We start from the raw sequence: 57671 nt of genomic DNA, 5'->3' as shown, positions 1-57671 counted from the left end.
TAAATTCTTCAAAATCTATTTCCATACTGTCTATCTCCCAAATATTTCTATTTTTGCCTACGATTAAACCCAAATATTACAACAGATGAAAGAACTACTCAAGAAGTTTGAGAATAAGCAACCTGAAATCGTTTTTGAATGGAGTGACAGCGAAACAGAGGCCGAAGGTTGGGTGGTGATCAACTCCCTCAGAGGAGGAGCTGCTGGCGGTGGTACTCGCATGAGAAAAGGCCTCGACAAAAGAGAGGTGGAATCTCTTGCTAAAACCATGGAGGTAAAATTCACTGTCTCAGGACCTGCCATCGGTGGCGCTAAGTCAGGAATCAATTTTGATCCAAATGATCCAAGAAAACCTGAAGTACTGAAAAGGTGGTACAAGGCTGTCATGCCACTACTCAAAAATTACTATGGTACCGGCGGTGACCTGAATGTGGATGAAATCCATGAAGTCATCCCAATCACCGAATCCTACGGACTTTGGCACCCACAAGAAGGTGTAGTCAATGGTCACTTCAATGCGACAGAGCCACAAAAAATCCGAAAAATAGGACAACTGCGCCAAGGTGTTTCCAAGGTACTAGAAGATCCTGACTACACGCCCAATGGTCCAAAGAAATACACCGTAGCAGATATGATCACTGGGTATGGTGTCGCTGAAGCGGTAAGGCACTATTATAAAATCTGGGGGGGACAGCTTAAAGGCAAGCGGGCAGTCATCCAAGGCTGGGGCAATGTAGGTGCTGCAGCAGCTTGTTTTCTCGCAGTAGAAGGCGTCAAAATCGTCGGTATCATCGACCGTGAAGGTGGGCTGATCAAAGAGGATGGCTTTACTCTGGATCAAATCCGTGAGTTGTTTGTCAATAGAGCTGGAAATAAGCTAGTGGCAGCGAACATGAAGCCTTTTGAAGAGATCAACGCTAAAATCTGGGACATCCCATCAGAAATATTCATCCCTGCTGCTGCATCTCGGTTGATCAATAAAAATCAAGCTGAGCGCATGGTGAAAGCTGGCTTGGAGGTGATTTCCTGTGGCGCCAATGTTCCATTTGCAGACCCTGAGATCTTCTTTGGGCCAACGGGCGTTTGGACAGACGAACAAATCTCCGTCATTCCTGACTTTATTGCGAATTGTGGGATGGCAAGGGTATTCGCTTACTTGATGTCCGATAAGGCTGAATTGACCGATGATGCCATTTTCAAGGATGTGAGTAGAACTATTGCCAAGGCCATGAAGAAAACTTTTGAAGTCAATCCTAGCAAGACAAGAATTGCACAAGCTTCATTTGAAATTGCCCTGAAACAACTCGTATAACAATTTTACCAATCATCAGCCAGTAACCAAATATCAAAATTATTTGGAGCTGGCTGAATTGTTTTCATTAGTCCTTTTCATTCAAAATAAGTAGTTTAGCGGGATGATTTCTCAACAATTGCAAATTTGTGATTGAGAAATTTTGGCTAGATATCAGGCTAATCTTTGGATATACCCATAAAAAGCATTTGAATGAAAAACTTTATTGCTGCAATTGCGCTGCTGATAGGAATTTTATTTGTTTTACCCTCTTCAGAAGCACATGCCCAAGCTGATCCCCAAACCGAACAAATAGATAGCCTCACCCAAACTGATAAAATTCAGAGTGTGGCAGCCCATATTCATGATCATGCCCATGATCATCATCATGCACCTGTTTGGCTGGTCATTCCATTTGTCTTATTGCTCTTGATGATTGCTACAGGGCCATTATTTTACGAGCATTTTTGGCATCACAATTATCCCAAGGTAGCCGTTGGACTTGCTATCATCGTAGTATTCTATTACTTATTTGTACTTGGCAATGCACATGGCCCAGTACATGCCCTTGCAGAGTATGTGCAGTTTATCGCGCTATTAGCCTCCCTATATATCGCTTCTGGAGGTATATTGATTGAAATAGACAAAAAATCCACCCCATTAGCCAATGTGAGTATCTTACTCATAGGAGCCTTAATCTCCAACTTGATCGGAACTACTGGTGCTTCTATGCTACTAATCAGGCCATTCATCCGACTCAATAGAGGAAATATCCAGGCATATCACATCATTTTCTTCATCTTCATGGTGAGTAATATTGGTGGTTCATTGACTCCAATTGGTGATCCTCCACTTTTCCTAGGTTTCTTAAAAGGAATTCCTTTCTTCTGGACCCTAGAGCACAATTGGCCAGCTTGGATCATAGCTTTGACCATCCTTTCGACAGTCTTTTACTTTGTAGATAAGAAATTTGGTAAGTCGCAGGAAGATGATCTCGAAGAGGCTGCCTACACCAATAAATTTGGGTTGATTGGAGCTAAAAATTTCATTTGGCTAGCCATTGTCATTGGGTCAGTATTTTTGGATCCGAATGTGATCGAATGGGTACCAGCTATCAGATATGATGGGCAGAAGTTTTCCTTTCTGAGAGAGATCATCATGCTTTCAGTAGCCTACTTTTCATTCAGGTATGCAGATCAGAAAGCCATCAAGGGCAATGAATTCAATTTCGAACCTATTCGAGAAGTCGCTTTTATCTTTATCGGAATCTTCGGCACCATGATGCCAGCTTTGGAGTTGGTGGGTAACTTTGCCAAATCTCCAGATGGAGCTGCCTTGATTACCCACAATACCTTATATTGGGGTACGGGCATACTTTCTGGTTTCTTAGATAATGCTCCGACTTACCTGAACTTCCTTGCTGCTGCGATGGCTTCTCAAGGTGCTGAGATTAGCAATGTTTCTCAGGTCAAGGATTTTGCCATGGACATGTATGATGACTCTGCATTTGAGTTGATGGCCATCTCCATTGCGGCAGTATTCTTTGGTGCGATGACTTATATAGGTAATGGACCTAACTTCATGGTGAAATCCATCGCTGAACAAAGTGGTATAAAAATGCCTTCTTTCTTTGGTTACATCATCAGATTTTCCATTCCAATCTTACTACCTGTTTTGATCATCACATGGTTGATTTTCTTTGCTTTTGTATAAAACAACCTGCTTACCTATACCTTTTAAAAATATGCAATATTTAGAATTTAAAATCAGCTGCAAAGAAGACTTCAGGGAGGTTTTGATAGCGGAATTGGCAGAAGTTGGCTTTGATTCCTTTTTGGAAACAGATCAAGGTCTAGATGCATATATTGAAGAGGGGCTTTTTGATCGAGAAGCTTACCAAGAAGTATTAGAGAAATATCAGGAAGTAGCCCATGTCCTAGTGGAAGAGGGCGTAATGGCCAAAGTGAATTGGAACGAGGAGTGGGAAAAACATTATGACCCAATTCAAGTGGGCGAACAAGTCTATGTGCGTGCTTCTTTTCATGCGCCAAAGCCTGAGATAGCACACGAAATTCTAATTAACCCGAAGATGTCTTTTGGGACAGGTCACCATGCAACTACGTTTTTGATGCTTTCGCACCAACTTGACTTAGACCATCAAGGCAAAAGAGTCATTGATATCGGTTCAGGAACAGGCATACTGGCCATCATGGCACACAAACTAGGTGCTAGGCAAGTGGAAGCTTTTGACATTGATGATTGGTGCGTGGAAAATGGCAACGAAAATTTTGACCTCAATGGCATGTCAACGGTAAGGATGGGCTTAGGTACAGTGAGAGAAGTTGCGCCTCAGGGCATATTCGACATCGTACTGGCCAATATCAATAAAAATGTCTTGTTAGAAGAGATGGAAGTCTATGCTTCATTGCTGGATCGGGGTGGTTTTCTCTTATTGAGTGGTTTTTATACGCACGACATCACAGATATTGAACAAAAAGCCGCAATGGAAGGCTTAAGGCTCTTGAAGCAAAAAGACAAGGATAACTGGGCTGCATTAATTTTAGAGAAGCAATGACAGAACTGATCATTTACTCGGGCATCTTCCTTTTACTTATTGCGCATGCATTGCTAGCGGGGAAGATGTACAGGACTGTACATGAAGATACAACGCTCGGGATGAAGGAGAAAAATGACTGGAAGCTGAAAGCGCTGATCTTTCCTGGGTTTTATTGGTTTCAATACAAAGCCTCAAAAAAGTAACTTAATCTTGATTTTGTCTTTGCAGTCGCTTTCTGTAGGCATTGAAAATTCGAGATTTAGAAATAAACCCAAGATAAACACCATCTTCAACTACCGGTAAATTCCAAGCACCTGATTTTTCGAATTTGTCCATGACATGTTGCATGCTTTCATTAGGAAGAATGATATCAGGAGGACTGTGCATCAATTGACTGATTTTGACAGATTCTTGTTTCTCAGGATCAAACATGATATCTCTAATATCATCCAGAGTAATGATCCCCATCAATTCATCTGACTCACTGATCACTGGAAAGATATTTCTCTTTGACAATTGCACCAAGCCGCAGAGGTCCTTTAAGCTGGAATCAGGCTGAATCGTAAGTAGGTCCGTCTCCATAATTTTTCTAATATTGATAGTATCTAATACCTCTTCATCTTTGGACTCGAATAGGTACCTGCCAGTTCCTTTGAGTTGCTTGATATAAAGTGAATCCTTATCAAAGTAAGTGGTGGTCACAAAGGAAATAGCTGAGACTAGCATCAAAGGCAAAAAGAGTTCATACCCTCCTGTGATCTCCGCAATCAAGAATATGGCAGAGAGTGGAGCGTGCTGTACCCCACTCATGACCCCACACATGGCTACGAGCGTAAAATGGGCAATAGGCAGAGCCATCGGTACTCCGAAAAGGTTAGCAGCATAAGCAAAGACAAACCCAACTATACCCCCTACAAACAGTGAAGGTGCAAAGATACCTCCACTACCCCCGCTCCCTATGGTAATGGCAGAAGCAATAGGTTTGATCAAGACTACGAGCATCAGGAAAATGATGATAAAATATGGGTTGTCAATCTCTGCAAAGAATGGACTTCTCTGCAAAACTCTCTGTGGCTCCCCATCGATCAAGGCATTGAGCGTGTCATAGCCTTCACCGTAGATTGGCGGAAAGAAAAAAACAATCAACCCTAAGAAGGCACCGCCATAGAGCAGCTTGACCCAAGGATCCTTCATCATGTCCAATAAGGCTTCAGTTCTCAATACAACTCTACTAAAATAGAGCGATATAATACCTGTCACCATCGCCAAAAGAAAATAATATGGCATATGCCCGGCAAGAAACTCGTCGGAAAGATTAAAGGAGAACATGACATCCTCTCCAAGTAAAAGCATGGAGGTAATAGAACCAGTCACTGAGGCAATCAGTAAGGGAATAAAGCTTCCGACGCTAAGCTCCAAGAGTATTACTTCAATTGCAAAAATGACCGCACCAATAGGTGCTCCAAAGATCGCTGAAATAGCTCCTGCTGCACCACAACCTATCAAGAGTGTTCTCTTCTTGGCACTCAAGTGCATCAAGCTACCAAAATTAGATCCAATAGCAGACCCTGTCACTACGATGGGAGCTTCTAGCCCTACTGATCCACCAAAACCGACCGTAATGGCAGAGGTGATCACTCGACTGTACATCTTTACCCGAGGAATGATACTGCTCTTTTTTGCAATGTTATATAACAAATCAGGAATGCCATGGCCCCCAACATCTTTTAGGATATAATTTCCAATGGCATAAGCCAAACCTATACCTATCACCGGGTAGATAATGTAAAAGAAATTGGCATAATCCTCGTAAAAACTTTGAGTCAAAAACTTCTGAATTGCATGTACTGCTGTCTTTAGAATGACTGCGGCCAATCCAGCCAAAATACCAATTACCCCACTTAGTATTAAAACAAAGTTTTTGTTGCTCAGGTGTCTGAGTCTCCAGATCAAAAAACGGGTGATTAAATCAGTCTTTGCCAAAATTTTAGTGCTAGATACAAATTCAAATTTAGCGGATATTCTAAGCTAAAAAAAAGAAGACTTGCTGAAAATCAATTCAGCAAGTCTTCATCAAGTGCAAGTATGCATGCTAGTATCAACTCCACAGCTCCTTTGAAAAATTCGGGTTGAATATTTTCAAAAGTATCTCTTGGTGTATGGTAGTCCGGATGATCCTCCACTCCAAAGTAGATAAAAGGAACTCCTTTTTGATGAAATTGGGCATGGTCTGAGGCATTGGTCCAGTCTTCTCTACCCGAGCCTGGTACATCGTGACCAAATTTCAAAACAGGACTTTTGCCCTCCGACGCACGCTTCAAGCTGGGCTTTAGAAAAGGATAATGATGGGTGCCCACGGCATAGAGTTCATTGTCATCATTTCTACTGACCATGTCCATATTGATATTTACTTTCACTTGCTTAAGCTCAAAGGGGAAATCATTGACCAAGGCTCTAGCACCTTGCATGCCCATCTCTTCTGCATCCAGAGCCACAAACATCATTGAGTGCTTGGGTCTGTTTTCTGCAAAATAACTTGCCAAAGCCATCATTGCTGCAGTACCGGAAGCATTGTCATCAGCGCCTAAAAATGCCTCATCTCCTCTCTTACCAAGGTGATCATAATGACCCATGATGACAATTATTTTATCAGATTCACTACCTGGTATAAACCCAATGATGTTGGCTGCATTTTCATACGTTTTATTTTCTCTCCTATTGGTGAAATCAAAAAACTGCGTATAATCCTCGTATTGACTACTCAAGCCCAACTTTTTGAATCTTTCTTTGATATAAGCTCTTGCTTTTAGGCTCCCTTCAGAGAGCGGTTTTCTTCCTTCAAGCTCTTCAGATGCCAAGTATTGAATATCTTTGATCAATTGCTCTTGATCTATTTTCTGAGCAAAAGAAGTATTGTATCCCAGCAAAAGGCAGAGAAAAAGGAGGGCTGTTGATTTTGTGAATTTCATGGTGGAAATAATCTTATTGATTTTTAATTCAAGCGGATAATTTAAAATTTCTCAGTACGTTGCTTATATTCGTGATAGCTTGTATATCTCTGGCAATATCTAAAAATATGAAGTATTTCTCAGCGACGCTGTTGTTTTTTTTATTGACAATCGACCTTTTTGGTCAAGGTGGACTACCAGATACCTTTCTGGATGGAAAATCTGTGGTCATGATTTCTAGCGCACCACAAGCCCGTCCTGTCTTGAGTTGGAAAGAACTCGCAGAAGCCATCCATCCAGCCCTCGTGGAAGCTGGTGGAGATCCAGTAGCCTATTATGAATTAGAAGATGTGACCCTTTCAGAAGAAGTGCAGACAGGTTTTGCGGAAGCTTTCAATAAGCGCTTGATCAAAAATATCGTCATTCTCACCAGAAAAGCCAATGGCGAACTGGCTTTGAATATTGCACCTTATACCATGAACAAAAACATGGTTCCGAATGCAGGGGTTTTTTCACTTCAAATGCCTGACTTGGGAGGAATGGTTCAGGCTTTAGAAGCATTGGGAAAAAATAGCCGCTCCCACAACTACCTGGTGCTAGATGTGCCCGAATACCCTGCCGCTGCGGGAGCCATAGCGGGAGGAACAAATAGGTTTTTGCCTAGAAATCCATTGAACCTGGATGTGTTTAAACTAGGTGTGCCGCTCAGTGGCTCGGCTGGCGAATCAAGTTTCCTGACTATGTACCGCTATGATTTGTTGGGAAAATCTGCGGAAGCCATTGCTGCAGAGCAAGAGGCTGAAAAACGAGGCTTAGAAGGCATATTCAAAAGCAATTATCCCTATCAGGTGGAGTTTCTTACTGAGGCCAAATCTGAGGCTGAATTGATCAGAGACAGGGTGCAGTTTGTACTGATGCGCGTGGAAGGCAGAGAAGGAGACCTCATGAAAAGTATGGGCTTGCCTGTGGTTGACGAAGAAGCAGCTTCTAGAATCGTCGTGAAATATTACATCAAATTCTTGGTGAGAAACGAACTCTATATTGGTCCAACTTGGGATGCACACCCAAACTGGAGAACTGCACTGAGTCAGTTTTTGTCAAATCTTCAAAAATAAAAGGGCTCCGCAGAGCCCTTGAAATTGCGATTTTGTTTGACTTGGTGATTAAACAACTTTTCGCTTTTTACTTATCTATCGAACCAGTCACTCGCTTCATGAAGGCGTTCATGGCTTCTTTCTTATCCATTCCCTCTTTGATCATTTGATTGACCTCCAATGTTCCATACAGATTGGAGAGCAATTCACCCATCACTTCGATTTCCTCATCCTTGAGTGATGGTATTTCCGTCATGTTTTCCAACAATTCGATGGTCTCCTTCACCCAGTCTTCATCATTGGCTTCGATAAAACCCAGTACGTGCTTAATTATTGGCAATCTCATCGATCAATGTTTTTAATCCTTCTTCTTTGTTTGTCTGAACTTGGTTGACCAATTGGCCGCCTTTGAAAGTAGCAAAAGTAGGTAAGTTGGTTACAGCTGCTAATTTTCTAGACTCAGGTAATTTTTCAGCATCCACATAAAGAAAAGTAATCCCCTCATAATCACCTGCCAATCTTTTCATCTTTGGCTTCATGATTCTACAGTTACCACACCAAGTAGCGCCATATTGTACTACTACTTTGTCATTTTCTTGTACTAAATTTTGTAAAGTATCAGTTTCTAATTCCTGTAACATATTTTCTTTCGTTTAATTCTTATTTAGAATTACAAAATTAAGGTCCAAAGTGTTCAAAAACCAATCGAAAATTTCAATGCATCATTGAAAGCTTAAATATAGATTGTCTTGTTCATAAAAGGAATCAAGGCTAAAATAATCGCTTGGGCATAGTATTCCTTACGATTGACAGCTCCATTGGTCAATATGCCTACTGCACCATTTCCTTGCTTAGAATTCTCTCTATTGAAAACTTGATCATCTGCTGCACCTAGCTCCATTCCACCTTTGATTAAATCTGTGATCACATTAGGTAGAAAAAATGTGGCTGTCTTGGCTTTACCTATTTTCCCAGTAGGATCTATGATGACTACCCAAGCAAAAGCATACATTTCGCCAGCTTGCTCTTCGACTCCTCCTTCTATTCCTACCCAAAAATCAGCTTCAGGAAATACATTTTTGGAATTTTTGGCCCTATTATAGGCGCCAAGGTAAGTCTGCTCATCTCCTATAGGCTGATCATCTACTTCTGAACTCACGTTGAGGCCTTCAATCAAGAATGCTTCACTATCAAATGCTTGATGAAATCCTAGGTCTGTGCAACTGATCTTTACGGGGTTTTTACTTCCCACAATAACCAATTTTTGTCTTTTTTCTTCTTTGATGTTTTTTCTCTTCGGAAAAGCCATGTCGTCTTTATTAATGAAAAAAACCTGCCAGTTGATTCCAGCAGGTCTCAGTTTGTTTATGCCATATTGGTGAAGACCTGATTGACATCATCGTCATCCTCCAATTTTTCTATCAGCTTGTTGATCTCTTCTTCTTGCTCCTCTGTCAATTCTACCGTCGTAGTAGGGAACCATTGGAAATCTGCATTGATGATATCAATATTTCGCTCTTCCAAAGCCTTCTGCATGTTACCAAAATCTTCGAAAGCCGTGTAAACGAAAATCTCCCCTTCATTTTCGGCAACTTCATCTAATCCAAAGTCAATCAGCTCCAATTCCAATTCTTCGATGTCATGCTCACCTTGCAAAAATCTAAATACAGCTTTCTTGTTGAACATAAAGCTTACAGAGCCTGATGTGCTCAATGAACCGTTACATTTTGAGAAGTAGCTTCTTACATTGGCCACAGTTCTATTGGTATTGTCAGTAGAAGTCTCGATGATCATAGCTACTCCGTGCGGGCCATAGCCTTCGTACAATACCTCTTCATAATCTTTCTCGTCCTTATTCGAAGCGCGCTTGATGGCAGCCTCTATTCTATCTTTAGGCATTGCTGCACCTTTAGCATTTTGGATGATGGTACGCAGCTTGGTATTGTTAGCTGGGTCAGGTCCTCCAGCTTTTACAGCCATGACTATTTCTTTTCCAAGGCGGGTAAATACCTTGGACATCTTACTCCAGCGCTTGAATTTTCTTTCTTTTCTAAACTCGAAAGCTCTTCCCATGTTGAAACGTATTTAATTGGGGTAAAATTAATAAATTTTTTGATTTGGCTGATTGTAGGAGCCTATGAATCCACCTAGAAGAGCCATTTAAATAAAGCTTCCTGCCCTATTGATGATGCTTGCAAGATATCCTTTTGGAATCTGATTGGTTTGTCCACCTTTGATAATCGTATCCAAGTATGCTTTGTTTGGAAAAATCCCCTTGGTGATCTTAGGAGAAATAAAGGCAAAAGCTTTCTTTGGACCAACTTTGGTCATTACTTCCATTTCTATAAAATCATAACCGGGCTCTGACTGAAGAAAATAGCCTCTATCAGCTTCCGAGATCTCAAATAAAAGCCCATAGACGGATTCATTTTGACTAGCTATCACATTGGCTCTTGCAGACCCATCAGGATTTTGATAGTTGAATCGAAAACCGAAATGTGGCAAGACTGCTGTACCAAGTAATTTAGGTCTTTTCTGAAGCCGCCCTTCTAAGGTACTGACATCCAAATTGCTCGCATAGCCAAAGTATAGAAATGTCTCCATTTGGAAAGATATTTATGTATATTTATCAGGGAGTTTGGGATGCTCCAAAACTCCAGACCAAACATACAAACTCAGACACTGAAGTGAAAACTTTACTTAATTTAAACCCTACATCCATGAAAAAAATAACCATGCTACTATTGGCCCTTGGTATTGGAATAGTCTTCGTCCAAGCCCAAAGAGGACCTCAAATGCAAAGAGGACAAGCAATGAATCCTGAAGCTAGAGCAGAGATGATGACAAGAATGATGACCCAGCGCTTAGAATTGTCTGATGAGCAAATGGAAAAAGTCCATCAAGTAAATATGGCACGAACCAAACATCAGGCCTTGATGGCTGAAAAAGGGCAATCTGAGGCTAGAAAAGCTGAAGCCATGAACAAAAAAGCAAAAGCGAAGCAAAAAGGTAAAGCAAAAAAAGCTGAGGCCGTTGAGGAAATAGAAGTGGTAGAAATTCAAATCGAAGAAATTCCAGAAGAGGATTTTGACAAGGAAATTGAAAAAATCCTGACCCCAGAGCAACGTACAAAATGGGAGGAGATGAAAAAACAAAGAAGACCAGAAGGCGAAAGAGGGGGTCAGCGACCTATGGGCGGTGGCATGAATAGAGGGGGGGGTAATTAGTATTAAATGATGTGGTTAGCATAGTTTACTACTCTTATTTAAAGTCTCACGAGCGTGAGGCTTTTTTTATTTCATCCTGATCAGAATGATCATTGCTGAGATTCCTGTCAAAACCCCTATGCTGAGAATGGACATTTCTATTCCAAAACTATCCGCGATGATTCCTGTCAGTATCGCTCCTACGGCATAGCCCAAATCCCTCCACAGTCTGAATACACCTATGCTATTGGCACGATCAGTTGGGTGGGTGTTTTCTGCTACAGTTGCCAGAAAAGTAGGATAAACCATGGCTGTTCCCCAACCTAAGGACGCTGCTAAAATCAAGTAATGCGTCATCGAGCTTGCAAAAAGGAAAAGTGCAAGTGCTACCGCCTGAAGGATCATTCCGCTGAACAGTAGGTGTTTTTTACTGTACAAGTCAGCCATTTTACCTGTGAATAACTGACCAAAACCCCATACGGCCGGATAAGTAGCAGTGATGACACCAATTTGCTCGAGATCAAAGCCTTTGACAGAAAGCAGAATAGGGAAAATCCCCCAAGCCATCCCATCATTGAGGTTGTTGATCAAACCAGCCTGCGTGACAGAACCGAGATTTGGATGCTTCCAGGTAGATTCCCAAAAGATATTTTTTAGCTTCGGTACATCGCTATGTTGGTCTTCAGCAGCGACATGCTTTCGGGTATCTTGGATGAAGAAGATACTTCCCAGCAGTCCCAATACAGCCAACCCTATTCCCAAATAAAATGGATAAGGTCTCAAACCGTATTCTGCAGCAATATAACCTGTAAGAAAAGCAACTAGCGCCACGGCCAGATAGCCTGCAAATTCGTTCAACCCCATAGCAAAGCCTCTTTGCTTCTCACCGACCAGGTCAATTTTCATCACCACTGTAGAAGACCAGGCAAGTCCCTGATTGATGCCTAAAAGTACATTGGCTGCAACAATCCAATCCCATGAAGGTGCAAACATCAAAATAAATGGAACTGGCAAGCCAAATATCCAGCCGATGATCAATAGATTTTTACGTCCTATTTTATTGGCAAATGCACCAGCAAAATAATTTGTGATGGCCTTGACGATACCAAAAACAATGATGAAGGACAAAATTGCTGTTTTGGCTGCGATTGCAAACTCAACTTCTGCTATCTGTGGAAGAATACTCCGCTCTAGTCCAACCATCCCGCCGACAAAGGCATTGATGATGACCAAGAGGGTAAATTGTTTCCAGTTTTCTTTGAGGCCTAACTTAACTTTTTCCATGGATTAAAATTTGCCTACAAAGGTGATGACTTCTTGTGACTATTTAATGAGACTCTTGTCACATGGTAAGTCTGCGGAATCAAGAATTATCTAAGTAGATGTTAATTTATCCAAAGAAATATATGATATTTTATAAAGCTAGTTTATATTGAAACTTTTAAAACAGATTTCAAATGAAGATTACACTTCTGCTTAGGTCTATTCCTATATTTTCTTTGGTTGTATCAAAATTTTGACGATGAACTCGCATTTATCAAACTAACAATAAATTAATCCACAAAAAATGAAAAAATTAGTCTTTATTCTTTTTATAATAATCTTGGCCTCCTGTGGTAGCAAAGATGCAGAGAACACAGCGAATTCTTATGCAGATATCACAATTAGCATGGATACAGTGGTAGTTGATTCTGGCAATGAAATCCTGATGGCAGCGACCCAATCCTACGGTCATACTATAAATCCTAAAACTGATAGACTTTATTATTGGGATATTAAATCTTACAACTTGGAAGTCGTTGATTTGGATGAAATGACCTTACTTGAGAAAAAACTTTATGAAAAAGAAGGGCCAAATGGCGTAGGTCAATATCCTTATCAAACCATGTTGATCGGTAATGATAAAGTGGCTTTCGTAGAATGGAATCAAATCGTCATTGCAGATTTGGAAGGCAAACTGATAAAAAATATCAAAATGGACGAAGAATGGATGAAAGAAGGATTAGATGAAAAAGAGTCTCTTAACCCACTTGGTTTTTCTGATGATGGAAACACGATGTATTGTACTATATCAAATTTCGACAAATTAAATACTAATATCATCCAAGTCGATTTGGAAAATAAAACAACCAAATTGATTGAATTACCAGAATATGAAAAAAGAGAAAAGTTTAGAGTGACTTTCAAAGAAGATGGGGGTGGAATGATGATGACAACTTATCCAGCACTTAATATGAATAAGTTTAATGGCGAAATCATCTTTTCGACTGATGCCTTCAATCACATTTTTCAATTTGACCCTGTCACCGACTCTTTAGAATATATTACTATCACTAACACACTGACGCCCAACGAAAAAACTGGAACTTACCAAAATGAGGTTACTACTCAAGAAGCATTTACAGATGTGATGGGCAAAATCCAAGAAGAAGTAAAGTTTTCCAATCTCTTCTGGGATGATCAAAATAAGGTTTTCTATAGGTTTTCATCTTATAATTTGCCAAAAATTGCTGATGAAAAGGTTAAGTCAAAGGTATTTCTAAGTATCCTCAACGAGAATTTCAAGGTGGTTGGAGAAAAAGAAATTACTGAAATTGTCAAATCAGTTCCCAAAGCCCTGTTTGTAAAAGAAGGAAAGATCCATGCCTACTTGAATGTAGATGATGAGCTAGGATTTATTAGAATGAAAATCAACTAACAAATACAAAAATGAAATATTTTATACTACCAATTGCCGCACTTCTCCTCATATCCTGTGGGGGAAATTCTGATCAAAGTTCAGCTGGAAATTATGCCGATATCACGATAAGTATGGATACAGTGGTAGTGGACTCAGGGGATGAGATTTTGATGGCAGCGACCAACTTTTATAATCAAACTTTAAATCAAAGTGCAGACCGACTATATTTTTGGAACTATAGATCGCATATTCTTGAGATCGTTGATTTGAATGAAATGGTCTTTCTTGAAAAAAGAAGGTTTGAAAAAGAAGGCCCAAATGGTGTTGGTCAATTTCCAAACAGAATCATCTTAATTGGTGAAGACAAAATAGGATTTGTACAATGGACCCAAATCAATATTGCTGATATGAATGGCAATCTCCTTAAAACTATCAGTATAGACGAAGATTGGATGAAAGGAGAACTCAATGAAAATGAATCTCTTATACCTTATGGTTTTTCTGATGACGGAGAAACTCTATACTGTGCCATCGCAACTCCCCAAAGATTGAATTCTAATTTTATTGAGGTGGATTTGACGAATAAAAAGACCAAATTAATCGAACTAACTGAATTTGATAAACGAGAAAAATTCAGAGTAACTTTTACGGTGGAAATGAATGGCGGTATTTCTACCTCCACCGCTCCTCCTTCTCTTGACTACACGCGGCATAAGGATAAATTGATTTTTTGCACCAATGTCTTTAACAATATCTATCAATTCGATCCAAAGACAAACTCACTCGAGTACATTACGATAAGTAACTCTTTGACACCAAATGAAAAAATAAAGGATTACGAAAATGATGTAAATTCCGAGGAAGCTTTTTTCAGAATCATGAATGAAATACAAGAGGAGGTGAGTTTTTCTAATCTTTTGTGGGATGATGTAAATCATGTTTTTTATAGAATCACCTCTTTCAATATGCCAAGAATAGATCAGGAAAAAATCAAATCCAAAGTCTTTATTAGTATTATCAGTGAGGATTTTAAAGTGATTAATGAAAAAGAAATTACAGATAATGTAGATGGAGTTCCTAAAGCTCAATTTGTAAAAGACGGAAAAATCCACGCCTTTTTGAATGTGGATGACGAGTTGGGGTATGTTAGGATCAAGGTGAATTAAAACTCCTTAAAAAATGAAAAATCCTTACTTGATACTGCTCGCACTTAGTTTTTTTGCATGCAACAAAAATACTGATACGAAAACCGATCCAGTAGAAGAAACAGTCAGTTATGCAAACTTTTCCATCAGCATGGATACGGTTATTGTGGAGTCGAAGGATGAAATAGTGATGGCATCGGTTTATAGCCCTTATGGACACCAAATAAGTCCGGATTTATCCAGGCACCTGTATTGGAATGTTAGAGAATTTACGCTTGAGATGATTGACTTAGATAAATTTGAGTTGATCAAGAAAACCGAGTTCAACAGAGAAGGACCTGATGGAGTTGGATTTGCTTTAGATATTGAAATGATTGATCAAGAACATATCGCTTTCCATAATTGGGATCAATCTGTGATCTCAGATTTGAATGGAAATGTGGTAGAGCGGATCAGCAAACAGGAAGATTGGATGAAAGAGGGTTTAAAGCCGAATGAAAATTTCCATGTCAGATTTACTTCCAAAGATAGAAACCTGATGTATTGCAGTATCTCCAATTTCGAAAGGCTAAACTCCAATATATTGAAATTGGATCTCAAAAATCAAAAAGCTGACGTGATAGAATTACCTGAGTTTGATAACCGAGAAAATTTCAGAGTCGCTTACAATATTGGAGGTGGTGGGGGCTTATATTTTCCTCTATTGTCGATAAGTAAATACGAGGACAAGTTCATTTTTTGGACTGACGCATTCAATGCCATTTATCAATATGACCCTGGGAAGGATTCTTTAAGTTATCACAAAATTATCAATACGCTTTTTGCCAATGAAAAATCAGGGGAATATAAAAATGATGTAGGTTCAAATATGGAACTGCAAGCTGAGATGGATAGAATGAAAGAAGAAATAAAATTTTCGGAATTGTTTTGGGATGAAAAAAACAAGGTCTTTTACAGGTTTAGCCATTTTGGACTACCGGATATTGGCGAAGAACCCCCTCGATACAAACACTTCATGAGCATTATTGATGAAGGATTTCAGGTACTAGGAGAAAAAGAGATTACAAACATCTTTCCCAATCCTATCAATATCCTATTTGTCAAAGATGGTCTAATTTTTTCCCATTTGAATGTAGATGATGAGTTGGGGTATATTAGGATCAAGGTCAATTGAATCTAATAGTTTGGGAAATTATGAGCTAATAAAATTCATAAAAAAGAACCGCCGAATTTTTCCCTAAACTAAACGACATTGATTAAGCTTCTAAAAATTAACCTTTCTGAATAATACTTCGTCTTCTCCAGCATCCAAAACACCCAGGTAAAGTCCATCCTTGGTAATAATTCGGGACAAAAATGAATATTCGAGAACTGATGTATTGAATGAAGCTTCCGACAGAACTTTAAAATCACTACTAAATTTCTGAATTGAAAAAGGCCTGGTAGCAGCACTCCTTCTTTTACCTTCCAAATCAGTCAACTCCTGAGGAAAGACGCAAATCCTATAAATAACTTTCTGATAGGGATCTGAAAAAATATCATGATAAAACCCTTCCTTAACCATCCAGTCTATAGAACTGATTTCTTGATTTATATCTAATTGTGAAGGATTGTTGAGAGATTGTGACTTTCCATCAGACCATTTATTTCCTAATGCCGTAGATGATTGAATGGCTTGTTCATTTCTAAATGAAATCAAAACCTCTTCCTTGGAATCTAGTCCAAACTCAAACCCAAGCTTAGTGCTGTTAAAAAAGAATTTATTATTCCTAATCTCGTAGCTGCTTGGGTATTCTCCATACAATATGGCTGTACCTAGCGCATTCAAATCTAAGCTGCCTAATATTTTTCCATGATAATACTCTTGCTCTTTGGGTGAAAAATTAGTTTGATGAATTCTGAAAACTAGCTTGCCATCCCTATGAATCATGTTTTGAGTATTATTTCCAAAGTAGAACTCGTATCCCTCTGGTAAATAATCATTCAATGAAAACGCCAAGAGAAGTTCACTTTCAGCATTCGTTAAGAGTATTTTCCCAAAGTAATCGACAAATACCAAAGAGTCTTCTGCTATAGGTAAAAACTCGGACCATGCAAAACCATAAGCTTCAGGAACATCTGGCAGCGGTATTGTCCTAAGGTATTTCCCATCTTTCCATTCAAAAAGATCAAGAACAGATGACAATTGATTGTAGGCATAAAGCAAGTCTTGATCTTCTAAATAATGATACTTATTATACCCCCCAATGGCATCTGTGATGTCTAAAGTCTTAAAATCTAAAAACTCAATCTCAGATACTTCCACTTGCTTGGTACAAGAAACAATTAAAATCAAAGTTCCTAGAAAAAGTACTGAAAATCTAATCATTTTAATTTTCGGAAATTGGTGGTTTGTATAGTCACTTTGAATCTTAAAATTTAGGAAATCTAAATTATTCAATAATACTTTAGCGATTCGAAGATAAGCTTGAAAGTCTATTTTAACTAATTTTAATCAAATAAGCTTAAACTTTTATTGCATTTTTGTATAATTCTGACAATCATTAGGTTCTCAAAAATATTCTTACACTACATATAACCTGAATTCTATGCTTATAAAAAATCTACTTTTAGCTATGTTAGTTGCTTTAATCATCTCCTGTGGAGGGAATTTAGACACCATCAAAGAAATCCAAATCAACACCAATCTTACTTATTCCTTTGACACGGTAATGGTGGATGCAGGAGACGAGTTTTTGTATCTGAACAACAGGCTTTTTTCTTCCGATATTTCTTCTGATAGGAAGTACTTATTCAATTGGAATAGGGAGGGAAGTAATCTGGAAAAAATCGACTTGAACGATCTTACATTGGTCGACAAAATCAAGTTTGACCAAGAAGGACCAGATGGAGTCGGCCCTTTCACATTTGATTTTGCCTTGACACCTGATGACAACTGCCTCTTTTGGTCTTCCAAAAAAGGAGTATGGGATCAAAACGGTAACCTACTTCGTGAATTGCCAATAGACAAGTTGTTGGAAAACACCGAACATACAGAAGAAGTGATGCTATCAAGACTCGTCCAAATACCGAATGAGCCCGATAAGTATCTTACATTTCATAGAAAATGGAGGTCACTTGATTTCTATTTCTTGATTTTTGATTTTGCTGATGACAGTTTCAGAAAAATAGAATTACCAGAATTGCAGAAGCTGTCTGAATTCGAAATCACCATGCTGTATGAAGGGCAATGGATGGGGAGCTTCAATGCAGGCGCTTTGCAATCCATCCAAAATGATAAAGTTATCTTGGCTTTGAATTCATTCAATCAAGCCTACATCTACGATATGAAGAAAGATTCGCTCTACTTCAAAGCTTGGGAGGGGCCTTTGGTAGGTAGCCAGCAAACTGCCCAACTTCCAAAAGAGGTTCCCGCTGAGGGAAAAGAGAGAGCAGAGGCAATGCGAAAAGCAAATGAACAAATCAATTATGGTTCATTTATTTGGGATGATGAAAACAGAAAGTATTACAGATTTTCAATCAAAAGTATTTTCAGTGATGAAATGACAGAATTTGAGACCTATAAGGTCAGCGGTGCTGATGTCTTCCTGAGCGTCTTTGATGAAGACTTTAGGCTAATTTCAGAATCAAAAATCCCTGAAATCCAGAATAGACCTGCCAAGCACTTTGTCAAAGATGGCAAAATCTGGCTTTTTGAAAATATAGATGATGAATTGGCTTTTGTGAGACTGACGATCAAATAAGACATATAAATCAAATATTATATGAAATACTTAATTCTTCCTATTCTTTGTTATTTACTCATTTCCTGTGGAGGTAACCAAAAACCCGAAAATGAAACGTTTTCAAAAATTACCATTTCGTTAGATACGGTTATAGTTGATAGCGGAGAGGAGTTTTTGTATCTGCAAGATAGGCTTTACCTTTCAGTCCTCTCCAAGGATCAGCAGTTTTTATACAATTACAATGAAAGTGGAAACTCATTGGAGAAAATTGATTTAGACAATTTGATTTTGAACAAAAAAATCAAGTTTGAAAAAGAAGGACCAAATGGAATTGGCGATTACATATCAAACTTTAGCCTTACCTCTGAGGGGAATTTTATGATTTGGTTTTATGGATTGAATTCTGTTTTTGATCAAGAAGCCAATCTTGTAAAAAAACTGGATTTGGAAGAAATTGCCAGTGAGGTAATAAGAGATTATGATGCGTACCCAAATATGCTCTATGATTTTGAAGGTCAAAAAGATAGAGTTGTTGGTTTTTTTATAACATGGAAAGATTATACCTATTTCCTCCTCGATTTTGATTTGGAGAACAAAAGCTATAAAAGAATAGAATTACCTGAGTTCAAAAAACTACTCGATTACAGAGTTGAAATTACTAATGACGGACGGTCCGTAGGGAGCTATGGAGTAGGAATATACCCTAGCAAAAATGACAATAAAATCATTTTTGCTAATAATGCAGTCAATGAAATTTCGATTTACGACATAAAAACTGATTCACTTTATATCAAATCATGGGATTCATCATTATTGGGAAGCAAAAAGAATTATTTGCCTCCTAAACAAGTTGAAAGTGAATCTGGACAATTGGGAGATATTTTAAGGAAATCCAAAGAAGAAATAAGTTATGGGGGACTTATTTGGGATAAAGGGCGGAGGCAATATTTTAGATTGTCACATAAAGAGAATTTTTCTAATGAAAAGGATGAAAGGGGCAATTACAAGGGTATTTCAGCGGAAGTTTATTTGAGCGTTTTTGATGAAGATTTTGAATTAATAAATGAAACCATCCTTCCAGAATTAAATAAAATCCCTCCAAAACACTTTGTCAAAGATGGCAAAATCTGGCTTTATGAAAATATTGATGACGAGTTGGGATTTGTGAGGTTGACTATAAACTAACATAAGATGAAAAAATTTGCATTAGGATTGCTTTCTGGCCTATCATTATTGGCTGCTTGTAGCTCCGATAAAAGCAAGTCATTCGAGAATTTTGAATTTAACCTGACTCAGGATACTGTGGTGGTGGATGCTGGAGAGGGGCATATTGATTTACGATTTGGGCTCAGTTATCCTGAGCTTTCAAATGATGGAAAATTTCTTTTTAATTATGTTTGGAACTCGTCCAAGTTTGACAAAATCAATTTAGAGACGCTTTCTTTAGAAAAAACACTCCAATTTGAGAGGGAAGGGCCTCATGGAATGGGGTCATACATTGGTGGGTATTTATTGAATTCTGAAGATCAAATCATGATCTGGTCTTATGGGCTTAATGCCATTTTTGATCAGACAGGTGAAAAAATTAAGGATCTAAAACTTGATAAGTTTGGTCCAGAAGAGATCAAAGGTGCCGCATCATTTCCGATGCGATTGGTTGAACATCCAGACGATCCCTCTCAGATTTTTGGGGTTTATATAAGGAGTGAGCCAAGAGAATTTTTCATCATGAAATTTGATTTGGAAAAGGAAACTTATCAAAAGATTTCATTACCTGAGACAGAAAAGTTTGATGAGTTCAACATGGAGTTTACTGGTGGTGGCGGGTTTGGTATTGTTCCTTTTCCAACTGTCAATGCAGGAAGAATTATTATGACCAATAGTGCTTTCAATGAAGCTTATGTTTATGATATGCTTTTGGATTCTCTGTACTTGATTCCTTGGGATAGCAAGCTTACAGGTAATAAAAATGAAACCAAAATGCCACCAACAGTGGATGTAGAAAAAGGGTTGGAAATCAGAAGAAAGTTTTTTGAATCCATCAATTTTATGGATCCAAAATGGGATCCAATATCTCAGCAATTCATCAGGATGTCCTATAAAAACACCTATGGAGAAGAGTTAAATGAATATGGAGAACCAAAACTTTTAAATTCAGAAGTTTTTTTAACCCTTTTGGATAAAAATCTAAAAATCATCAAAGAGACAAAATTAGAGAATTATACTAAAGAGCCGCCAAGGCATTTCTTTTTAGGCAGTACCATTTGGCTCTATGAAAATATTGATGACGAGTTGGGCTTTGTGAGGATTAAGATTGATTAACGTAGTACTTCAAGTATTATCTGAAACAGATTCGTAGAACACGCTATATGTCATTTTATTTAGTCAATTCACCGAATATTACGATATATAGGGATTCAATTCACCAAAAATCATGGTTTTTGGTGAATTGAATTTTGTTGCTATCTAATTATTTCAAAATAAGTGCACTTTTCAATGACTCATGAATTCCATCCCACAGCACTTTCCTGGCTTCTAGTGCTTCAATAGCCGCTACCTTGGTCTCTTCCCACTTTAGAGGATCATTGCCACATAGGTGATCTAACATTTTCATGGCTAATGGTCCATGATGATCTTCATCTAGGTGGATATGCCTTTCAAAATAGTACTCTAAAGTTTCCAATTCGCCTGGCTTACTTTTGATCAGATCATTGACCAATTGGCGGAACAAATCTGGAATCAATTCTTCTCTACCAAGTGTAAATGATGCTGCTATTTGGTGAGGCTTACCACCTTGAACAACAGCATAATTGATTTTAAGAAAATGCTTAACCGCATCTGACTCGTTTAGACTCGCAAGTGCTGATTCAAAAGATGCTCCTTCTCTAAGTCCTTGGATAAAGCTATCAATATTTTCTGTACTTGCTCCAGCTTCATGCATAGCTCTCAAGTACAACTCAAAATGACTGCAATACCCTCCTTGTCCATCTTCATCACTTTCTTCTGCCAAAACGATGTCGTTAATCAGTCTTGTGACAATTGGTTCACTTGAAGGAATCCAAGGAATACTCGTTCCAGTAAGTTTGAGTTGTAGTGCTTTAAGCAATGTCATGAAATCCCAAACTGCATAGACGTGTTGTTCCATAAAAACCCGAAAATCTTCCAGCGTCTTTAAGTCATTGTAAATAGGATGCTGCAAAAGTGCATTTCGATATGGCTGTACAGCAGCCAAAAGCTTATCAATATTTTGATTCATCATTTTTTAAGTTACGTTGGATTAACTTCTCTTGGATTAAAAAGATTTCATAGAATCCGGAAATTGTAAATCAAGTGTCATAATCTGAGCATTAGCATTATATTTGGTTAACTCCAAACAGTTGAACGCATGAAAATCATTTATTCTTACTTTTTCCTCTTCCTGTTGCTTGCCTGTCAAGGAAAAGAGTCCAAAGAAGAGGAATCGAATATTCAAAAACGAGTTTCCATAGCAGAAATAGAGGCTGGCATCAAGGCTTATATAGACGCTGAAACTGCCGAAAATGATGGCTATTTTTTGATCAACAAGGAAAACAAAAAGCTCCGTCTTAAACTGGTTAGAGTCCATACAGAATACCTGAGTAATCTTGGTCCGAGCAAGCATTTTGCCTGTGTGGATTTGGCTGATGAAAAAGGAGATGTCTATGATGTTGATTTCTTTTTAGAAGGAGAGCCCGGAGCGATGAAAGTGACTGAAACATCCCTACACAAACTCAATGGAAAGCCTTTCTATACTTGGAAACAGCTTCTTGACAAGACTTGGCGAAGGGTACCAGTAGAGACTGCTTCCTCGGATTTGTTAGGTGTAGTAGAATTGGAGGATACATTTGAGTTTACCTACTATGCCCAAATGCCAGAATTAAAGCAAAAAGCTGAAGTTTGGATACCAATCGCTCAAACAGACGATTTCCAGACCATAATAGTAAAATCAATGAAGCTTCCAGCTCAAGAAAAAGTCATAGAAGATAAAGAAAACGGCAATAAAATGATCTATATGGCCATGGGGCCAGAACACAGCAATTCTGAGATCGAGATCATCTACCAAGTCAAACGAATAGAAAAAGGCCCTTATGATGCAAGAGGAAAGGTTGACCAAAAATACCTAGAACCCAATCTATTGATGCCAATCGGTGGGCAATTTGAAGAAATTGCCCTAGAAGCTACACAAGGCAAAGAAAATGATGGAGACCTAGTAAAAGCACGAGCTCTCTATGATTACATCATTGACAATATGCGTTATATGAAGTTTGGGGACTATGGAAGAGGTGATGCTGTATATGCCTGTGATACCAAAACAGGCAATTGCACTGAATTCCACTCCTTCTTTATTTCGTTGGCAAGAAGTATTGGTATTCCTTCCAGATTTGCGATAGGTGCCTCAATCCCCTCTGATAGAAACGAAGGGGGAATTGATGGTTATCATTGTTGGGCGGAGTTTTATGCCGAAGGGAAATGGTGGCCTGTGGATATTTCAGAAGGAAACAAATACACTGCCCTGGCAACTTATTATTTCGGGAGACATCCAGCCAATAGAATAGAACTTAGCAAAGGTAGAGATTTAAAAATAGATCCAAGCCCAAGCTCAGGGCCGATTAATTTTTTAGCTTATCCACTCGTGGAAGTCAATGGAGAGATCATCTACCCAAAAGTAGGCTTTTCATTTACAAGAGGGGCATAAAAAAATCCCGAGTTTTATGTCTCGGGATTTTTCTTTAATTACTTGGATGCTCTCCACCTTCTGATGGATGTTCGCCACCTTCTGATGGATGCTCACCCTCTTCTGCAGGGTGCTCAGGAGCCTCTTCTATCACTTCTTCTACTGCATCTTCAGAACTTTCTTCTGCTTTCTTGTCACCACAAGAAGTGGTACTTACTGCAAATAGGAAACCGAAGGCAAATACCAATGCCGTTAGAGATTTTAATTTCTTGATCATCTTCATGTTTTTTAGGTTGGATGTTTCAAACATTTGATTTTTTTCGATAAAAACCAAACTCAAATATAACAACTTAAACGAAAACCCAATAAAATTTGGAAAAAAAAGGATGTATAACTATAAGCTACTTTAGATCATTCCGCAAACTGCAACCTAACCAAGTTGGCATAAAATCCTTCTTCCTGAGCAGCAAGCTCTTCGTGATTGCCCTCTTCGACAATCTCACCTTCTTTCAATACATAAATCCTATCCACCTTTCTGATTGTAGATAGCCTATGAGCAATAATAATCGTTGTTCTATTCTTCATCAATTCGTCTAAAGCTTCCTGAACCAACGCTTCTGATTCTGCATCTAAGGAAGAAGTGGCTTCATCCAAAATCAAAATCGCTGGATCCTTCAAGATGGCTCTTGCAATGGCTACACGCTGTCGTTGCCCACCTGAAAGCTTAATGCCCCTCTCGCCTACTTTGGTATCCATTCCCTCTGGAAACTTCGCGATAAACTGCCATGCATTGGCTTTTTTGGCAGCCTCTATGATTTCTTCCTCAGTGGCATCTGGCTTGGCATAGGCAATATTCTCTCTGATACTTCCACCGAAAAGCAATACTTCCTGCGGTACGATTCCAATGTTAGACCTCAACTGCTTCAGGTTCCAGTCCTCAACAGGCTTCTCATCTACCCGAAGTACTCCTTGATTTACTGGATAAAAGTTGAGTAGAAGCTGAATGATGGTAGATTTTCCCGCACCAGAATGACCCGCTAGGGCAACTTTTTCGCCTGACTTGATTCTGAAATTAATTCCCTTCAGTACTTCTACTTCTGTTCTAGTAGGATACCTAAATCTCACTTGATCAAATTCCACTGCACCATGCATAGGTACTTTTTGAAAATCAGCAGTGGCATACTCTGGAGTTTCATCCAGAATCTCTAGTACTCGCTCAGAGCTGCCTATGGCTTTTTGGATTTGACCATAAATATCCCCCAAACCAGCGATAGAACCGCCTATAAAAGTGGTGTAAAGCACAAATGAAACCAAGTCACCAACACTCATCTCACCAGAAGCTACCAAGCTTGCACCATACCACATCACAGCGACAATCCCCCCAAATAGTGCAAAAATAATAAAGGAGATAAAAGCTCCTCTGAATCCAGCAGCCTTGAGCGCTACCTTTACCACTTTGTTCAAACCAGACTGATACCTCCTAGATTCATAATCTTCCCCCACAAAGGATTTGACCGTAATGATGGATTGAAGTGTCTCTTCTACAATGACATTTGCAGCCGCCAATTCATCCTGAGCTTGCTTGGAAAGCTTTCTGATAAATTTTCCAAAAACCATAGCAATGATGACTAAAATAGGAAAAGTTGCAAGCATAAATAGGGTCAACTTAGGAGTAGTCAGCATGAGGAAAACCACACCTGCTAGCAAAGTGATGATTTGCCTAAACAGCTCCGCTAAAGTCGTGGAGAATGTATCCTGAAGCATACTCACGTCCGCCGTGATTCGGGATATCAATTCACCTGTTCTTCTCTTGTCAAAAAATGTCATCGGCAATTGCACCAGCTGTCGATACAAGGCAATTCTAATATCACGCATGCTTCTTTCAGAAACTTTGGCAAATAGCCACACTCTGAAAAAGGAAAAAACACTTTGAATCAACAAAATCCCCAATAGCATGAATGCGATTGAATTGATATCATTGACTAGCCAAGTTTCTCCAGAGGCAGTGTCTATCAGTTTACCAGCTACATATGGAAACGTCAATAATGTGAGACTTGAAAGCAGTAGGAAAACCAAACCCACCAAAAAAGTCCATTTGTATGGCAAAACAAAACGAAATACTCCACTGAGCTTGCTAAGGTTTTGCTTGTTGAGTTTGCGTTTTTCGTGCTCTGCTAGGTTTTTACCTTTCTTTTTTGCCATCCCTATTTATATCTCTAATCAAATCAATCTGCAAATTTACGCAAACAAGCCTCCTAAAAGGCTATTTCCTGCCTATTTTTTTGATCCTTCTGAAAAACTCCTTTTCTTTCTCCCAGAAAAAACTAAACTGACCAAAAATGAATCCCCAAATAAGGAGGATAATCTGATAAAGTGGGAGTACGAGCAGCAAGTAGAGCACAGTTTTCCAAAACCCTCCTTTTTCCATGCTGATTCCCAAAAAATCAAAGATAGGCTTCTTGATGAAAAGAATTGTAAAACCAGTCAACGCGAAGACCACCAAAACAAGAATGACCTGTTGGAGACTTTTAAGATTCCATTTGACTTTCAGTTTCTCTAAAAATGTAGGTTGATTTTTTTTGTTTTCCATATTTAATTTGACTCTACATTATCCAAAATATAATCAATTTTCCACTCTATACACTGGATATCTATTATGCTCTTTTTCCTTCCACGGAGAGCGCTCGTAGACCCATCTGAGCTGCGCTGAGCCACTATTTGCAAGCGTCTCATCTGCCGCTTTAGCCGCTTCTAATTCTGATTTGAGTTGTGGGTTTTTGCTCAGGAACTCCGCAGCCAAATCCTCAAAGACATACGCAGAATAGCCCTCTTTAGATTGAAGGATGGTATCGAAGAAGTTCCATGCAAAGAAGCTGTCTTCCCCTTCTGGCTCTAGTACTTCCACTAGGTAATTATTGGCCTCCTGATTCATGTGTACGATAACATCTCCTTTACGGAAGTACATCATTTCACTTGATTTGTCTACAGCTACTCTGCTGTGAAGATAGTGTCCCTCAAAAGGCCTTTGAGCTGTTTGAAAATCCTTGATATGATAAACTGACACCGACATGGTACTGTCTTTTTTGAGTTCTTCCACGCTTACCCCATTTCTTCTTAGATTATCTATCACATTGTGCCAACCTTGTGGGATAACATATGCTTTCGGTTTGTCAATGGTCAAAGTAGGCTTATAAGTATCATAGAACTTAATCTCTATACTATATGGCTTATTTCTATCGTAGTACAAGCGAGGAAGTCCTGATATTTCAGATGGCTTTTGACCTGATTCATAACCATGAAATTCCATCATCTGAAAAGTACTGCGATCAGAGGAATGATTAAGACCAAAACTGTTTTGATTGGATACAGCAGCTCGATCCGCTTTGACCATCGCCACGATCTTGCTCGCATCTCTATGAAATAATGAGATGAAAGATTCAAATAGTGCATATGTAGAAGCTACTCGCTGATCGTAAGGTTTCAACATATGCGTCTCAGGCATAAAGCTGAGTGTTTTGAACAACGCTGCATACCCACTACTGTACCTACCAATATCTTTGAATTGAGGCCAGCCATTTTCTGGTCCACTTCCATAAGCATTGACATAAGGAATCATCGGGAAATTCCTGTTTTTCATATCTGCATAGAGAAATGGGTTCATTTCTCTTTGTAAGTAATCCCCCAATTGTCCTCCAAGCCTATTATGCTGTGTGGATATCAATGTCATCACATGCTGATAATCTGCCCCATTACTCACATGGGTGTCAATAAATACATGAGGCTTCATCCAATTGAAGATTTGCTGAAATGATCGGGCATTTTTTGTATCTGCCTTGATGAAGTCTCTATTCAGGTCATAGCTTCGAGCATTACCTCTGAAACCAAATTCTTCTGGACCGTTCTGATTGACCCTGCTGTGAGCACCCCTGTTGAGATGGCCACCAATATTATATACTGGAGTGATGGCTAATACGGTCTTTTCTGGTAAGTTTTGCTTTCCAAGTAAGATATCTCTCAGTAGCATCATAGATGCATCTATACCATCTGGTTCTCCTGGGTGGATTGCATTATTAATATACACAATCAATTGCTCTTTCTGATGCCACACCTTTGGGTCAAATTCCCCACTTGGGTCGTAAATCACCACATGGAGTGGCAAACCAGCATCTGTGGTTCCCATTTCTACCATTTTGACTTGTTCGAAATCTGCCGCCAACTCCGCAAAATATGTGATTACATCGTCGTAAACAGGTGTTTGCTTTCCTGCAGATTTTTCAAATTGAGTCAAATAAGTTTTTTGTCCGTAGGCCATCAAGCCACCAAACAAGCACAATGAAAGGAGTAGGATTTTTTTCATGTCGAAATTTGAGTAAAAAGTAGAATAAATGCTAAAAGGATTTTACAACTGGTTTTGATTATTCTTACTTTATTACGTACTTTACGTAACGTAATTTGCGTAACGCAAAGTGCGTAACAAGTTCTAATATGACGCCATGAAAAAGCCAGATAATCCTTTCGTATTGAACACCTATCATGGGAAAGCCTATTTCTGTGATAGAGAAAAAGATCTTTCCTTACTACAAGATCATATAAACAATGGGAGAAATGTCGTATTATATGCATGGAGAAGGTTGGGAAAGTCTGCTTTGGTGCATAGATTTTTTGAGGAATTAGAGGACTCTGGGGCTTATGAGACGGTATATGTAGATTTCCTTTCGGCAATATCCATGGAAGACGCCGTGAGAGAATTGTCAAGCGCAATATTTGAAAGATTTGGTAAGACCAAATCTGGAATTAGTGCTAGCATTCAAAAATTGATAGCATCTATCGGCGCTTCGATTAGTTTTGATCCCATATCAGGCGTGCCTTCATTGAGTCTAGGCTTGAATGCCCCTGGCCATGAAGAGCAGTCCCTTCATGCATTGGGAGATTTTTTGAGTCAAAGAAAAAAGAGCATAGTGGTAGCGATAGATGAATTTCAACAGGTATCTACTTACAATGAAGTTCATGCAGAAGCCTTATTTAGAAGTTGGGTACAAAAATTTCCAGATATCAGGTTTATTTTCTCTGGTAGTCACAGGGGAATGATGTCAGAGATGTTTTTGGAGAAGAACAGGCCCTTTTACCTCAGTGCTCAAATGCTCCCATTAGACCCAATACCACTAGAAAAATACACCGCTTTTATTCAATCACACTTTGAGGCCAAGAAAAAAGTGATCTCTGAAGATATCATCAAGATGATATTCGAATGGTCAAGGGGACAGACTTATACGGTTCAATTGATTTGCAATTATCTCTACGCTCAATGCCAAGAGGTCAAAGAAGCTGATTTTCATCGTGTAAAAAGAGATGTCCTGGAACAGCAACAAGCTATTTTTGCTAATTTCCCAAAAATGCTCACAAAGACTCAGTGGCGGGTCTTTCAAGCTATAGCCAAAGAAGAACCGCTAGAAAATCCACTTTCCAAGGAATTTATCAACAAACATCAACTAGGTGCTGCGAGCACTGTTAATACAGCAATCAAATCCCTTAAAAAGCAAGAACTCGTCATCGAGGACAATGGAGTATACTTGGTTCATGAGGTACTTTTAGCCAGATGGATGGCTAAGGCATAAAAAATCCCCTTCCTAAACTAAAGAAGGGGATTTAAAATCGAAGAATAGGATTACCACTCAAATAGTCCGCTGTTTAGGCTTTGAAGCGCAGCATTTTTGTATTGAGCATCTACCAGCAGAGATACATTGTGTCTGCTCCCTCCATAGGATACCATTCTGACAGGATAGTCCGTCAGACAGTTCATGATCTGTGCGACGCTACCTTTTGATTCTGCAATCAAGTTCCCTACAATAGAAATGATGGTTTGATTTTGATCTACTTCAACTGATCCATAAGCTTCCAACTCCCGGATGATTTCTTTGAGATGGGACAAATCATCAATCGTCACGGAGACTGCCACCTCAGAGGTCGTGATCATATCAATGGAAGTCTTATACTTTTCAAAAACCTCGAAAACCTTTCTCAAGAAACCATAAGCCAAAAGCATCCTGCTAGACTTAATCTTAATGGCAGTGATTCCATCCTTTGCAGCCAATGCCTTGACACCAGTACCTTGCTCTTTGGCAGTAATGGTCGTACCTATAGCATCAGGCTCCATGGTATTGAGCAATTTGACAGGAATATTGTATTGTTGAGCAGGCCAGATGGAAGCTGGGTGTAGAATCTTGGCCCCGAAGTAGGCCAACTCTGCTGCTTCATCAAAGGACAACTGAGCGATAGGTCTGGTCTGATCTACAATTCTAGGGTCATTGTTGTGCATACCGTCGATATCAGTCCAAATCTCCACCACTTCGGCATTGATAGCGGCACCAATCAGTGAGGCTGAATAGTCAGAGCCACCACGCTTGAGATTGTCCACTTCATTTCTGTGGTTTTTACAGATATAGCCCTGTGTCACAAAAATGCTCTCTTCTGGATAATTTTTCAGGATTGATTTTACCTTTTCAGAGATCTTTTTCAACTCAGGCTCGTGATTTTCATCAATACTCATGAAGTCCAAGGCTGGCAAAAACACCGCTGGAATGTCCAATTCCTGCAAGAGGGTATAAAAAAGCTTTGTAGATAGCAACTCCCCCTGAGCCAAGATATCCCTATTGATCGCCTCGTTGAAGGAAATCTTGAGGATGATATTGAGAAATTCAAAATGCTCAGCAATGATTTTTTCGGCTTTTTTGCGCGCAGAATCTGACTTGAGCAAATCCTTGTAGAAAATCAAATAATGCGCATGTAAAAGATCAATACGCTTTTTTGCAAGCTCTTTATCAGCATCTGCCAAAGCTTCACCTATACCTACAAGCGCGTTTGTTGTTCCTGATAGCGCCGACAGCACCACAATCTTCTTCTGATTGTCCCTTGTAATCAGGTCCTTTACTTGATGCATGCGCTCGGGCTTACCTACAGAGGTCCCCCCGAATTTCATTATTTTCATTTATCTATTAGGTTTGAGGTAGTTAATTAATTCAATATAATGATTTCCATTTTTTTGGCGATTCTTTGCTCCTTGTACCTTTTGCGAGAAACTGGTTTCTTAGAATCCAAGCATCTTCACTGCTGTAATCGCCGCTTCATCTCCCTTATTACCATGCTTTCCCCCTGCTCTGTCAAGAGCCTGCTGCATGTTGTCAGGAGTCAATACTCCAAAGATGACTGGCTTGTTGTATTTGAGGCCTACGTTGGTTATACCATGTGCCACAGCATCACAGATGAAATCGAAATGTCTCGTCTCACCCTGAATCACACAACCCAAGCAAATTACTGCGTCGATTTCTTCTAACTCTGCCAACCATTGAGCGCCAAGTGTCAGCTCAAACGAGCCTGGTACATTTTTTCTATAAATATTATCCTTTTTGGCACCATGTTTCAACAGTGTTTCCAAAGCAGCAGAAAATAGAGATTCTGTGATTTGATCGTTCCATTCTGAGACCACGATTCCAAACTTTTTGTTTGAGATATCTACAATATTTTTTTCTGAATACTGACTGAGACTTTTGAGATTAGTAGCCATTGGGATTGTTTTTTGAATTTGTGTATAAAAAAAGAGTAAGACCGTCGGGGTCTTACTCTTCTCAAATGCTTAAATAGACAAGCATTACTTAGAGGCAAGACCTTCTAAGCGTGCTTTATGCTTTCGTGCGTTGGTAAATTCATATGATTCGAAGTATTTCTCTTCGATAATTTCATATGTCTTGATAGCATTGGCCATGTCACCAGCTTCTTCATAAGCCACTGCTAGCTTGTTCAAATATCTTGGCGTAAAATACTTGTTTTCACCTTCTGCTGCAGCTTTTTTATAATAAGAAATCGCCTCCTTCGTATTCTCTAGCTCTAGGTAGGCATCACCTATTAAAGCATATGCCTTAGCCTGAACAAAATAATCACTTGCAGAGAATTTCTTCAAATGTGTAAGTGCTTCGTTGAACTTTCCTTCTGAAAGATAGATGGATCCAATGTAGAAGTTAGCCAAGTTAGCTGCATCCGTACCAGAGTATTGATCTGCAATTTTTAGCAAACCAGCATTGCTGCCATCACCATTCAGAGCAAGTTCTGTTTGGTCTTGTTCGAAATAATATACAGCTTGGAACATTTCAGCCTGAGCTTTCTTATTTTGGTTTTGCTTGTTGATTTGTACAAACAAGATACCCGCAATCAAAAGCACAACTCCGATCAAGATACCGCCAACGACTTTGGAGTTCTCCCTTACGAATGCTTCACCTCTTTCAAGTCTGCTGGCGATCACCTCTGGATTCTCCAATACTTCGTATTCTACTTCGCTATTTTTTGTTTGTTTCTTAGCCATTCTATGAAAATTATTGGCGCAAAGATATATTTCTTTAAAACAAATGCAAAGCCGTATGGGGAATACATAAAAAACTATGACAAAATCACCCAAAAAAAGCGCCCAACATGAATGAAAAAAGCCTCGGAATTATGACTCCCGAGGCTTCTCAACTATTTGCTACATGAACTATTCCATTACAAAAGGATAATCTTCTTGCATGTATACATCCTTGAATGCATCCTGACCATCAGGCCATGGCGACTCCTCTGCAAACTTCACAGATTCATCTACTTGCTTTTTCACTTTCTTATCGATTTCTTTAATTTCTTCTTCAGAAAGGATCTTATTATCTAGAATAGTAGCTTTTACTTGCTCGATTGGGTCTCTCTGCTTGTACTCTTCTACTTCCTCACGTGTTCTGTATTTCTGAGGATCTGACATAGAGTGGCCTTTGTATCTGTATGTTCTGAATTCCAACAATGTAGGGCCATCACCTTTTCTAGCTCGCTCTGCTGCTTCTGCTACTGCTTCGTGAATAGCCTCCACATTCATCCCATCTACAGGGAAAGATGGCATGTCGTAAGCTTCACCGATTTTGTATAGCTCAGTCACATTAGATGTTCTGGCTACAGAAGTACCCATGGCATAGCCATTGTTTTCGATGACGAAGATAACGGGAGTTTTGTACAACATGGCTAGGTTAAAAGCTTCGTGAACAGCGCCCTGTCGCACTGCACCATCACCCATGTGACAGATACAAAGGTTCTTGGTGCCTTGGTATTTTTCGGCAAAACCAATTCCCAATCCCATAGGAACTTGCGCACCTACAATTCCATGGCCTCCCATGAAGTTTCTTTCTTTGTCAAAGATGTGCATAGACCCACCTTTCCCTTTGGTAGTTCCTGTGGCTTTGCCGTATAATTCTGCCATGACAGCACCTGGATCGGTACCAAGTCCTAGTGGATGCGCATGATCTCTATAGGCTGTAATCCATTTGTCATCTTTTTCCAAAGCTGTAATCGCACCAGCCGCACAAGCTTCTTGGCCGATGTACAAATGACAAAATCCTCGGATTTTCTGCTGACCATATAATTGACCTGCCTTTTCCTCAAATTTTCTCATCAACAACATGCTTTCATACCAAAAAGCATAAGTTTCTTTGGAGTATTTTGCTTTTGACTTTGCAGTCGTACTCTTCTTTGCCATATCGTTATGTTCTAAAATATGCTAAATTTAGGCCTCAAATATAATCAAAAGGGCTGAATTTTAAGGCTGAATGCGAAAATAGTCCAAAAACCCTGTCTTTTCTAAACATGCACCTGAAAAATCTCCAACTCAATCAATTCAAAAACTATCAGTCTGCGAAACTGGAATTTTCTGAGGAGATCAATTGCATGGTGGGCATCAATGGCTCTGGAAAGACAAACCTACTTGATGCCATCCACTATCTGTGCCTCACCAAAAGTGCAGTAAATGCACAGGATAACCAGAACATCTTGCATGATATGGATTTTTTTACAGTATTCGGAGAATTTGAGATGGCTAAAAATTCTTTGGAAATCAGATGTATAGTGGAATCTGGAAAAAAGAAACAGATCATCCAAAATGGCAAAGCTGTTGAAAAAATGAGCGACCATGTTGGCTTACTACCTGTAGTGATGATCGCCCCGGACGATACCCAGCTCATCAAAGATGGCAGTGAAGAGCGTAGAAGGTTTTTTGACAATATGCTCTGTCAATTAGATAAATCCTATATGGATAACCTCGTCCGGTATCAGCATTTTCTCAAACAGCGGAATGCCTTACTCAAAAAATTTGGAGAAACTGGCAGGATCAATAAAGCCTTGCTTGAGCCCTATGACTTAGAATTAATTAAACTAAGCAAACTGATAGCAGCCACAAGACAGGAATTTGTCAATGCCTACAAGCCCCTTTTGCTAGAGCACTATGCAGATATTTCGGGAAAGCGAGAGACCATAGACATTCATTATGATACCAATTGTACGGCAGAGGACTTCGAGCGTCAATTCTATCAAAACCAAAGCAAGGATCTTATTTTGCGAAGATCGACCATGGGCATTCACAAAGACGACTTTGTATTTGAAATAGATAACTACCCAATCAAAAAATATGGCTCACAAGGTCAGCAGAAGTCCTTTTTGATCGCATTGAAACTGGCGCAATTTGAAATTTTTCATGACAAAAAGAACACGAAGCCAATCCTATTGCTTGATGACATTTTTGACAAACTCGATGATCTTCGGATCGAAAAACTGATGCAATTGGTCGCTGATCATAGGTTTGGGCAGCTCTTTATTACAGATGCACGACCAGAGCGCTCTGCTGGTATTCTGAAAGGAATCAATGCACAAGCTAAGTTTTTCAAGGTCGAGCAAGGTCACGTCTCAGCCTGGGATCAATAACGGTTTTTCTTATTGATTTGACCATCTACAGAGTACTTACCTGGTCCTAGTAGAAATAGACAAACGAATATGGTCAAGAAGAGCAAAGATTTTTCTTGCATGGAAAAAGGATCTCCTCCATGTGCTATAAATGCTGCTACGGACATTGCTATGATCAAAGGTATCAGAGACAATCTGGTCAAAAAGCCAATGGCTAAAAACAAGGCACAGAAAAACTCTGCGAAAATGACCAATTGAAGAGATACTGCGGGTCCAAGACCTATGGGGTCTGAGAAGGTCTGAAGCTTTGCAGAAAAGTCAGAAATTTTTGTCCAACCGTGGGTTGCCATCATCAAACCTGTAGCAGCTCGGAGTACTAAAAGTGCTAGGTCCTTCAATATCGTATTACTGAAGAAAAAGAGCTTTTTCATTTCTTATCTTTTTGGAAGTATTTCAATTTATTTCTTTGATTAAGGTAAAAATCAAATAGTTTACCTGATGGTTTAAGAAAATTCAATTTGAATCTCTAATTTCACACAATCATTACAATGTCAAAGTAATCTAAAATAAGCATGAAATCCATATTAAATTTCCCTAAACTTATACTTTCTCTTTTAACGGGCTTATGCGTCAGTTTATCGGTTAGTGCCCAGCAATCTTTTTCCGATAACTTCGTGGAATACATGGCTGGACTAGAAAGTTATGTGCAAAATGAACTCTACGGACAAGTGAGTGAATTTCTCTATGACGTAGAAGAGACCCCGAATGGAGAGGATTTCATTAGCTTTGTGCTGAATATCAAGCAAGGATTAGATCAATATCACCAAGATCGGGTAGGAAGTCTTGAGGAAGATGAAAGAGCACTCGCCAAAGCGTATACACAAACCATGCTTGTACAACTAGCGGAGCTATACCTAGATAGAGCACAGGAGCTTGAGGTCAAAGAAAAGCAAATATTCCTCCACCAATACCTAGCCAATACTGGACTTAACAAAGAAATAGAACAATTGTCAGATGACCTGGCGCGCTCCTTGATGATGGCCTTGCATTCTGCTATGAAAATACCTTTTGGGATGCCTAATTCGGATGTACCAAACTACGTCAGAACCATTCGTGGTGAAGATCGAGAGTTATTTTTAGCATCTTTGATTATCAATGATATGTTGATGTTAACTGGAACTTATGAGGAAAGTGAAGAAGCTATAATGGCATTTAAAAGTGAGTTTAGCTCTTCACAATTTAACTCAGTTCTTGATGAATCTTTGGTTTCACTAGAGAAATTAAAAACAGGTGCTTTAGTGGAGAATTTCAGTTTTATTAACCTGCAAGGAGATAAAGTAAACCTTGCTGATTTCAAAGACAAGGTAATATACTTAGACTTATGGGCAAGCTGGTGTGGCCCTTGTATTCAAACTTTCAGAACCAAAACTCCTGATTTTGAAATGCAGCTAAGAGATCATGAAGATATTGTGCTGATGTATGTATCTATAGATGAAACAGAAGAGCCTTGGAAAAAATACCTGGATAAAAATCCGATGCGTGGCGTACATGTCTATGCAGGTCAGGGCTTTGATGCGGAAATTATGAAATATTTCAAAGTGTGGGGTATACCACGATACCTGATCATTGGCAAAGACAATAAACTGGTGACACCAAATGCGCCAAGGCCTGGTGATGAAGCTATTTCAAAATTACTAGAGCTAGTAGGTAGTTGATTGGTATTTTAAATTATATGATTATCCGCAATGTTGCACGTTAAGCTAAAAGAGGCATTACATCATGCGAATACTCGTCCACAGACAACAGCCCATGGTCAACTGAATGTGAAATCGTACATTTTTTTATTAATTGTTCGGCCACTTGCAAGTAAGCGGATATACATCTTAAATGATTTACAAAAAAGGCAACCAGCATTAAGCTGGCTGCCTTTTTTGTATTTTGCGTTTAACTTGCAAAGTGACTACGATGTAAATGCCAAGCAAGCACTTTTTAAAAGAACTTAATAGTCACGAGTTATTTTACCTAATTACAAAGAATAGCTTCAAATAGTATTAAAATCAGATTTGATCAAATGTCTTGGACTGATTTCATCAAATGATATATTTCACCTCTCTTCTTATTAAGTCCAAAGATTTTCTGGATACTCTCCCAACTCGTGTAATTTCTTGAGAGACTCTATTACTACTGGCTTGTCTTCAGTATAAGTCACCCCAAACCAAGTCTTACCACCTTCCAAAACTTCAACTGCTGCTTTACCTGATTCGATCAAGTCATTGGCCACCAAAGGAATGAAGAATTCCGATTTGATATTCTCTTTATTGGCTGGGAGAAATTCATTCCACATTTGCTCAATGTCTGTAAAAACAGCAGGGTGAAAACCCCAGAAATTCATTGAAACCGGTGTTCCTTCTGGTATTACAATTTCTTCACCATCTCCCTTAGCGATGATTTTGCCACCTTCTTTGGCAATTGAAGTACGCTCCACCATTCCGATCAATTGATTGGAGGCATTCATTTCACATACTCCACGGCTGACTGTTCCATTATCCGAAAGCACATTTTGGATGGCATAGCCCACCATAGCATGGAGATTTGGCTGTACACCATTTGTTAAGAACTTTCCTATCACCTCAAAAGCCTCTTTTCCATAAAAATCATCCGCATTGATCACCGCAAAGGGTTTCTTGACAGCGTCCTTTGCACAAAGTACAGCATGTGCTGTTCCGTATGGTTTGGCACGATCTGGGTTTTGAAACTCCTCTGGGACATGTGATGTAATCGACTGCAAGACAAAGTCTACTTCGATCTTTCCTTCGATTTTAGGTAGAAACTTTTCCTTAGCTAGTTCTAGAATTTCTTGCCTTACAATGAAAACCACCTTGCCGAATCCAGCCCGAATGGCATCATATATAGAATACTCCAGGATTGTTTCTCCATGAGGACCAAAGCCGTCTACTTGCTTATTGCCTCCATATCTACTGCCCATTCCGGCAGCCAAGACCAAAAGTGTTGGTTTGTTTTGCATATTTGAAAATATAGATTTTGATTCCACAGCTTCAAATTTAGGCCTTTCATTTTTTAGACAAAGGTAAAACTCAAAAAATCATCACTTTCCCATGCCTGTTACTCAAATCAACTTTCCAATTTTCATTGCTTCATTCTAAAATTTGAGTTTAAATTATAACCCAAATTCAATTACTTATCATGATCTAAAGAAAATAATGCTAATTTTTTACCCTATTAATTGGATTTATATATTGTTTTTGATAAAAACAGGTTCAAAAATTAACCATTATTATTTTTTTAACACAATTTCTTTTAGATTTGAAGCATAAATTCAACAAAACCACTAATTCATTGACTAAAATGAAAAAAATAGAAGCAATCATTAGAACATCGAAATTTGAAGACATCTACAAATGTGTAGCTGGCTTAGGGGTGAAATTCCTCTCTTTCTATGATGTCAAAGGTATGGGGCTAGAGCATGCACGCCCTCAGACCTACAGAGGGGTGGCTTTCGAGCCATCATATATCCCAAGAACCAAAGTAGAAATCGTCACCACTGAAGATTTGGTAGAGCCTGTGATCAACTGCATTCTGACAGAAGGAAAAACGGGAGAAGTTGGAGATGGAAAAATCTTCGTATCCGACATCCAAGAGGCTTATAGAATCAGAAATCAAGACACTGGAGAAGCCGCATTATAAGTAAAGATTATATTACCTATTTCACTCAAAACCTATACAAACCTATGAATCAAGAAATGTTTACCATAAACAACCTGTGGATGATGGTGGCCACCATTTTGGTCTTTATCATGCACTTAGGTTTTGCAAGCTTGGAGGCCGGTCTTACCCGTGCCAAAAACACTGTCAATATATTATTTAAAAATACCATTATCCCAGCGATAGGTTTATTGACCTATGCTTTTATAGGGTTTAATCTGATGTATCCAGGGGATGACTTTATTGGAAGCTTTTTTGGACTAGGAGGGCTTGGTATAGCGCTTCCAGAAGGCGGAAATACTTTTGCTTACAATGAAGGTTATACCTTTTTTACAGATTTCATCTTTCAGGCCATGTTTGCGGCGACCGCGGCGACCATCGTATCAGGTGCTGTGGCAGAACGAATTAAGTTAGGCCCCTTTATTTTCTTTTCGATTCTTTATGTAGGGATCGTATACCCTATTGTTGGAATGTGGAAGTGGGGCGGAGGATTTTTGGATACGCTTGCCACGCCATTTTATGATTTTGCAGGATCTACTATTGTCCATTCCGTAGGTGGGTGGGGTGCCCTTGTAGGGGCGTACCTATTGGGTCCTAGAATTGGGAAATACACCGAAAAAGGCATGAGTGCCATTCCTGGTCATAACATTCCGCTGGCCACAGTAGGAGTATTTTTACTTTGGTTCGGATGGTTTGGTTTCAATGGCGGTTCTGTCCTTACAGCTGACCCAGGTACTGTATCCTTGGTATTTGTGACTACAGCGATTGCAGGTGCAAGTGGTGCTTTTGGAGCATTGATAGCATCTTACTTGAAATTCAAATCCTATGATATCACTATGGTACTAAATGGAATTTTGGCAGGATTGGTTGGTATTACGGCTGGTGCTGATTTGATGAGTGTAGGCGAGTCTGCTATTATCGGCTTTATTGGAGGCACCTTGGTAGTCTTTGCGGTAGTCTTTTTCGATAGGATAAAAATTGATGATCCGGTAGGTGCCATATCTGTTCACTTAGTCGGTGGAATTTGGGGTACACTCGCCGTAGGCTTGTTTGGAGACCTTGCAAGTTTAAGCCAAGTATGGTCACAATTACTTGGAATTGCCGCCGTAGGAGCATTTTGTTTTGTCACTAGCTGGTTGCTCTTTTTCAGCATGAAGCGTACGATTGGTATCAGAGTAGACGAAAGAGAAGAGACAGAAGGTTTAGATATCAACGAACACAGCATGCGTGCTTATCCTGATTTTGCCACAAAGGATTAAATTATTCCTCAGCCATATGATACAAAAAAGGGGCTTCACCGTTGGCTTAGCCCCTTTTTACTTATTTTAAATAGCTTTTAGACTGATATCTAAGCTTTTGACCTGATGGGTAAGCGCTCCTACAGAAATATAGTCTACGCCACATTCAGCCACATCTTTAAGTGTGAGTTCTGTGATTCCTCCAGAAGCTTCAAGCGGGAATCTACCATTCACCAAATCGACTGCTTTGCGCATGGTTTCATAGTCCATATTGTCGAGCATGATATAATCAATGCCACCTACACGAAGGACTTCCTCTACCTCATCTAAGGTCCTCGTCTCAACTTCAATTTTCAAGTGAAGCCTATTATCCCTAAGGTACTGCTGAGTGGCATGGATAGCCTTTTCTATACCACCAGCAAAATCAATATGATTGTCTTTCAACATCACCATGTCATACAGTGCATATCGGTGATTGAGGCCTCCTCCAAGAACTACAGCCCATTTTTCCATCATTCGGAAATTTGGCGTAGTCTTTCTTGTGTCCATCAATTTTGCCTTGGTATGTGCAATCAATTGAGCCAATTGATTGGTCTTGGTGGCAATTCCACTCATCCTTTGCATGCAATTGAGAATAAGTCTCTCCGTGGTCAAAATCGAAGATGCCTTGCCCTTGACAGTCAAACCTATGTCTCCAGACTTTACAGCAACACCATCCTCTAAAAGTAAATTTACTTCTAAAGTTGGGTCAAATTGCTTGAAAATTTTCTCGGCTAACTGCAATCCTGCAATAATTCCATCTTCTTTGATAAGTAATTGGGCTTGGCCTTGTGTATCACTGGGTATAGATGCCAATGAAGAATAATCACCTGGGCCCACATCTTCTAAAAGTGCTCTTTCAATAAATTGTCGAATACTCGACTCTGTTAAATATGGTAAGTTTTTCACAGCACAAAATTAGCAAAAATTCTAAGCTGGGATTATAAATCAGTATTTCATAATCTCAATGCTGTAGATGCGCATTTCGTCTCTGATGAGTCTTCCTTTTATCAGAATCCTGTAAGGATCGCCCATTGAGGTATAAGTTCCGATGTAATTTTTGATTTGTTCACCTGAATTACTTTCATGTACAATTTCAAAGTTTTCCGGTGGATACTTTTTGAAAAAATCTCTCAATACCAATTCCGCTTGGTTCTTAGAAAACTCGCCTTGATTTCCATTGATATTAAGTTCTACGCCTTGCTCTAAATATCTAGCTATCTCTCGACTGGAGCCAGTCTTGAATGTAGTCATGATGACCTCGTTATTTTGATCATGCATGACCCCAACAAACGAGAGTATCATCACAATGGAGCAGAAAAAAGGCAATAATTTAAACATAAACCGAAAAAAACAAATTTTAAGCCAAAGATGCACTCTTGTGCAATAAATACCAGCCTTTAGGTGCAATCTCTTCAAATCTGTTAAATCAATCTTGTAATAATGATGAAAATAAAATGAAGAAATAAAAATAAGCCGTTTCTCCTTTGGCTTGACGAACAAGAATCCTCATTTTTACACTTTGATACTAAAAAAAGAAACCTATTAGAAAAACCTATATTTGCGACATGAATAAGAAAGTATTATTGATGATTTTAGATGGTTGGGGCATAGCTACCAACCCCAATGTATCTGCTATAGATAAGGCAAACACACCATTTATAGATGGGCTTTTTGAAAAATATCCACACGCTAAGCTTGAGGCTTCTGGACTTGCAGTAGGGCTACCAGAAGGGCAGATGGGGAATTCTGAAGTTGGACACATGAACATCGGTGCTGGAAGAGTAGTCTATCAAGATTTGGTTAAAATCAATAAGGCTGTTGCTGAGGGAGATTTAAAATCCAATCCAATATTGATGGAGGCATTTGAATATGCTAAAAAAGAAGGGAAAAATACACACTTCATTGGGTTGGTATCAGATGGAGGTGTGCATGCTCATATCGACCATCTCAAGGGGCTATGTGATGCAGCAAAAGCCAATGGTTTAGAAAAAGCTTACATCCATGCTTTTACGGATGGAAGAGATACTGATCCAAATGGTGGATATCAATACTTGCAAGACTTACAAGATCACTTGAAAAACTCAACAGGTGAGATTGCCTCCGTTGTCGGAAGGTACTACGCCATGGATAGAGATAATCGCTGGGAGCGTGTGAAGCTAGCCTACGATGCTATGGTTTTGGGTGAAGGCGAAAAGTCCAAGGATATCTTAGCCACTATCAAAAAATCCTATGAAAATGGTGTAACTGACGAGTTTATCAGACCGATAGTGAAAGCAAATGATAAAGGGCAGGCTGTTGCTGTCATCGAAGAGGGTGACGTGGTGATTTGCTTCAATTTCAGAACAGATAGAGGCAGAGAAATCACTCAAGTGCTTACGCAACGAGATTTTGAAGAATATAAAATGAAAGCCCTCAAGCTGAACTATATTACCTTCACTAACTATGACGAGACTTTCAAAGGAGTAAAGGTGCTCTTTGAAAAAGATAACTTACAAAACACCCTTGGTGAAGTATTAGCAGCAGCTGGCAAAAAGCAAATCAGAATTGCTGAAACTGAAAAATATCCACATGTAACCTTCTTTTTCTCTGGAGGAAGAGAGAAGGTTTTTGAGGGCGAAAGCAGAATACTTTGCCCATCTCCAAAAGTAGCTACTTATGACCTCAAGCCTGAAATGAGTGCTTTTGAAATAGCCAACAAGATCAAGCCCGAGCTCAAGAAGAAGGAGGTAGACTTCATTTGTCTAAACTTTGCCAATCCAGACATGGTTGGTCATACAGGTGTCTTTGAAGCAGCGGTCAAAGCTTGTGAGGCAGTAGATAAATGTGCAGAGGATGTCATCACTCAAGCGCTGGCTAGTGGATATACTACCATAGTCATTGCAGACCATGGTAATTCAGACATGATGATCAATGAAGACGGCACACCAAATACTGCACACACCACCAACCTTGTCCCTTGCATCATGGTAGATGGAGTGGATAGATTAGCCGTGAATGATGGAAAACTTGGAGACCTGGCACCCACAATATTGAAACTAATTGGGGTAGAAATTCCTTCTGAGATGACAGGAGCTATCCTTTTAAAATCATGATAAAAAAACATTTGGTATGGACTTTAGCTGTGCTGACATTACTTTCTTGTCAGTCAGAGATATCAAATAGGGAGGATTTTGTTCCTCCCTATTTTCAATTGGAAGAATTTGTGAAAAAACAAGCCTCCCAGCTGGAAGGAAAAACACTACATAAAGAAATCCAAATTGATGAAACCAAAGAAACTGTACATCTTAGCCCTGATAAGGAGAACTGGCTTCAAGAATTAGATTTCTTTATTCAAGCTGATATCAACCGACCTTCTTTAGCTTCTGCTTATGAAATTGCTGATGACGCCAATACGCTGAGCTATACTTTAAAAAAGGGAGAAAAAAGTAAACTCAAGTTTTTGGAAATAGTCTTGGATCAACAAGGCTACCCGAGTAAAATCATCTTTAAAATGTCAGGTTCTAATACATTTTATGAATCCAATACAGATGGTTGGTTATCAGTAAGCGCTGACTCAAAGTTAATTGATCAATTTGAAGTTACAGGTAGGCAAAAAGTAATGTTCTTGTCACCCATTCTGATGCAAGTAAAGGCAAAGATTGAGTAAAGTGTCTTAAATGTATAAAAAAGCCCTTTGGTCATTTACGAAGTCCAAAGGGCTTTTAATTTTAAAACGACTTGATGATGTCCATAAAGTCTCTGGACTTCAGCGATGCTCCTCCAATCAGCCCTCCATCCACATCTGCTTTAGAGAAGAGATCCTTTGCATTGCCAGGATTACAGCTACCTCCATATAAGATCGAAGTATGGTCTGCTGCCTCCTGACCGAATTTACTAGCCAAATGCTCTCTTAGGGCTTTGTGCATTTCCTGTGCTTGATCTGAGGAAGCTGTCTTTCCAGTTCCAATTGCCCAAATCGGTTCATAGGCAATTACAATTTTTGCAAAATCCTCTGCGCTCAGCCCGAATAAGCTTTCTGTCAATTGATTTTTAACATAAGCTTCATGGGTACCAGCCTCACGGATCTCCAAAGGTTCTCCGCAACAAAATATTGGTGTCAAACCATAATCCAAAGCTTGTCTTACTTTGGCTGTTAATAATTCATTACTTTCTTTGAAATATTCTCTTCTTTCGCTGTGGCCTAGAATCACATATTCAGCTCCAAATGATTTCAGCATCGAGGCAGAAGTCTCTCCGGTATATGCTCCGGCAGCTTTTTCAGAGCAGTTTTGACTTCCCAAAAATAAATTTGGAGTATTTCCAATCAATTTCTTCACAGGGAAAAGGTGCACAAAAGGAGGATTGAGTACAACCGTTACATCTTTGATGTTTTCATCCTTATACATATTGACAATCTCGGAGGTGAGCTTTTGCCCTTCCTCATAATTGAGGTTCATCTTCCAGTTTCCTGCTACGATTTTCTTACGCATGGTATTCAATGGTTAGGTTTATAGATTTGAAAAAAATAACGAATGCCGTTACTTTGCCATAAAATTACACAAAATGTCCTACCCTAGAAAAGAATATGGTCACGATCAGCCCAAAAAGTACTGGAGCCTCCACGAGGCAAAAGTAAAAATAGCGGCCTATTGTGCCTATCAAGATCGCTGTCAAAAAGAGGTCAGGACCAAACTCCACGAAAAAGGAATCTATGGCGAGGCGGCAGAAGCCTTGATATCAGAGATGATTAGTGAGAATTTTTTAAATGAGGAGCGCTTTGCCCAGTCTTTTGTGAGAGGAAGATTTGGACTCAAAAAATGGGGTAGAAATAAAATCCTACAAGAGCTAAAAGTTCGAAACATCAGCCCTAACTGTATCAAGTCTGGCATGAAAGAAATCGATGAAGGAGAATACTTCAAAACACTTTTTTATATTGCCGAAAAGAAATGGCATCAAACCAAAGAAAAAGATACATTCAAAAAGCGATACAAAGTACAACAATACTTGATATCTAGAGGATACGAAATGGATTTGGTAGGAGAAGTGATGAGGGAAATCTCACAATGATCTCCCTCAACAAATGTCAAATACTCTTCCAAATCAAGCCTAGTTCTAGCCCTCTCAACTCTGCAAGACCCTTCAATCTGCCAATACCAGAATAACCTGGGTTCGTCTGCTTTTTTAAGTCATCCAACATTTGGTGCCCATGATCAGGTCGCATTGGAATGGATTTTTGTCGCTTTTTTTGCCACTTCAAAACTTCTTCTATAACTGCAGGCATTGGAACATCTCCATCCAAATGGTCTGCTTCATAGAAATCCCCCTTTTCATTCCGCCTTGTACTTCTCAGGTGAATGAAGTGGATTCGTCCGCCAAACTCTCTAACCATAGCAGGTAAATCATTGCTTTCGATGACACCAAAGGAACCTGTACAAAAAGTCAATCCATTGTTATTGCTGGGGTTATTTGTAAAAATTCTCCTAACATCGCTGGCATTGCTCACGACTCTGGGCAATCCAAATATGTCAAAAGGTGGGTCATCTGGATGAATTGCCAATGAAATGCCATTTGCTTCAGCTACTGGCGTGATTTCACTTAAAAAGTGGTCTAAATTACTCGCTAATCTTGTATGGTCAATTCCTTGATAGGTATCCAAAGCCTGCTGAAATTGAGTCAAGCTATAGCCTTCTTCTGAGCCCGGAAGACCTTTGATGACATTGCTGATCAACTGCTCGATTTGATCAGAACTGAGTTGATCAAAATATGCTTTGGCAAGGGTAATCCTTTCTGGTGAATAAGATTCCTTTGCTCCAGGCCTCTTCAGGATGAACAAGTCAAAAGCAATCACAGCATCCATTTCAAACCGTAAAGCCTTCGACCCATTTGGTAATTCATAGGCCAAATCAGTCCTAGTCCAGTCTAGAATGGGCATAAAATTATAGCAAACTGTCTTAATGCCTGATTTGGCAAGATTGATTAAAGACAGCTTGTAGTTTTCAATATGCTGCTGATATCTTCCAGACCTGGTCTTGATCTCTTCATGTACAGGCACTGATTCTACGACATCCCAAACCAAATCGGCCTCTTCGATTACCTTTTTCCGTAATTCGATTTCTTCAGGTGTCCATACTTGGCCATTTGGAATGTGATGCAGTGCTGTCACTACACCACTTGCGCCAGCTTGCTTAATGTCTTGCAGGCTAACGGGATCATTTGGACCATACCAACGCATGGTTTGTTTCATAGAGTAGGTTTGACTCATTTCGGTTGCTAATAAATTTTGAACTAAAGTAGATAATGATATAGTGATTGTAAGGCCTTTGAACACATTCCTGTGCAATCGTTTCCGATTTTTTATGCATATTTATCATCTTGCTTACCTATATGACGCACGTGCTGATATGTCCGAAATTACGATCAAACACCTGGCAGAGAAACTAAATCTTGCCACTTCTACTGTCTCAAGGGCACTTAATGATAGCCATGAAATCAGTGACAAGACAAAAAAAAGAGTCATTGAATTAGCTAAAGCTTTAAACTTTCAACCCAATGCCTATGCAAGAGGATTGAGAGAACAAAAAAGTAAGACCATAGGAATCATCGTTCCAGACAGGGTCAATCATTTTTTCAACCTTGTCATCGAAGGCGTGGAGACAGTGTGCAGAGCCCATGGTTACAGTCTCATTGTGTATAATTCTTATGAAGATGTAGCCCAAGAAAAAAAGATTGTCTATGGGCTTTTGGGAGGAAAAGTAGATGCAGTGGTCATGTCACTTGCAGACGAGGAAAAAGAAGTCGAACACTTGAAATGGTTACAAGAGAGAAATATACCTATCATTTTTTTTGACCGAATTGCTCAAAATGTAAAGGGCAGCAAATATGTCACCAATGATCAAGAGGCTGCTTACATTGGCACCAAACATTTACTTGAGAAAGGCTGCAAAAAGACGGTTTTCTTAGGCTTATCTAATACAAGTATCGTCGGAATGGCAAGAAAAAAAGGCTTTATTCAGGCACATGAAGAGCTAGAAATTCCACTTAGCAACTCCTCTATTTTAGAGTTTGGGCATGACGATGTACAGAACCAAGCCATCTTAGAAAAACTTTTTTATAAACTAGATAGGCCAGATGGTGTATTAGCCGCCGCTGAAAAACTCGGACTGTCAGCTTACAGGGCTTTGGCCAAAACCAAAATTAAAGTTCCAAATCAGGTCAAAGTTGTCAGCTTCACCAATATGCAAGTAGCCGACCTTTTGAATCCTCCTTTGAGTACCATTGCACAACCCGCCTTTGACCTTGGTAGTGCTTGTGCCACAGAATTGATAAAAGGGCTCAAAGACAAGAAAACCGATTTTTCCTTAGACAAAAAAATAATCATCCCTTCTGTCTTTACTGCGAGAGAAAGTTCTCAATAACTGGAAACGATTGCGAAGATAACCTGCTTATTACTGCCAAAGGATACTTTTATTGAAGAGATTTGATCAATAAAAAATCCAAAATGACATGCAGCAAATATCAGGAAAAGTAGTTGTAATCACGGGTGGCTATGGTGTATTATGTGGAGCCATGGCAAAGACCTTGGTCCAAAATGGTGCAAAAGTAGCTATAGTAGGGCTCGTTAAAGAAGAAGCGGATGCCTTTATCAGCACAATAGAGGCGCCTAATGGGGTAATGCTAGGCTTTGGTGCAAATGTATTAGACAAGCAATCCATAGAAACGGTTCATCAGCAAATTTTAGCGAATTGGGGCCCTTGTGATATTTTGATAAATGGCGCTGGTGGTAATCACCCAAATGGAACCACAGACAGGCCCTTCATGAATGAAGGAGACATCAACAACGATGCTATCAAATCATTTTTTGATCTTGATCCCGCAGGTTTTCAATTTGTCTTTGAACTGAATCTCTTGGGTACATTGATCCCTTCTCAAGTATTTGCTCAAGATATGATTGGTAGAAAGGGCTGCTCTATCATCAATATCTCTTCACTCTCTGCCTTCAAGCCGCTTACAAAGGTTCCAGCCTACAGTGGTGCCAAAGCCGCAGTTTCCAACTTCACACATTGGCTTGCTGTACATTTTGCTAAGATGGGAATCAGGGTAAATGCCATTGCTCCTGGTTTCTTTTTGGCAGATCAAAATAGGGCGCTACTGACCAATTCAGACGGTACTCTAACACCAAGAGGACAGCAAATCATCGATCAAACACCCATGGGTAGATTTGGAGAGCCGGAAGATTTGTTATCCACTTTGGCTTGGTTACTAGATGATGGGTCGGCCTTCGTCACAGGTGTGATCGTGCCAGTAGATGGGGGGTTTACAGCCTATGCTGGAGTCTAGTCCTGATGATATTATTCAAGAATAAAATCAACGGAATCGATTTCGTTAATTGAAGTGCATTTGTTCCGTTTTGTAAAATAGTATTACAATATTGTCCTTTTAACAATTAATCCAAACACCATGAATTCTATTAACCTATACCTATGCTATCTTTGTTTAGGGCTATCTATTTCAATGATATCATGCCAGTCCAGTGATCAAAATGAAGAAAAATGGGTAAATCTCTTCGATGGAGAATCGCTCGATGGCTGGAAAGCAGTGATGGGAGCAGCAGATTTTGAAATTGAAAATGGCGAAATAATTGGAATTGCTAAATTTGGCACCCCAAACACTTTTTTGATTACAGAAGAGCAGTATGATGATTTTATTTTAGAATTTGATTTGAAGATCAACCATATTTCATCTAACTCAGGGGCCATGGTCCGAGGTCAATTTGATCCAACAGCTCGAAATGGAAATGGATTAGTCTATGGTTACCAAATCGAAGCTGATCCTACAGATCGGGCTTGGTCGGGGGGACTTTATGACGAAGCAAGAAGGGGCTGGATCTATCCTTTGGATTTAAATCCTCCTGCAAAATCTGCCTTCAAAATGGGTGAATGGAATACTTATCGAATTGAAGCTATTGGTAATGAAATCAAATCATGGATCAATGGGCAGGAAGTGGCCTATGTTGTTGATGATACGGACAGCAGAGGCTTTATTGGCTTGCAGGTACACTCAATCAATGACCCAAATTATGAAGGGGAAAAAACCCATTTCAGAAACATCCGCATTCAAACTGAAGATTTGACGTCTACTCCATTTAATGGTGACGTATTCGTAGTCAATACTGGGCTGAACCAATTGACTGATCTAGAGCAACAAAATGGTTGGAAGCTCCTATTCGATGGAAAAAGCTCAGCTGGATGGGTTGGAGCATACAAGGAAACATTCCCAGAAAAAGGATGGCATATCAAAGACGGCATATTGATGGTGGAGGCTTCTGATGGTTCGGAATCTATGAGTTTTGGTGATATTGTCACAGTAGACAAATTCAGTGCCTTTGACTTATCATTTGATTTCAACATATCTGAGGGAGCGAATAGTGGTGTTAAGTACTTTGTCACCTTATCAGAGGGAAACAAAGGGTCAGCTATTGGTCTAGAATATCAAATTTTAGATGATGAAAGACATCCTGATGCCAAAATGGGACGAGATGGTAATCGGACTTTGGCTTCACTCTATGATCTTAAAACTGCCGACAAACAACCTCGATATGTAAGAAAGCCAGGAGAATGGAATCAAGGTAGGATCATCGTTCATCCAGACAATAAAGTAGAACATTTTATCAATGGCGTCAAGGTCTTGGAATATGTGCGAGGTTCAGAAGTTTTCAGAGAAATGGTAAGTGAAAGCAAATACAAAGTCTGGGAAAATTTTGGAGAAGCTCCAGAAGGGCATATTTTGTTGCAAGACCATGGAGATGAAGTTAAATTCAAAAACATCAAAATCAAAGAATTAAACTAACCCAAAATAAGCATGGATAAGCATAACCAATCCAGAAGGGAATTTATCAAAAAAGGAACTTTACTAAGCGCTGGAATCAGTTCAATAGGAGCACTGGGCTTTTCTGCCAAAAGTTATGGTAAAATTCTAGGAGCAAATGATAGAATCAACATTAGCGTCATTGGTCTTGGGAGAAGGCTCGGGGCATTTATCCCAGCACTGTCCAATACTGGTACAAATGTACAGGTATCATACCTCTGTGATGTCATGAAATCTCAGAGGGAGAATGCTGGCAAAAAATTTAGTGAGTTATTATCGTATACTCCCAAGCTAGAAAATTCTATTTTTAAAGTAATTCAGGATCAATCTGTGGATGCGATCATCAATGCTACACCAGATCATTGGCATGCACCAGGTACTTGGATGGCCTTAGAAGCTGGCAAGCACGTCTATGTAGAAAAACCATGTAGCCACAATGCCAAGGAGGGTGAGTTACTCGTAGCTTATCAAGAAAAATATGGTAAAGTAGTCCAAATGGGCAACCAACAGCGCTCCTCAGACCACACAATAGAAATTATCCAAGAAATCCACAATGGAGCTATTGGTAAGCCATATATGGCAAAAGCATTTTACAATATGGCAAGGGGTAGGGTTCCTAACCCAAGTCCTGCAGCCGTTCCGGAGGGACTTGACTGGGATTTGTTTCAAGGCCCTTCTCCGAGGAAAGCCTACATGCACAATACATGGGATTACAACTGGCATTGGTATGGTTGGGATTTCGGAACAGCGGAAACAGGCAACAATGCTACCCATGAATTGGATATTGCTAGGTGGGCATTGCAAGTAGAATTCCCAAATCATGTAGCCGTAGATGCAGGAAAATATCATTTTAAAGATGATGGCTGGGAAATGTACGACACCATGCTAGCTACTTTCAAATTTGATGGGGACAAGACCATCATTTGGGATGGGAAAAGTAGAAATAACTATGACATGTACGGTGGTGGAAGAGGTACTGTCATCTATGGTACCGAAGGAGCTGTATTTGTCGATAGGGAGCTGTATAGATTATTTGACCGAGATGGGAAACTGATTCGCGAAGTCAAATCAGGAGGTGACGAGGGAGGTACAGGACTAGGTGGTGGTGGAGATATGAGTACCTCACATGTGGTCAACTTTCTCGAAGCAATCAGAGGAAAAGAAGTTCCTAGATCTCCAATAGGTGAGGGCAGAAAAAGTACACTTTTGTGTCATTTAGCAAATATCTCTTCCAGAATTGGCGAGAACTTCGATTGTAACTCAAGCAATGGACATATCTATAATAGAAAAGGTATGGAACTCTGGTCTAGAAGTTATGAACCGGGTTGGGAACCTAAGTTATAGATCACCATAAAGCGCTGAACCAACGATCAGCGCTTTTTTTAACAGGGTTAAACCACCACACCATCTATCAAAATTGGATCGGGGGTTGAAAATCATTACTTTAGAACGGTTAAAAAATTAAGATTTGAGAAGAAGAGATTTTATCAAAACAAGCGCAATGGTCAGTTTGGCAAGTACGATTCCTGCATTTGCCATCCATCAAGCTATCAAAAAAACCTACAAAGTAGGGATCTTAGGTTATGGAAGTCGTGGAACAGGACTTCATGATGTAATTAACAATCTACCCGAATATTTTGAGGTAAATGCTGTATGTGATACCCTTGACTTTAGGCTTGCAGCATTGAAAAATCATGGAGATACTTCCAAAATTAAACAATACAAAGAACATCGGCAGATGGCTGAGGACAAAAATCTAGATATCATTTTTATCTGTACACCTCTGTCCATGCACTTTGAACATGCTAAAACAGCAATAGAAAATGGCAAGCATATCTATCTAGAAAAAGCCATGACTCACACAGCTCAAGAGTCTATTGCGCTGCAGAAGATTGCCTCAAATCATCCCAAGCAAACCATACAAATAGGTCATCAGTATCGCTATTCCCCTCTATACTTCAAGGTAAAAGACTACATCCAAGCGGGGTATTTGGGTAAAGTCACTCAAGTAGAAGTTCGTTGGGATAGAAACAATAACTGGAGGAGGCATGTACCAAGTCCAGAGCTTGAAAGGATGATAAACTGGAGAATGTATCATGAATACTCCGGTGGCCTAGCAGCAGAATTACTATCTCATCAGGTTGATTTTATCAATTGGGCATTTGAAACACAGCCAAATAGTCTCTTCGCAACAGGAGGAATTGATTATTTCAAAGATGGTAGAGAAACCCACGATAATGTGCAAATTCTAGCCAGGTATGAAGATGCTGGTATGATCGGCAACTTTGGTGCTACTTGTAGCAATGCTCACGAAGGATATGTCTTTAAGATTAGGGGAAATAAAGGCACCATTTCTCTTTTCTTTAATGATGGCTACTTCTATCCAGAAGAAAACCATATAGAAGAATTGCAACAGGTAGATGGAGTCTCTGGGGCAACCAAACTAAATTGGATGGAAGACAAAAAGGCAATTAGGCTAATCGACGAACCCCTAAAAGATGGTAGCTACTATGCGCTAATTGATTTCTATCGATGCATAGAGGAGCAAGCTCTTCCCTATTCAAATATCATCAATGGTGGACAGACGGCTATCGCAATTGCAATGGCCAATGAATCTCTAAGAGATGGACAATTGAAGCAATGGGGGTAATCAATACAAAAGCCCAAATAACCACAGCGGTATCTTGTTTCCAATTCCATACTCCATATCATCTAAAGCTAAAAATGAATTTTCCACATTTTTGATTTGGGTCTTATTCTTATTTCTTCCTCCAATTTCGAAGGTATATTTTTCATCTACGAGAAAATCCCCTTTTTTGCTTATACTTACAATGCGTCCACTATTTCTGAGTTGATTCATGAAAAAGGTTTCTCTAACTGTACCAATAGAAGGATTCACTTGTAGAGAAAAAAGGAAGTTGGGATTCTCAAAATAAATTTTGCCTGGTTTTTGCAATTGGCTAATCCCCCTAACTTGTTCATAGAGTAGATTCAAAATTTTTGCATCTTCTAGATGCTTGATGTAAATATTTACAGTTTGTCTTCCAAGATGCATTTTCTCTGCAATTTTTGAAATGTTAGGCTCAAAAGGAACACTTTCAGCTATCACTCCAAGAAGTTGCTTGATTTTAATGACATTGGATGCATTATAACCCTGAATGGCAGAAAGGTCACTTTCTAGGACTGTGTTGATTATTTGGATCAATCTTTGAGGAATTCTTTCAGCCTTCAGGTCTTTGGTGAAGGGAAAATAACCTGCCTGAAGATACTCTTTGAAAAGGGGCAATACTGGTTCACCAATTTTTTTTATAAGTCCATCTGAAATACTCAACGTGTTTTCAATAATGTCTTGAAAATCTATTGGTTCAAGAGAAATTTGATGATATAAAGAAAGGTACTCTCTGAAAGATAGTCCATGTAAAATTTGAGTTTCCAATCTTCTGCTCAGGTCTGCTTCCCCACGATAAAGATCCAATGCTGACGAACTGGTAAATATCATCCTCAATTCAGGAAATCCATCGTAAATTAATTTAAGATCTCTAGACCAATCGGGATATTTATGAATTTCATCCACCAACAAAACCTTTCCCCCATAGCTATACCAGAGAGATGCTAGCTCAAATAACGTTTGATTATAGAAATAAGGATGTTCAGCTGTTACATATAATCCTTTTTCTCCCTGATCTAGAATTTCCTTCAAATGCTGTAACAAAAGAGTGGTTTTACCAACACCTCTCAAACCTTTAATTCCTAGGAGTCTTTCCTTTACTAGCAAATCTTTATACAAGTATCTATACCAGCTGCTTTGGAAATTTTTTAATAAATTTCCCTGATACTTCAACAACTCTTCCATACAGATTGATTTGAATCTAAATCAAAAATAAGATCAATTTGATTCAACAACAAGTCAATTTTAATAATTTTATGATTTGAATACAAATCAATTTGAGCTTCGTCTCTATATTTCTCCATTGAAAATATAGGATTATAGATAGTAGGAGGTTATTAAACTTGATAAATATGCACTTACTTCTTAAAAGTAGGCGCTCAAAATATTGTTGAGATTAAAATTTTTAAAGCATACAATTCAAGGCTTTTGTTTTAATTATCTCTTTAAATGACGTATTTTGCAGGATATTTAATTGACAATGATTCAGAAACTCTTTCCTTTAGACAAAAATTATATCCTGCGGCAAGCACAGACTGCCATGGAAGAAAAATCTTTGGAGCTGATGGTATATGAGTTAAAAAAATCCTACACAGCACTTTACAATCCATTGATGCTGATGGACAATACTTTTAATCAGATCATTGATGCATATGAATATCCTACAGACCGTCTGAAAATCATCTATCACCAACTCTGTGGTGTATACAGGTACAAGTATGGAGACAATCAGCTTGAACTGTTATTTGATGGACGAAGCCATTTTGATAAATTCCAGGAAGATTGGTTTAGGCAATTGACCCTCTGGCTTAGAGAACTGGGTCAACACGAGCAATTTGTAAAGACCATGCTGAGAATGACCATCCTGTTCGACACAGACTCTCGGGCAGAATGGTCTGAAAATCAATGCAAGGCTTTTATCAATCAATATTTTGATCTCAAGATCTTCAAAAGAAAAGGAGAGCTGAGATTAAAAATCGCTTAATAATAAAACAAGAAACCCAGCTTTTAAGCTGGGTTTCTTGTTTTATTACTCTACCGTAACTGACTTAGCCAAATTCCTCGGCTGATCCACATTACAGCCTCTCATCACAGCGATGTGATAAGATAGGATCTGCAAAGGAATTACTGAAAGAAGGGGAACAAAAGCCTCAGCAGTATCTGGTACTTCTAAGACATGGTCTGCCATACCTCTTACTACCGTATCTCCTTCGGTGACTACAGCTATGATTTTTCCTTTTCTAGCCTTTACCTCTTGAATATTCGACACCACCTTTTCATATGAGTTATCCTTGGTGGCGATGAAAACTACTGGCATTTCCTCATCAATCAAGGCAATAGGACCATGCTTCATCTCTGCTGCAGGATATCCCTCTGCGTGGATATATGATATCTCCTTCAACTTCAATGCGCCTTCTAAGGCAACTGGGAAATTATACCCTCTACCTAAATAGAGGAAGTTTCTAGCATCTTTATATTCAGCAGAGATCGCTTCAATATTCGGGTTCATTTTGAGCGTACGCTCTACCTTACTTGGAATGGTTTCTAGTTCATTGAGTAATTGTACATATTTGCTTTCAGTGAGGGTGCCTCTTTGATAACCAAGCATCAATGCCATCATTGTCAACACAGAAATCTGAGCTGTAAATGCCTTGGTAGATGCTACTCCGATCTCTGGTCCCGCATGGGTATAGCTCCCCGCATGGGTCGCTCTCGCAATAGATGAACCTACCACATTACATACACCAAAAATAGTCGCGCCTTTGGATTTGGCCAACTCAATCGCTGCAAGCGTATCAGCAGTTTCACCAGACTGAGATATCGCAATTACGAAATCTTTTTCACTGATAACTGGATTTCTATATCTGAACTCAGAAGCATACTCTACCTCTACAGGAATACGAGCAAATTCTTCAAATAAATATTCTGCAACCAGGCCCGCATGCCAAGAAGTACCACAAGCTGTGATGATGATCCTGTCCGCATTTTGAAACTTGTTCATATAATCCCTGAGACCACCCAGGACCAAGCGACCATTTTTGGCATCTAGCCTTCCTCGCATACAATCTGCAATAGACCTCGGTTGCTCAAAAATTTCCTTGAGCATAAAATGCTCATAACCTCCCTTTTCTATTGCCTCGAGCTCCATTTCGAGCTGATTGATGTAAGGGTTGGTCTCTACATTTTCGATGGTCTTGATCTGAAGAGAGCCATCTCTAATGACAGCAATTTCATAATCATCCAAATAAATTACTTGATTGGTATATTCAATAATTGGGGTTGCATCAGATGCAAGGAAATATTCATTTTTACCAACACCTATCACCAAAGGAGATCCTTTTCTAGCTGCAATCAAGGTATCAGGCTCTTCGATATTCATGATGACAATCGCATAAGCGCCTACTACTTTGTGTAAAGCGAGCCTCACCGCTTCTTCAAGGCTACAATTGTTGTTTTTGTGAATATCCTCGATAAACTTCATGAAAACTTCAGAGTCTGTTTCACTCTGAAAGGTATACCCTCTGTTTTTCAAGTCTGTCTTCAATACATCATAATTTTCAATGATCCCGTTGTGAATCATCGCAAATTTTTCACTCGCTGAGTAATGCGGGTGTGCATTGACATCATTAGGCTCACCATGCGTAGCCCAACGGGTATGTCCAATTCCAATAGTCGAATGGAGCTCACCTTGGCTGGTCAGGTGGTTTTCCAATTCAGATACTTTTCCCTTTTTCTTGTAGACATTGAGACCTTTTTGGTTGATCAGTGCAATACCTGCACTATCATAACCACGATATTCTAGCCTCTTGAGTCCTTTGATGATTATTGGCAACGCTTCTTGTTGCCCTACATAAGCTACTATTCCACACATATGCAAAAATGATTAAAGAATAAAGTTAAACCTTTTAGAAATAAGAAAGCAAAAACCCAACCTAAATTCTCAAATTTGGATTCCTCCAAAAACAAAATTTAGCTTGGGTCTCGCACAGTTTGACACCCCAAAATCACGTGCTAAAATGCCCTGATTTTAGAATAATATATTTTCAATTTAATGTCATTTTGATCCACTACAAATTCTCTAAACGATCTTTTGAAAATATCTCCAGAGCCTGGTTGAGGAGTGGCTGGATAAAGTAAGAAATCATTTCGCTGCAAACCTAATCTGTATACAGCGTTCATGTAAGATGTGATCTTCTGCCTGTAAAGATTAGAGTTGCTACTATAAGCAAGATAAGTTGGTGCCGAAGTGGCTGGTCTAGCTACACCATTTTCTGTAACCAACTGAGGTCTCCCTTCTTGCTGTACCGAAAACTCTTGTCCTTCAGGACCCGTCAAAATCGTATTATTCTCACTGGCAAAAAACATAATCATGGATGTAGGAGGTCGGTTGGTAGCAATATTGCTTTTCAATGGACCTATTTCCAGCTCAATGTCATTGAATGTTACGTTCTGCAAAGTATCTAGAAAGGCATCTATAGGACTAGTATCCAGTCTCAATAACAAACCTACATTTGATTTGGTACCTACTTTAGGGCCTACATCATAAGATTGTCCCGGTTCGGTGATCACGGCCGTTGGTGTTCCAGTCCTGTCGTTGTTCACATAATTGAAATGACGAGACTGAGCTGTGGAAATGGCGTAACCTCTTGAAACAGTATCCCCTACATTTTTATAATAAACGATGATACCTGTAGTATTACCGACTCTTATTGCAGTAGAAGCCTCTTCACCTGTATTGCCTTGGAAGGCAATACCTGGGATCAAATTTCTAAAAGTAAAAATGTCCCTAAATGCATCTCCTTTTTTCAATTCATCGAAGATAAACTGAGAAAAGCCAGACTCCATTTGCACTGAGACCAAAGTATCTTGTCTATTTGCAAAATTGAAACTGCCCTGGGCGATTGGCTGAGGATCAAATTCCAATCGGTCAAAATTATAGTAGGTGGTATCCAATATCCGCTCGTTGAGCAAGTGTACAGAAATACTCTTTGGCGTACTAAGGTCATTGCCGATGACTGATTCAATTTGAAAATTGAATTTCACAGAATCTAAAACCGCGTTTTGCTCGGGTCTTGCTCCTGCTGGGTTGATAGCTAGTCTTGAAAAACCTATCCCTTCAGTAGCACCAAAGAAATCGCTTGTTCCACCACCAATCACCATTGCACCCGCATTGGTGGTATTGAAAGAATCAAGCAAAACCATAGAAGCAGAAAGGGGTATTTCTGCATAGAAAACCCCTATCTGATTATTGTTGGGATCCAAGTCCAGTCCGATACTGGAAGGATCACTGCAAGAACTCGCGATGGATAATGTGACAAATAGCCCTGCAACCGCTTTAGCCGGCCAGGTCAGTATAGATGTTGTAGTAACTTTCAAAAAGTTGTTCGTCTTCTTCGCTGTTAATCTCACACTTCTTGTCTTTAGAGCAATCTTCAATTAATTGTGTCAACTTATCTGAGATATCCTCGCTTTTGATGACCATGTCGGCATATTCCATTCCGATTTTAAGGAAACCTTCATAGTCTTTGGATTTCAAAGGAGCCAAGATGTTGTCGTCTATATCCACCATCTTAACTTTCTCAAATAAATCGTCGCCAAATTTATGGCTAAATCCGGTATTATAAATAGCAAATACCGATTTTGTATCTTTGAACAAAGGTTCATTTTTGTAGGTGGTCTTCAAGTACATTGGTATCAAGCTGGTCATCCAGTCATTACAATGTACTACGTCAGGAGCCCATCCTAATTTTTTCACAGTCTCAATTACACCTTTACAGAAGAAAATGGCTCTTTCGTCATTATCTTCGTAGAACTTTTCCTGCTTGTCGTGGAAAACGCTCTTCCTTTGGAAATAGTCTTCATTGTCTATAAAATAAACTTGAAGCTTTGCATTGGGTATAGATGCTACTTTGATAATCAATGGTTTTTCTTCCTCACCAACTGCGATGTTGATTCCAGAAAGTCTCACTACCTCGTGCAACCTGTTCTTTCTTTCATTGATCAAGCCAAATCTAGGAACAAGAATGCGAATTTCCATACCTTTTTCTTGCATGGCCTGAGGCAAAGCCCTCACGAAATTGG

55 protein-coding genes (1 of these 55 cut by a window edge) are annotated in these 57671 nt (G+C 39.3%); 27 read left to right on the top strand and 28 right to left on the bottom strand.

Annotated elements, in window-relative coordinates:
- The first annotated feature begins 85 nt into the window (after window positions 1–85).
- The 4 genes from BW935_RS03175 to BW935_RS03160 all read left to right on the top strand — a co-directional run bounded on the left by BW935_RS03175 (window position 86) and on the right by BW935_RS03160 (window position 4051).
- The gene (locus tag BW935_RS03175) at window positions 86–1312 is read left to right on the top strand and encodes a Glu/Leu/Phe/Val dehydrogenase dimerization domain-containing protein (protein WP_076498519.1); all 1227 of its coding nucleotides are present in this window, start codon (window positions 86–88) and stop codon (window positions 1310–1312) included.
- 192 nt (window positions 1313–1504) lie between these two features.
- Window positions 1505–3004, top strand: coding sequence for a sodium:proton antiporter (locus BW935_RS03170; RefSeq protein ID WP_076498517.1), 1500 nt, complete (start codon window positions 1505–1507; stop codon window positions 3002–3004).
- 31 nt (window positions 3005–3035) lie between these two features.
- Window positions 3036–3866 carry a 50S ribosomal protein L11 methyltransferase gene (gene prmA, locus BW935_RS03165; RefSeq protein WP_076498515.1) on the top strand — a complete coding sequence of 277 codons (831 nt, stop codon included), beginning with the start codon at window positions 3036–3038 and terminating at the stop codon, window positions 3864–3866.
- On the top strand, window positions 3863–4051 hold the full coding sequence (locus BW935_RS03160) for a hypothetical protein (RefSeq protein WP_076498513.1): 189 nt from the start codon (window positions 3863–3865) through the stop codon (window positions 4049–4051). Before prmA ends, BW935_RS03160 begins: the two co-directional genes overlap by 4 nt.
- Window position 4052: 1 nt before the next feature.
- On the opposite strand, the gene BW935_RS03155 is transcribed toward BW935_RS03160, so the two are convergent.
- Together BW935_RS03155 and BW935_RS03150 are read right to left on the bottom strand one after the other, a co-directional pair.
- The gene (locus BW935_RS03155; RefSeq protein WP_076498511.1) at window positions 4053–5831 is read right to left on the bottom strand and encodes a chloride channel protein; all 1779 of its coding nucleotides are present in this window, start codon (window positions 5829–5831) and stop codon (window positions 4053–4055) included.
- A gap of 71 nt (window positions 5832–5902) precedes the next feature.
- On the bottom strand, window positions 5903–6817 hold the full coding sequence (locus tag BW935_RS03150; protein ID WP_076498510.1) for a M28 family peptidase: 915 nt from the start codon (window positions 6815–6817) through the stop codon (window positions 5903–5905).
- 107 nt (window positions 6818–6924) lie between these two features.
- Here BW935_RS03150 and BW935_RS03145 point away from each other — a divergent pair, with 107 nt between their 5' ends.
- Window positions 6925–7911 (top strand): NTPase, encoded by a 987-nt coding sequence (locus BW935_RS03145; RefSeq protein WP_076498508.1) that lies wholly within the window; start codon window positions 6925–6927, stop codon window positions 7909–7911.
- A gap of 67 nt (window positions 7912–7978) precedes the next feature.
- Here the strand turns inward: BW935_RS03145 and BW935_RS03140 are convergent, their stop codons facing one another.
- The 5 genes from BW935_RS03140 to BW935_RS03120 form a co-directional block, all read right to left on the bottom strand.
- Window positions 7979–8236 (bottom strand): DUF6952 family protein, encoded by a 258-nt coding sequence (locus tag BW935_RS03140; RefSeq protein WP_076498507.1) that lies wholly within the window; start codon window positions 8234–8236, stop codon window positions 7979–7981.
- On the bottom strand, window positions 8217–8531 hold the full coding sequence (locus tag BW935_RS03135) for a thioredoxin family protein (protein WP_076498505.1): 315 nt from the start codon (window positions 8529–8531) through the stop codon (window positions 8217–8219). The genes BW935_RS03140 and BW935_RS03135 overlap by 20 nt, the downstream gene beginning before the upstream one ends.
- Before the next feature lie 92 nt (window positions 8532–8623).
- Complete coding sequence (gene yjjX / locus BW935_RS03130; protein WP_076498503.1) at window positions 8624–9199, bottom strand: inosine/xanthosine triphosphatase; 576 nt, start codon at window positions 9197–9199, stop codon at window positions 8624–8626.
- A 56-nt stretch (window positions 9200–9255) separates the two neighbouring features.
- Window positions 9256–9963, bottom strand: a complete 708-nt coding sequence (locus BW935_RS03125) for a YebC/PmpR family DNA-binding transcriptional regulator (protein ID WP_076498502.1) — start codon at window positions 9961–9963, stop codon at window positions 9256–9258.
- 87 nt (window positions 9964–10050) lie between these two features.
- Entirely contained in the window at window positions 10051–10494 is a 444-nt protein-coding gene (locus BW935_RS03120; RefSeq protein ID WP_076498501.1) for a gamma-glutamylcyclotransferase family protein, read from the bottom strand.
- Window positions 10495–10610: 116 nt separating this feature from the next.
- Here BW935_RS03120 and BW935_RS03115 point away from each other — a divergent pair, with 116 nt between their 5' ends.
- Window positions 10611–11117 carry a DUF4890 domain-containing protein gene (locus BW935_RS03115; protein ID WP_175606630.1) on the top strand — a complete coding sequence of 169 codons (507 nt, stop codon included), beginning with the start codon at window positions 10611–10613 and terminating at the stop codon, window positions 11115–11117.
- Between the two features lie 66 nt (window positions 11118–11183).
- Here the strand turns inward: BW935_RS03115 and BW935_RS03110 are convergent, their stop codons facing one another.
- The gene (locus tag BW935_RS03110; protein ID WP_076498497.1) at window positions 11184–12380 is read right to left on the bottom strand and encodes an MFS transporter; all 1197 of its coding nucleotides are present in this window, start codon (window positions 12378–12380) and stop codon (window positions 11184–11186) included.
- A 283-nt stretch (window positions 12381–12663) separates the two neighbouring features.
- On the opposite strand from BW935_RS03110, the gene BW935_RS03105 reads away from it, so the two are divergent.
- Genes BW935_RS03105 through BW935_RS03095 form a run of 3 tightly spaced genes read left to right on the top strand, consistent with a single transcriptional unit; the run spans window position 12664 to window position 16095 of the window.
- Window positions 12664–13794 (top strand): DUF4221 family protein, encoded by a 1131-nt coding sequence (locus BW935_RS03105; protein ID WP_076498495.1) that lies wholly within the window; start codon window positions 12664–12666, stop codon window positions 13792–13794.
- 11 nt (window positions 13795–13805) lie between these two features.
- Window positions 13806–14942, top strand: coding sequence for a DUF4221 family protein (locus BW935_RS03100; RefSeq protein ID WP_076498493.1), 1137 nt, complete (start codon window positions 13806–13808; stop codon window positions 14940–14942).
- Window positions 14943–14955: 13 nt separating this feature from the next.
- Entirely contained in the window at window positions 14956–16095 is a 1140-nt protein-coding gene (locus BW935_RS03095) for a DUF4221 family protein (protein ID WP_076498491.1), read from the top strand.
- Window positions 16096–16185: 90 nt separating this feature from the next.
- Here the strand turns inward: BW935_RS03095 and BW935_RS03090 are convergent, their stop codons facing one another.
- On the bottom strand, window positions 16186–17289 hold the full coding sequence (locus BW935_RS03090; RefSeq protein ID WP_139325482.1) for a hypothetical protein: 1104 nt from the start codon (window positions 17287–17289) through the stop codon (window positions 16186–16188).
- Window positions 17290–17536: 247 nt separating this feature from the next.
- Between BW935_RS03090 and BW935_RS03085 the strand changes: the two genes are divergently transcribed.
- The 3 genes from BW935_RS03085 to BW935_RS03075 are packed head-to-tail and all read left to right on the top strand — an operon-like array spanning window position 17537 to window position 20968.
- Window positions 17537–18664 carry a DUF4221 family protein gene (locus tag BW935_RS03085; RefSeq protein ID WP_076498487.1) on the top strand — a complete coding sequence of 376 codons (1128 nt, stop codon included), beginning with the start codon at window positions 17537–17539 and terminating at the stop codon, window positions 18662–18664.
- Window positions 18665–18685: 21 nt separating this feature from the next.
- Window positions 18686–19831: a DUF4221 family protein gene (locus BW935_RS03080; protein WP_076498485.1), complete on the top strand. Its 1146-nt coding sequence runs from the start codon at window positions 18686–18688 to the stop codon at window positions 19829–19831.
- A 6-nt stretch (window positions 19832–19837) separates the two neighbouring features.
- Window positions 19838–20968 carry a DUF4221 family protein gene (locus BW935_RS03075; RefSeq protein WP_076498483.1) on the top strand — a complete coding sequence of 377 codons (1131 nt, stop codon included), beginning with the start codon at window positions 19838–19840 and terminating at the stop codon, window positions 20966–20968.
- Between the two features lie 148 nt (window positions 20969–21116).
- Here the strand turns inward: BW935_RS03075 and BW935_RS03070 are convergent, their stop codons facing one another.
- On the bottom strand, window positions 21117–21905 hold the full coding sequence (locus BW935_RS03070; RefSeq protein ID WP_245802631.1) for a DUF3050 domain-containing protein: 789 nt from the start codon (window positions 21903–21905) through the stop codon (window positions 21117–21119).
- Window positions 21906–22031: 126 nt separating this feature from the next.
- On the opposite strand from BW935_RS03070, the gene BW935_RS03065 reads away from it, so the two are divergent.
- Complete coding sequence (locus BW935_RS03065) at window positions 22032–23360, top strand: transglutaminase-like domain-containing protein (protein WP_076498481.1); 1329 nt, start codon at window positions 22032–22034, stop codon at window positions 23358–23360.
- 34 nt (window positions 23361–23394) lie between these two features.
- Here BW935_RS03065 and BW935_RS03060 read toward each other — a convergent pair whose 3' ends face one another.
- The 4 genes from BW935_RS03060 to BW935_RS03045 form a co-directional block, all read right to left on the bottom strand.
- Window positions 23395–23616, bottom strand: a complete 222-nt coding sequence (locus BW935_RS03060; RefSeq protein ID WP_076498819.1) for a hypothetical protein — start codon at window positions 23614–23616, stop codon at window positions 23395–23397.
- A gap of 134 nt (window positions 23617–23750) precedes the next feature.
- Window positions 23751–25541: an ABC transporter ATP-binding protein gene (locus BW935_RS03055; RefSeq protein WP_076498479.1), complete on the bottom strand. Its 1791-nt coding sequence runs from the start codon at window positions 25539–25541 to the stop codon at window positions 23751–23753.
- Between the two features lie 61 nt (window positions 25542–25602).
- The gene (locus BW935_RS03050) at window positions 25603–25929 is read right to left on the bottom strand and encodes a DUF6787 family protein (RefSeq protein WP_076498478.1); all 327 of its coding nucleotides are present in this window, start codon (window positions 25927–25929) and stop codon (window positions 25603–25605) included.
- A 33-nt stretch (window positions 25930–25962) separates the two neighbouring features.
- Entirely contained in the window at window positions 25963–27696 is a 1734-nt protein-coding gene (locus BW935_RS03045; protein ID WP_076498477.1) for a M14 family metallopeptidase, read from the bottom strand.
- Between the two features lie 136 nt (window positions 27697–27832).
- Here BW935_RS03045 and BW935_RS03040 point away from each other — a divergent pair, with 136 nt between their 5' ends.
- Complete coding sequence (locus BW935_RS03040; protein WP_076498476.1) at window positions 27833–28954, top strand: AAA family ATPase; 1122 nt, start codon at window positions 27833–27835, stop codon at window positions 28952–28954.
- Between the two features lie 50 nt (window positions 28955–29004).
- On the opposite strand, the gene BW935_RS03035 is transcribed toward BW935_RS03040, so the two are convergent.
- From BW935_RS03035 to pdhA, 4 genes are all read right to left on the bottom strand, one after another.
- Window positions 29005–30324 (bottom strand): aspartate kinase, encoded by a 1320-nt coding sequence (locus tag BW935_RS03035; RefSeq protein WP_076498475.1) that lies wholly within the window; start codon window positions 30322–30324, stop codon window positions 29005–29007.
- Between the two features lie 99 nt (window positions 30325–30423).
- Window positions 30424–30900 (bottom strand): 6,7-dimethyl-8-ribityllumazine synthase, encoded by a 477-nt coding sequence (gene ribH / locus BW935_RS03030; protein ID WP_076498474.1) that lies wholly within the window; start codon window positions 30898–30900, stop codon window positions 30424–30426.
- 84 nt (window positions 30901–30984) lie between these two features.
- Window positions 30985–31692 carry a tetratricopeptide repeat protein gene (locus BW935_RS03025; RefSeq protein ID WP_076498472.1) on the bottom strand — a complete coding sequence of 236 codons (708 nt, stop codon included), beginning with the start codon at window positions 31690–31692 and terminating at the stop codon, window positions 30985–30987.
- Between the two features lie 168 nt (window positions 31693–31860).
- Window positions 31861–32880: a pyruvate dehydrogenase (acetyl-transferring) E1 component subunit alpha gene (gene pdhA, locus BW935_RS03020; RefSeq protein WP_076498471.1), complete on the bottom strand. Its 1020-nt coding sequence runs from the start codon at window positions 32878–32880 to the stop codon at window positions 31861–31863.
- A gap of 107 nt (window positions 32881–32987) precedes the next feature.
- Between pdhA and recF the strand changes: the two genes are divergently transcribed.
- Complete coding sequence (recF, locus tag BW935_RS03015; protein WP_076498469.1) at window positions 32988–34097, top strand: DNA replication/repair protein RecF; 1110 nt, start codon at window positions 32988–32990, stop codon at window positions 34095–34097.
- On the opposite strand, the gene BW935_RS03010 is transcribed toward recF, so the two are convergent.
- Window positions 34091–34507 (bottom strand): DoxX family protein, encoded by a 417-nt coding sequence (locus tag BW935_RS03010; protein ID WP_076498468.1) that lies wholly within the window; start codon window positions 34505–34507, stop codon window positions 34091–34093. The genes recF and BW935_RS03010 overlap by 7 nt on opposite strands.
- Window positions 34508–34759: 252 nt before the next feature.
- Here BW935_RS03010 and BW935_RS03005 point away from each other — a divergent pair, with 252 nt between their 5' ends.
- A complete protein-coding gene (locus BW935_RS03005; protein ID WP_245802630.1) occupies window positions 34760–35791 on the top strand; it encodes a TlpA family protein disulfide reductase in 1032 nt (343 codons plus the stop codon).
- Window positions 35792–36195: 404 nt separating this feature from the next.
- On the opposite strand, the gene BW935_RS02995 is transcribed toward BW935_RS03005, so the two are convergent.
- Window positions 36196–37101, bottom strand: coding sequence for a sugar phosphate nucleotidyltransferase (locus BW935_RS02995; protein WP_076498463.1), 906 nt, complete (start codon window positions 37099–37101; stop codon window positions 36196–36198).
- Window positions 37102–37442: 341 nt separating this feature from the next.
- On the opposite strand from BW935_RS02995, the gene BW935_RS02990 reads away from it, so the two are divergent.
- Window positions 37443–37781, top strand: a complete 339-nt coding sequence (locus tag BW935_RS02990; protein WP_076498818.1) for a P-II family nitrogen regulator — start codon at window positions 37443–37445, stop codon at window positions 37779–37781.
- A gap of 44 nt (window positions 37782–37825) precedes the next feature.
- Window positions 37826–39058, top strand: coding sequence for an ammonium transporter (locus BW935_RS02985; RefSeq protein WP_076498461.1), 1233 nt, complete (start codon window positions 37826–37828; stop codon window positions 39056–39058).
- 66 nt (window positions 39059–39124) lie between these two features.
- Here BW935_RS02985 and nadC read toward each other — a convergent pair whose 3' ends face one another.
- Together nadC and BW935_RS02975 are read right to left on the bottom strand one after the other, a co-directional pair.
- Entirely contained in the window at window positions 39125–39985 is an 861-nt protein-coding gene (gene nadC / locus BW935_RS02980; protein WP_076498459.1) for a carboxylating nicotinate-nucleotide diphosphorylase, read from the bottom strand.
- A gap of 39 nt (window positions 39986–40024) precedes the next feature.
- On the bottom strand, window positions 40025–40417 hold the full coding sequence (locus BW935_RS02975) for a DUF4783 domain-containing protein (protein ID WP_076498457.1): 393 nt from the start codon (window positions 40415–40417) through the stop codon (window positions 40025–40027).
- Window positions 40418–40644: 227 nt separating this feature from the next.
- Here BW935_RS02975 and gpmI point away from each other — a divergent pair, with 227 nt between their 5' ends.
- Window positions 40645–42171, top strand: coding sequence for a 2,3-bisphosphoglycerate-independent phosphoglycerate mutase (gene gpmI / locus BW935_RS02970; RefSeq protein ID WP_076498455.1), 1527 nt, complete (start codon window positions 40645–40647; stop codon window positions 42169–42171).
- Window positions 42168–42725, top strand: a complete 558-nt coding sequence (locus BW935_RS02965) for a hypothetical protein (RefSeq protein WP_076498454.1) — start codon at window positions 42168–42170, stop codon at window positions 42723–42725. Before gpmI ends, BW935_RS02965 begins: the two co-directional genes overlap by 4 nt.
- A 61-nt stretch (window positions 42726–42786) precedes the next feature.
- Here the strand turns inward: BW935_RS02965 and tpiA are convergent, their stop codons facing one another.
- Window positions 42787–43548, bottom strand: coding sequence for a triose-phosphate isomerase (gene tpiA / locus BW935_RS02960; RefSeq protein ID WP_076498452.1), 762 nt, complete (start codon window positions 43546–43548; stop codon window positions 42787–42789).
- A 73-nt stretch (window positions 43549–43621) separates the two neighbouring features.
- Here tpiA and BW935_RS02955 point away from each other — a divergent pair, with 73 nt between their 5' ends.
- A complete protein-coding gene (locus tag BW935_RS02955) occupies window positions 43622–44125 on the top strand; it encodes a regulatory protein RecX (RefSeq protein ID WP_076498451.1) in 504 nt (167 codons plus the stop codon).
- 16 nt (window positions 44126–44141) lie between these two features.
- Here BW935_RS02955 and uxuA read toward each other — a convergent pair whose 3' ends face one another.
- Window positions 44142–45302: a mannonate dehydratase gene (gene uxuA, locus BW935_RS02950; RefSeq protein WP_084565796.1), complete on the bottom strand. Its 1161-nt coding sequence runs from the start codon at window positions 45300–45302 to the stop codon at window positions 44142–44144.
- A 112-nt stretch (window positions 45303–45414) separates the two neighbouring features.
- On the opposite strand from uxuA, the gene BW935_RS02945 reads away from it, so the two are divergent.
- From BW935_RS02945 to BW935_RS02925, 5 genes are all read left to right on the top strand, one after another.
- Complete coding sequence (locus BW935_RS02945; protein WP_084565782.1) at window positions 45415–46473, top strand: LacI family DNA-binding transcriptional regulator; 1059 nt, start codon at window positions 45415–45417, stop codon at window positions 46471–46473.
- Between the two features lie 88 nt (window positions 46474–46561).
- On the top strand, window positions 46562–47395 hold the full coding sequence (locus BW935_RS02940) for an SDR family oxidoreductase (RefSeq protein WP_076498446.1): 834 nt from the start codon (window positions 46562–46564) through the stop codon (window positions 47393–47395).
- A gap of 120 nt (window positions 47396–47515) precedes the next feature.
- The gene (locus BW935_RS02935; protein WP_076498445.1) at window positions 47516–48904 is read left to right on the top strand and encodes a 3-keto-disaccharide hydrolase; all 1389 of its coding nucleotides are present in this window, start codon (window positions 47516–47518) and stop codon (window positions 48902–48904) included.
- Window positions 48905–48916: 12 nt separating this feature from the next.
- The gene (locus tag BW935_RS02930; protein ID WP_076498443.1) at window positions 48917–50266 is read left to right on the top strand and encodes a Gfo/Idh/MocA family protein; all 1350 of its coding nucleotides are present in this window, start codon (window positions 48917–48919) and stop codon (window positions 50264–50266) included.
- A 157-nt stretch (window positions 50267–50423) separates the two neighbouring features.
- Window positions 50424–51572 carry a Gfo/Idh/MocA family protein gene (locus tag BW935_RS02925; protein WP_245802629.1) on the top strand — a complete coding sequence of 383 codons (1149 nt, stop codon included), beginning with the start codon at window positions 50424–50426 and terminating at the stop codon, window positions 51570–51572.
- On the opposite strand, the gene BW935_RS02920 is transcribed toward BW935_RS02925, so the two are convergent.
- On the bottom strand, window positions 51573–52775 hold the full coding sequence (locus BW935_RS02920) for an ATP-binding protein (RefSeq protein ID WP_076498431.1): 1203 nt from the start codon (window positions 52773–52775) through the stop codon (window positions 51573–51575). It lies immediately after the preceding gene.
- Between the two features lie 295 nt (window positions 52776–53070).
- On the opposite strand from BW935_RS02920, the gene BW935_RS02915 reads away from it, so the two are divergent.
- Window positions 53071–53574 carry a hypothetical protein gene (locus BW935_RS02915; protein WP_076498429.1) on the top strand — a complete coding sequence of 168 codons (504 nt, stop codon included), beginning with the start codon at window positions 53071–53073 and terminating at the stop codon, window positions 53572–53574.
- A gap of 45 nt (window positions 53575–53619) precedes the next feature.
- Here BW935_RS02915 and glmS read toward each other — a convergent pair whose 3' ends face one another.
- From glmS to BW935_RS02900, 3 genes are all read right to left on the bottom strand, one after another.
- The gene (gene glmS, locus BW935_RS02910) at window positions 53620–55461 is read right to left on the bottom strand and encodes a glutamine--fructose-6-phosphate transaminase (isomerizing) (protein ID WP_076498427.1); all 1842 of its coding nucleotides are present in this window, start codon (window positions 55459–55461) and stop codon (window positions 53620–53622) included.
- A gap of 140 nt (window positions 55462–55601) precedes the next feature.
- Window positions 55602–56966, bottom strand: a complete 1365-nt coding sequence (locus tag BW935_RS02905; protein WP_245802628.1) for a DUF4270 family protein — start codon at window positions 56964–56966, stop codon at window positions 55602–55604.
- Window positions 56926–57671, bottom strand: the 3' portion of a protein-coding gene (locus BW935_RS02900) for a glycogen/starch synthase (RefSeq protein WP_076498425.1). The gene runs 67 nt beyond the window's last position; the window shows 746 of its 813 coding nt (coding positions 68–813); its start codon lies beyond the right edge, outside the window; the stop codon is at window positions 56926–56928. The genes BW935_RS02905 and BW935_RS02900 overlap by 41 nt, the downstream gene beginning before the upstream one ends.

Origin of the sequence: Belliella pelovolcani (assembly GCF_900156785.1) — a bacterium.
Taxonomy (GTDB): Bacteria; Bacteroidota; Bacteroidia; order Cytophagales; family Cyclobacteriaceae; genus Belliella; species Belliella pelovolcani.
The sequence above is the reverse complement of the archived record's forward strand: the minus strand, read 5'-3'. Positions and strand labels throughout refer to the sequence as shown.

Bases quoted from the DNA above. Each gene is read 5' to 3' on its own strand.
- BW935_RS02920 (WP_076498431.1), bottom strand. From the start codon at position 52,775: ATGGAAGAGTTGTTGAAGTATCAGGGAAATTTATTAAAAAATTTCCAA.
- BW935_RS03120 (WP_076498501.1), bottom strand. From the start codon at position 10,494: ATGGAGACATTTCTATACTTTGGCTATGCGAGCAATTTGGATGTCAGT.
- uxuA (WP_084565796.1), bottom strand. From the start codon at position 45,302: ATGAAACAAACCATGCGTTGGTATGGTCCAAATGATCCCGTTAGCCTG.
- BW935_RS03175 (WP_076498519.1), top strand. From the start codon at position 86: ATGAAAGAACTACTCAAGAAGTTTGAGAATAAGCAACCTGAAATCGTT.
- BW935_RS03095 (WP_076498491.1), top strand. From the start codon at position 14,956: ATGAAAAATCCTTACTTGATACTGCTCGCACTTAGTTTTTTTGCATGC.
- BW935_RS02985 (WP_076498461.1), top strand. From the start codon at position 37,826: ATGAATCAAGAAATGTTTACCATAAACAACCTGTGGATGATGGTGGCC.
- BW935_RS03135 (WP_076498505.1), bottom strand. From the start codon at position 8,531: ATGTTACAGGAATTAGAAACTGATACTTTACAAAATTTAGTACAAGAA.
- BW935_RS03010 (WP_076498468.1), bottom strand. From the start codon at position 34,507: ATGAAAAAGCTCTTTTTCTTCAGTAATACGATATTGAAGGACCTAGCA.
- BW935_RS02975 (WP_076498457.1), bottom strand. From the start codon at position 40,417: ATGTTTAAATTATTGCCTTTTTTCTGCTCCATTGTGATGATACTCTCG.
- BW935_RS02925 (WP_245802629.1), top strand. From the start codon at position 50,424: ATGGTCAGTTTGGCAAGTACGATTCCTGCATTTGCCATCCATCAAGCT.
- recF (WP_076498469.1), top strand. From the start codon at position 32,988: ATGCACCTGAAAAATCTCCAACTCAATCAATTCAAAAACTATCAGTCT.
- BW935_RS03035 (WP_076498475.1), bottom strand. From the start codon at position 30,324: ATGAAAATAATGAAATTCGGGGGGACCTCTGTAGGTAAGCCCGAGCGC.
- BW935_RS03160 (WP_076498513.1), top strand. From the start codon at position 3,863: ATGACAGAACTGATCATTTACTCGGGCATCTTCCTTTTACTTATTGCG.
- BW935_RS03085 (WP_076498487.1), top strand. From the start codon at position 17,537: ATGTTAGTTGCTTTAATCATCTCCTGTGGAGGGAATTTAGACACCATC.
- BW935_RS03105 (WP_076498495.1), top strand. From the start codon at position 12,664: ATGAAAAAATTAGTCTTTATTCTTTTTATAATAATCTTGGCCTCCTGT.
- BW935_RS03090 (WP_139325482.1), bottom strand. From the start codon at position 17,289: ATGATTAGATTTTCAGTACTTTTTCTAGGAACTTTGATTTTAATTGTT.
- gpmI (WP_076498455.1), top strand. From the start codon at position 40,645: ATGAATAAGAAAGTATTATTGATGATTTTAGATGGTTGGGGCATAGCT.
- BW935_RS03110 (WP_076498497.1), bottom strand. From the start codon at position 12,380: ATGGAAAAAGTTAAGTTAGGCCTCAAAGAAAACTGGAAACAATTTACC.
- BW935_RS02955 (WP_076498451.1), top strand. From the start codon at position 43,622: ATGTCCTACCCTAGAAAAGAATATGGTCACGATCAGCCCAAAAAGTAC.
- BW935_RS02930 (WP_076498443.1), top strand. From the start codon at position 48,917: ATGGATAAGCATAACCAATCCAGAAGGGAATTTATCAAAAAAGGAACT.
- glmS (WP_076498427.1), bottom strand. From the start codon at position 55,461: ATGTGTGGAATAGTAGCTTATGTAGGGCAACAAGAAGCGTTGCCAATA.
- BW935_RS02945 (WP_084565782.1), top strand. From the start codon at position 45,415: ATGCATATTTATCATCTTGCTTACCTATATGACGCACGTGCTGATATG.
- BW935_RS03005 (WP_245802630.1), top strand. From the start codon at position 34,760: ATGGCTGGACTAGAAAGTTATGTGCAAAATGAACTCTACGGACAAGTG.
- BW935_RS03115 (WP_175606630.1), top strand. From the start codon at position 10,611: ATGAAAAAAATAACCATGCTACTATTGGCCCTTGGTATTGGAATAGTC.
- BW935_RS03125 (WP_076498502.1), bottom strand. From the start codon at position 9,963: ATGGGAAGAGCTTTCGAGTTTAGAAAAGAAAGAAAATTCAAGCGCTGG.
- BW935_RS03100 (WP_076498493.1), top strand. From the start codon at position 13,806: ATGAAATATTTTATACTACCAATTGCCGCACTTCTCCTCATATCCTGT.
- pdhA (WP_076498471.1), bottom strand. From the start codon at position 32,880: ATGGCAAAGAAGAGTACGACTGCAAAGTCAAAAGCAAAATACTCCAAA.
- BW935_RS03065 (WP_076498481.1), top strand. From the start codon at position 22,032: ATGAAAATCATTTATTCTTACTTTTTCCTCTTCCTGTTGCTTGCCTGT.
- BW935_RS03070 (WP_245802631.1), bottom strand. From the start codon at position 21,905: ATGATGAATCAAAATATTGATAAGCTTTTGGCTGCTGTACAGCCATAT.
- BW935_RS02915 (WP_076498429.1), top strand. From the start codon at position 53,071: ATGATTCAGAAACTCTTTCCTTTAGACAAAAATTATATCCTGCGGCAA.
- BW935_RS03045 (WP_076498477.1), bottom strand. From the start codon at position 27,696: ATGAAAAAAATCCTACTCCTTTCATTGTGCTTGTTTGGTGGCTTGATG.
- BW935_RS03025 (WP_076498472.1), bottom strand. From the start codon at position 31,692: ATGGCTAAGAAACAAACAAAAAATAGCGAAGTAGAATACGAAGTATTG.
- BW935_RS03050 (WP_076498478.1), bottom strand. From the start codon at position 25,929: ATGGAAAACAAAAAAAATCAACCTACATTTTTAGAGAAACTGAAAGTC.
- BW935_RS03150 (WP_076498510.1), bottom strand. From the start codon at position 6,817: ATGAAATTCACAAAATCAACAGCCCTCCTTTTTCTCTGCCTTTTGCTG.
- BW935_RS02935 (WP_076498445.1), top strand. From the start codon at position 47,516: ATGAATTCTATTAACCTATACCTATGCTATCTTTGTTTAGGGCTATCT.
- BW935_RS03145 (WP_076498508.1), top strand. From the start codon at position 6,925: ATGAAGTATTTCTCAGCGACGCTGTTGTTTTTTTTATTGACAATCGAC.
- BW935_RS02940 (WP_076498446.1), top strand. From the start codon at position 46,562: ATGCAGCAAATATCAGGAAAAGTAGTTGTAATCACGGGTGGCTATGGT.
- prmA (WP_076498515.1), top strand. From the start codon at position 3,036: ATGCAATATTTAGAATTTAAAATCAGCTGCAAAGAAGACTTCAGGGAG.
- BW935_RS03170 (WP_076498517.1), top strand. From the start codon at position 1,505: ATGAAAAACTTTATTGCTGCAATTGCGCTGCTGATAGGAATTTTATTT.
- ribH (WP_076498474.1), bottom strand. From the start codon at position 30,900: ATGGCTACTAATCTCAAAAGTCTCAGTCAGTATTCAGAAAAAAATATT.
- BW935_RS03055 (WP_076498479.1), bottom strand. From the start codon at position 25,541: ATGGCAAAAAAGAAAGGTAAAAACCTAGCAGAGCACGAAAAACGCAAA.
- tpiA (WP_076498452.1), bottom strand. From the start codon at position 43,548: ATGCGTAAGAAAATCGTAGCAGGAAACTGGAAGATGAACCTCAATTAT.
- BW935_RS02965 (WP_076498454.1), top strand. From the start codon at position 42,168: ATGATAAAAAAACATTTGGTATGGACTTTAGCTGTGCTGACATTACTT.
- BW935_RS03140 (WP_076498507.1), bottom strand. From the start codon at position 8,236: ATGAGATTGCCAATAATTAAGCACGTACTGGGTTTTATCGAAGCCAAT.
- BW935_RS03075 (WP_076498483.1), top strand. From the start codon at position 19,838: ATGAAAAAATTTGCATTAGGATTGCTTTCTGGCCTATCATTATTGGCT.
- BW935_RS03080 (WP_076498485.1), top strand. From the start codon at position 18,686: ATGAAATACTTAATTCTTCCTATTCTTTGTTATTTACTCATTTCCTGT.
- BW935_RS03040 (WP_076498476.1), top strand. From the start codon at position 27,833: ATGAAAAAGCCAGATAATCCTTTCGTATTGAACACCTATCATGGGAAA.
- BW935_RS02990 (WP_076498818.1), top strand. From the start codon at position 37,443: ATGAAAAAAATAGAAGCAATCATTAGAACATCGAAATTTGAAGACATC.
- yjjX (WP_076498503.1), bottom strand. From the start codon at position 9,199: ATGGCTTTTCCGAAGAGAAAAAACATCAAAGAAGAAAAAAGACAAAAA.
- BW935_RS03060 (WP_076498819.1), bottom strand. From the start codon at position 23,616: ATGATCAAGAAATTAAAATCTCTAACGGCATTGGTATTTGCCTTCGGT.
- BW935_RS02995 (WP_076498463.1), bottom strand. From the start codon at position 37,101: ATGCAAAACAAACCAACACTTTTGGTCTTGGCTGCCGGAATGGGCAGT.